This window comes from Cupriavidus ulmosensis, assembly GCF_977008105.1.
In genome coordinates this window covers 114,823-170,507 of sequence record NZ_CDRMWP010000001.1, presented here as the reverse complement: position 1 = coordinate 170,507, position 55,685 = coordinate 114,823, and the positions used below count along the sequence as shown (strand labels likewise).

Below are 55,685 nucleotides of genomic sequence, written 5' to 3'. Positions count from 1 at the left end.
AGGTTCTTGTCGACGATTTCATAGCCGCCCGAGGCAAGAGGCGCATGCTCGACATCCGCGCCAAACTCGACGATGCAATAGTTGTCGCTGTTGTAGATCATTTGCATGGCACACCTCCGGGCTGTCATGGGTTGGCGGCGGGCCCATCGTTGTTGCATTCGCCGGAATCGTGCCCCGGCCCCACCGCGATTTCACCTCCAAGCTGAGGGCGTCCGCCGTGTTTTCAAGATTCCCTGCCGGCGAACCGCTCGAACGACCGCTTTACTGCCCGATAAGCGTTCCCTCGTCATATTGGGCAACGGCGGTGCCGGCAAGTTCTTGAGCCGGGCGGAAAAGTCTTGCTCATGGCGCGGCGCACTGGGCCCCGCAGGCGGCACTGCCGAGAAATGCGTCGAGCACCGCATGAAAGCGCTCGGCCTGCTCGATGTGGGCCAGGTGCGCCGCGCGCGGCAGGATCTCCAGCCGCGCGGCCGGGATCGCGCCGGCGATCGCGCGCGCCATCGCCGGCGGCGCGCTCTGGTCTTCCTCGCCCGCCACCACCAGCGTGGGGCAGCGGATGCGCGCGATGGCGCCGGCCAGGTCGAACGCCATGATCGCCAGCGCCGTGCCCACGTAGCCGTGCACCGGCGCGGCCAGCAGCATCCGGCGCACACGCTCGGCCTCGTCCGGGTGCGCGGCGCGGAACGGTCCGGTCAGCCAGCGCTGCAGCGTGCCGTCGACCACGCCGGCCATGCCGTGCGCCTCCACGTGGCCGATGCGCTCGTGCCACATCGGGTGCGCCTCGAGCGGCGTGCGGTCGATGGTGTCGACCAGCGTGAGCGACAGCAGCCGCTCGGGATACCGCAGCGCCAGGGTCTGGCCGATCATGCCGCCGACCGACACGCCGGCGAAATGCGCCTCCGGCACCGCCAGCGCGTCCATCAGGCCGGCCACGTCGTCGGCCAGCCGGATCATCGAGTAGGCGCCGATCGGCGCGTCGCTCTGGCCGTGGCCGCGCAGGTCGTAGCGCAGCACGCGGTAGCGCGGCGCCAGGTGCCGCGCGGTGGCGTCCCACAGGGTGTGGTCGGCGCCGAGCGCGTGCGCCAGGATCACCCAGGGGCCGTCGCCGCCGTCGATGCGCACATGCAGGCTGATGTCGCCGACGCGCACGCGGCGGCTTTCGGTGGGTGGCTGGACGGCATGCATGGCGGACCTCCTGAAATGACGACGGCACGAATGACGACGACACGACCGGCCACCGCGCCCCGCCGCCGCGGGGCGCGGCATGCGGCGGGCTCAGCGCAGCGCTTCGCTGTCGCGGTAGACGAGTTCGATCTGCGTGCCGTCGGGCTCGGTCTGCCGCAGCCTGACCGGCAGCCATTGCAGCGACGGCGCCAGCCACACTTCCACGCGGCGCCGGTCGCCGGGGTGCCGCGGCAGGCGCACGAAGTGCTTGGCCCGCACCGCGCCCTGGCCCGTATCGACGTCCTCTTCCCCCACATACTGCACCTGCATCGGCTCCAGGTCACGCGTGTCGCTTACCTCGAAGCTCTCGGTCACGCCCGGCGCGGCGTAGCGCTGCGGATCGCCGCGCACCATGCCCACCAGCTGGAGGAACACGCTGAAACGGTCCTGCGCGGCGGGCGGCAGCGGCACCTGCTTGTCGCGCCCTTCGAACACCAGCAGGCCGCCGGCGCGGTCGAAGCGGGCCGCCTCCACGCGGCTGCGGCGGCTTTCCTCGTAGCGCTCGGGCGCCAGCCCGTGCTCGCCCAGCGCGCCGCTGCTGAAGAAGGCGAAGCGGAACCACAGCACGTGCGTTTCCACCTCCAGCCGGTAGCGGCTGCCGTCGTTCTGCCAGCGGATCAGGCCGTCCGGATTCTGGATGCCGTTGACGAAGCTGGCGTAGTGCAGCAGCGTCGACGGCGGCGCCGCGTAGCGGGTGGTGTCGGCCGGCGCCGGCGCGGGCGCGGCGGCCGAGGCGGGCGCCGCCGGCGGCGCGGAGGCGGCAGTGCCGGCGTCGCCGCCGCCGCCCGCCGCGGCGGGGCTCGCGGAGCCGCCCGCCAGCGCGGGAGCCTCGGGCGCCGGCACGGCGGGCGGGGTCTCGGGTTGCGGAGCGGGCGCGGGTGCCAGCGTGGGGTGCGCGGGGCGGCGCTTCTGCGCCGGCGGCGGCGCCTTTTCCGCGGGCGGCGCGGGCGGCGGCAGCAGAATCGCTTCGAGCGCGGGCAGGTCGGCGGGATCGACATGCGGCCCCGGCAGATGCATCAGGCCGAGCACGACGCCCAGGTGAACCGCCAGCACCAGCGCGAGCGCCAGCACCCAGCGCAGGCGGCGCGGGCCGGGCCTAGCGGGAGGCGCCTTTCGAATCGTCCGCCCCGTGCGTCGGGCTGCCATCAAGATAACCAAGCTCCGAAGAAATGCGCCGGGCGACGTCGCGCATGCGGCGGTCCACCGCGCCACCCCATTCTGCATCGAATACGCTTTGCGCGCCGAGCGCGATCAGCGCCATCGCGACATGGCCGTTGGCGTCGAACACCGGCATCGAGAACGCATTGATGCCAGGCAGCACGCCACCCCGGATGCGCGCCGCGCCGCGCGCGCGCACCTCGGCGCAGACCGCGTCGTAGTCGGCCGGCGAGCGCGGCAGGTCGGGCAGGTCGTCGCGGCCGCGCTCGGCCAGTTCCCGTTCGACCAGCGCCCGCGTCTGTTGTTTCGGCAGGTAGGCGCCGAACAGCCGGCCGGTGGCCGAGTTGAGCATGGGCATCACGTCGCCCAGGCGCAGGCTCACCGTCACCGGGTGGCTGGACTCCTCCCAGTGCACGATGGTCGGGCCGTGGTTGCCCCACACGGCGATGCCGACGGTCTGGTCGATCTCGTCGCGCAACTGCGACAGGACCGGGCGCGCCTTCTTGACCGGATCGAGCCGGTTCAGGCCGGCCAGGCCGAGCTGCAGCGCGAACGGCCCGAGGTCGTAGCGGCCGCCCACCGGGTCCTGCGCCACCACGCCCAGGCGCTGGAAGCTGACCAGGTAGCGGTGCGCCTTGGCCGGGTTCATGTCGGCGGCGGCGGCGAGGTCGCGCAGCATCATCGCGCGCGGCGAGGCGGCCAGCGCCTGCAGCAGCTTGAAGCCGACCTCGATCGACTGGATGCCGGAGCGCAGCTTGGAATCGTCTTCTTCGGGTTCGGTCATGCGGCAGCGGGGTGGGAGGATGGCGGGGCGGAAAAACGAAACGGCGGACGGCAATGGACGGCAATGGACGGCGCGCGTCACATTACACCAGACTCGCCGCGCCGGCTCAGCCGTGAATTTACTATAGCGAAATCGATTTACCGATTTTTAAACCGCCGGTAGACTTTCCGCGCATAACGAGCCGCCGGCACGACGCCATGCAATGCACATGGCGCGGCCGCCTTCCATCAGGAGACAACCAAGATGACCCGCCTCGCGCCCCGCGGCGACACCGCCGTTTCCGCATCCCGCCGCCCCTTTCGCCTCGCCCGCCCACTGCCCCTGCTCGCGCTGCTGGCGCTGGGCCTCGCCGCCGGCCAGCCGGCCCGCGCCGCGGACGCGTGGCCGAGCCAGCCGGTGCGCTGGGTGGTGCCCTATCCGGCCGGCGGCGGCACCGACGTGGTGGCGCGCACCCTGGGCCAGGCCATCGCGCCGGCGCTGGGCCAGCAGGTGGTGATCGACAACCGCCCCGGCGCCGCCACCATCGTCGGCGCCGACGCGGTGGCTCACGCCAGGCCCGACGGCTACACGCTGCTGACCGCCGACACCGCCACGCTGGCGGCCAATCCCGCGCTCTACAGGAAGCTGCCCTACGACGCCGGCAAGGACTTCGTGCACGTCGGCCTGGTGGCGCGCTTCCCGCTGATCCTGGTGGCCGCGCCGAACTTCCCGGCGCGCACGCTCAAGGAGGCGGTGGAATACGCGCAGCAGAACCCGGGCAAGGTCAATTTCGCCTCGCCCGGCGCCGGCAGCCCGCACCATCTGGCGATGGAGCTGTTCATGGACCAGACCCGCACGAAGATGACGCACGTGCCGTACAAGGGCGCCGCGCCCGCGGTGCAGGACCTGCTGGCGGGCCAGGTCGACCTGATGTTCCTCGACCTCGCCGCGGGCCAGCAGAACATCATCGCCGGCAAGGTGCGCGCGCTCGGCGCGGCCACGCCGCGGCGCCTGGCCGCGCTGCCGGCGGTGCCGACCGTGGCCGAGGCCGGCGTGCCCGGCTTCGAGGCCTACGCCTGGCAGGGCGTGGTGGCGCCGGCGGGCACGCCGCGGCCGGTGGTGGCGCGCCTGAACGCCGAGCTGGCCCGGGCGCTCAGGAGCCCCGAGGTGCAGAAGCGCTTCGAGGGCATCGGCGTGGAGCCGGTGTCCGGCACGCCCGAGGAATTCGCGCAGTACGCGCGCGCGGAATCCGAGCGCTGGGGCAAACTGATCAAGGCCAAGGGCATCACGGTAGACTAGCGGTCGCGCCGCGCCGGCACCGCGAGGATGCGCGGCGCGGTCTTCCGCTTTGTCCCAATGCACCTGAATACATGAAACTCGCCACCCTCAAGGACGGCTCCCGCGACGGCCAGCTCGTGGTCGTCTCGCGCGACCTCAAGACCGCGCACTACGTCAACGACATCGCCGGCAAGCTGCAGACCGTGCTGGACGACTGGCAGTTCTACGCGCCGCAGTTGCAGGACGTCTACGACGCGCTCAACGCCGGCCGCGCGCGCCACCCGTTCGCGTTCGACGCGCGCGCCTGCATGGCGCCGCTGCCGCGCGCCTACCAGTGGGCCGACGGCTCGGCCTACGTCAACCACGTCGAGCTGGTGCGCCGCGCGCGCGGCGCCGAGATGCCGCCCGAATTCTGGACCGACCCGCTCATGTACCAGGGCGGCTCCGACGACCTGATCGGCCCGCACGACGACATCGTGTGCGCCAGCGAGGCCCACGGCATCGACTTCGAGGCCGAGGTGGCCGTCATCACCGGCGACGTCAAGGCCGGCGCCACGCCCGAGCAGGCCGCCGAAGGCATCCGCCTGCTGATGCTGGCCAACGACGTGTCGCTGCGCAACCTGATCCCGGCCGAGCTGGGCAAGGGCTTCGGCTTCTTCCAGAGCAAGCCGGCCACGGCGTTCTCGCCGGTGGCGGTGACGCCCGACGAACTCGGCGAAGCCTGGCGCGAGCGCCGCGTGCACCTGCCCATGACCGTGCACTGGAACAGCAAGAAAGTGGGCTGGCCCGACTGCGGCACCGACATGGTGTTCGACTTCGGCCAGCTCATCGCCCACATCTGCAAGACGCGCAACGTGCGCGCCGGCAGCATCGTCGGCTCGGGCACCATCTCCAACGTGGACCGCAGCAAGGGCTACTGCTGCATCGCCGAGAAGCGCATGCTGGAGATCATCGACGGCGGCCAGCCCGCCACCGGCTTCATGAAGTTCGGCGACGCGGTCAAGATCGAGATGTTCGACGCGCAGGGACACTCGGTGTTCGGCGCCATCGACCAGCTGGTGTCGGCGCGCGGCTGAAGTCCGCGCGCGGCGGCGCGGCAGGCACGCTTATAATTGACCGACCGCCCGGTCTGCCAATTACCACCGGCCGCCGGCGGTGCCCCGGGCCGCCTGGCGCGGCCCGGCCCATGTTCCCCTACGGAATGGCCGAGGCCATCGCTGCCCATGAACGCGCTTCCCCCGCAGTCTTCGCCGCCCTCCCCGCCGCAAGGCGCTACCCCGCCCTCTCCGCTCTCGCCACGCTATGCCCGCTACAGCGCGCTGACGCTGCGCCGGCACGGCCCCATCCTGGAGATCGTGATGGGCGCCGGCCAGTCCGCCAACGGCAAGCTGGCCACCGCCGACGCCAACATGCACCGCGAGCTGGCCGAGATCTGGCGCGACGTGTCCGCCGACCCCGACATCCGCGTGGCGCTGATCCGCGGCGAGGGCAAGGGCTTCTCGGCCGGCGGCGACCTCTCTCTGGTGGAGGACATGGCCAACGACTTCGCCACCCGCACGCGCGTGTGGCACGAGGCGCGCGACCTGGTCTACAACGTGATCAACTGCGACAAGCCGATCGTCTCCGCCATGCACGGCCCGGCCGTGGGCGCGGGCCTGGTGGCCGGGCTGCTGGCCGACATCTCGATCGCGGCGCGCACCGCGCGCATCGTCGACGGCCACACCCGGCTGGGCGTGGCGGCCGGCGACCACGCGGCGATCGTGTGGCCGCTGCTGTGCGGGATGGCCAAGGCCAAGTACTATCTGATGCTGTGCGAGTCGGTGAGCGGCGAAGAGGCCGAGCGCATCGGGCTGGTGTCGCTGGTGGTGGACGAATCGGAGCTGGTCGGGCGCGCCTTCGAGGTGGCGCGCAGGCTGGCCGAGGGCTCGCAGACCGCGATCCGCTGGACCAAGTACGCGCTCAACAACTGGCTGCGCATGGCGGGGCCGTCGTTCGACAGCTCGCTGGCGCTGGAATTCATGGGCTTTGCCGGCCCCGACGTGCGCGAGGGCGTGGCCAGCCTGCGCGAGAAGCGCCCGCCGCGGTTCGACCGGGCCGGCGACTGACGCAACACCGACGCAGTAACCCAGGCAGCACCCAGGCAGCACGATTGATGCAGTTCGACCCAGCAGCCGGCGCCGCCGGCTGCCGACCCGCGGAGGCGAGTAACCATGTTCGGCCAGATTCCAGATTTCACCAACGGCTTCGAGTTCCTGCGCAAGATGTGGGGCAGCGCCGCGGGCATGCCCGGCGGCCTGATGCCCGGCCTGCAGGCCATGACCCCGCCGATGGACCTGGAAGAACTGGAAAAGCGCATCCACGACCTCAAGGCCGTGGAGGGCTGGCTGCAGCTCAACGTCAACCTGCTGCGCACCACCATCCAGGGCCTGGAAGTCCAGCGCGCCACGCTGGTGGCCTTGCAGACCTTCGGCAGCGCGCTCTCGCCCGAGGCCATGCAGAGCGCGATGGAAAACGTGGCGCGCGCCGCCAACGCGCCCAGCGCGGTGCCGCCGCACCAGCGCAGGGAGGAGCCCGCCGGCTTCGGCGCGCGCGCCGAGCCCACGGTGGAGGAAAACGAGGACGACGAGGACGAAGGCCCGCCCGAAGCCGCGCAGGCACCCCAGGCCGAGGCCGGCGAGGCCAAGCGCCAGGACAGCGCCGCGGCGCCCAACGCCGGGCTCTGGTGGGACATGCTGCAGCAGCAGTTCAACCAGATCGCCGCCAGTGCCGCCAGCGCCAGCCTGAACCCGTTCGGCAACCTCGGCGGCTTCGGCATGCCGGGCGCCGCGCCGGCCGCGCCGGCGCGTGCCGGGAAGGCCGCCGACCCGGCCCGGCCGGCGAAGAAAAAGACCGCGGCCCGCAAGGCCGGCGCCAAATCCACGTCCAAGTCCGCGTCCAAGTCCAAGCCCAAGCCCAAGCCCAAAACCACATCCGGGCCCGTACCCGGGACTGCGGCCAAGACGGTAGCCAAGACCGCGTCCAAGACCGGCGCCAAGACAGCCGCCAGGCCCGCGCGCAAGGCGCCGGCCCCGCGCCCGGCGGCCGTGCAGGACACCGCCACGCCCGCCGACACCGCGCCCCGGACCGCGCCCAACACCGCGCCCGGCACCGGCGGCAAGCCGGACACCGAGCCCGGCGGCGAGCGCTGACCGACCGCCCCCACCGCTCCCGAGCCCAGCCCCCGACGCATGCCGGCACCGAAACCGACTTCACTCATCATGATGGGCGGCGGCGCGCGCGCCGCCTACCAGGCCGGCGTGCTGCGCGGCATCGCGCGCATCGCCGCGCGCCACGGGCTGGACCGCAGCCGCATTCCGTTCGACATCATCTGCGGCACCTCGGCCGGCGCCATCAACGGCGCCGGCATGGCCATCAACGCCGCCAACTTCCGCGCCGCCGCCGACAGCCTGGCCGCGCTGTGGAGCGGCATCCATGCCGAGGACGTCTACCGCACCGGGCTGGTGGGCGTGGGCGCCTCGGGCGCGCGCTGGCTGTCCGCGCTGGCCTTCGGCTGGGTCACGCGCCGCGCGCCGCGCGCGCTGTTCGACAACGAGCCGCTGGGCGGCATGCTGGGCGAGCTGTTCGATCCCGAGCGCGTGCAGGTCAGCCTCGACGCCGGCGACCTGCAGGCCTTCGCCGTGACCGCGCTGTCCTACACCACCGGGCGCCACGTCACCTTCTACCAGTCGCACCACCGCATCCACCCGTGGAAGCGCAGCCAGCGGCTGGCGGTGGAGGCCAAGATCGGCGTGGACCACCTGCTGGCCTCGTCCTCGATCCCGTTCCTGTTCCCGGCGCTGCCGCTCGAGCTGGAAGGCCATCACGAGTGGTTCGGCGACGGCACCATGCGCCAGATGTCGCCGCTGTCGCCGGCCATCCACCTGGGCGCGTCGCGCATCCTGGCCATCGGCGCCGCCTCGCGCCAGCGCCCGGGCTGGTTCGACACCGTGCCCGCGGGCGGCTACCCGTCGCTGGCGCAGGTGGGCGGGCAGGCGCTGGCCAGCATCTTCCTCGACGGCCTGTCGGCGGACCTGGAGCGCCTGCAGCACATCAACAGCCTGCTCGCGCGCATGCCGGAGATCGCCAACGACAGCGAGGGCTGGCGCCCGGTGGAGGTGATGACGATCTCGCCCAGCGAGCCCGTCGAGGCCATCGCCGCGGCGCACGTGCACCGGCTGCCGCGCACCGTGCGCGCCCTGCTGACCCCGCTCGGCGGCACCGAGGCGCGCGGCGCCGCCTTCGCCAGCTACCTGCTGTTCGAGCCCGAGTTCACCCAGGCGCTGATCGACCTCGGCGAGCGCGACGCGATGGCGCAGCAGCACGAGCTCGCCGCCTTCCTGTACGGCGTCATCCCGCCCGACGGCGACGCGCCCGCCGCGGCGGCGGCCGCGCCCGCCGAGCTTGCGCCGCCGGCCGGCGTGACGGCCTGAGCGGACCGGCCCGGCGCGTATCCCGGCGGGCGCTTTTCCAGGCGCATGCCGCATGCGGGCGGCCGGCAAGCGGCCAGCCGCGCGCGATATTCGCCCATAACTTGGTGTTTTGCCGCCCCGGATGTCTCCAGCCGCTTGCATTCAGCGCAAAAAGGGCGTTGGGAATAATTCGCATCTGTTAGAATCTGCCCGTAATTTCAAAGGCTTACCATGCTCTACCCCGAACTGTTCAAATCGCTGGAAGCGGTCCGTTGGCACATGGACAAGGACATCCCCTGGGATTCCTTCGACGCGAGCCTGCTCACCGACGACCAGGCCAAGACGATTCGCATGAACGCCATCACCGAATGGTCGGCCCTGCCCGCCACCGAGATGTTCCTGCGCGACAACCGCCACGATTCCGACTTTTCGGCCTTCATGAGCATCTGGTTCTTCGAAGAGCAGAAGCATTCGCTGGTGCTGATGGAATACCTGCGCCGCTTCCGCCCGGACCTGGTGCCGACCGAGGAAGAGCTGCACGCGGTGCGCTTCGAGTTCGACCCGGCCCCGCCGCTGGAAACCCTGATGCTGCATTTCTGCGGCGAGATCCGCCTCAACCACTGGTATCGCCGCGCCGCCGAATGGCACACCGAGCCCGTGATCAAGCAGATCTACCGCACGCTGTCGCAGGACGAGGCCCGCCACGGCGGCGCCTACCTGCGCTACATGAAGAAGTACCTGGTCCAGTTCGGCGACAGCGCGCGCTCGGCCTTCGCCAAGATCGGCGTGCTGATGGCCTCGGCGCGGCGCACCGACAAGCCGCTGCACCCGACCAACCTGCACGTCAACAAGACGCTGTTCCCGAACGACACCATCCAGTCGCGCCTGCCCGACCCGGACTGGCTCGAGCACTGGCTCGACGAGCAGATCCGCTTCGACGAAGGCTGGGAGAAGAAGGTCATCGAGCGCATCCTGCACAATATGTCGCTGCTGTTCGAGCGCACCTTCGAGACGGTGCAGGACCTGAACCGCTACCGCAAGGAACTGAACGCGCGCCTGCAGGCCGCGGGCGGCGCCCAGCCGGCGCAGGCCTGATCCTTCAGGCGATGGGCTCCGTCGGATGACGGCGCTTCAGGCCGCCGGCGACGTCAGCCTGCCGGAGGTCTGCCAGCCACCCGAAGCCCCATCGTATGATGGGGCTTTGTCTTTTCCAGCCAAACCCGCCACCGCCATGCTCCCCGCTTCCTTCGAATCCAAACTGGTCCCGCCCGACGACGCCGCCGCGCTGGCCCGGCAACTGGCCGCGCTGCCGCGCCCGATGGTCTTCACCAACGGCGTGTTCGACATCCTCCACCGCGGCCACGCCACCTACCTGGCGCAGGCCAGGGCGATGGGCGCGAGCCTGGTGGTGGGCGTGAACAGCGACGCCTCGGTACGCATGCTGGGCAAGGGCGACGACCGCCCGCTCAACCACGAGGCGGACCGCATGGCGCTGGTGGCCGCGCTCGCCTCGGTGGACCTGGTGGTGATGTTCCGCGAGAAGACGCCGGTGGAGCTGATCCGGCTGGTGCGCCCGGACATCTACGTCAAGGGCGGCGACTATGACATCGACACGCTGGAAGAAACCCGGCTGGTGCGCAGCTGGGGCGGGCAGGCGCACGCCATCGCGTTCCTGCACGACCGCTCCACCACCAAGCTGCTGACCAAGGTGCGCCAGGGCGGCTGAACCCCGGGCCGCGCAACCACGCCAGGATTCTCTTGAAACAGCCTCAGGCGCAGGTCAGCAGGTCGGACACGCCGTAGCGCCGGCGCACCTCGTCGAGCCGCGTGCGCAGCGCGGCGTCGGCATTGCGCACGCGCAGCCACTGGCGCGTGAGCGGATGCGGCGCGTCGCTCAGCAGCGCGGTGCGCACGCCATGCTCGCGCAGGTTGTCCAGGAAATGCTCGGCGTGGTCGCGCTCCTGGAACAGGCCCAGCGATACCGTGTAGGTCAGCGGCGAGCCGCCGCTGACCACCGCCACGTCGGTGACGTTGCGCCGGCGCAGCTCGCCGAGCTTGCGCTCCACGCTCTCGCGCGAAGGCTGCGGCGGCAGGTGGACCCACCAGCGCGCCTGCTCCTGCCGCTCGAACTGCTCCACCCGCCACGCGCCCGGCGGCGCGCCGGCCAGCTCGTCGGCCACGCGCCGCACCAGATCCCCGTTGAAGCCGCCGATTTCCACGCAGGCCGAGGCCACCGGCGTGAGCGCGGCCGCCTGCGCGGCGCTGGCGCCCGGCGGCGTGGCCGGCGCCGCCACCGCGGGCGCGGAGGCCGCGCCCTGCTGCCCGGCCATCTGGCGGAAGCGCTCGGCGCGCGCCTGCTGGGCGGCGCGCTCGGGCTCGCGCGGGCTTTCGAGCCAGCCCGACAAGGGCCGCGGACCGAAGGCGCCGAGCACGGCGGCCAGCAGCAAGGCGTTGCACAGGACCAGCAGGATGAGCAGGTTTCGCAGGAGCATGGGGCGATGCGGGCGGAACGTCAGGCAGCGCGCGCGCGGCGCGCGGAACAGGTTGGGAAGACCATGCGCGGTCAGTCCGGCAGGATGCCCGCGCCGTGCCGCGCGGCCATGACATGCAGGCCGAGCAGCACGAGATTATCGTGCATCTCGAACGGCATGCAGAGCGCCTGGGCGAGGATGTGGCGCGCGCCGCCCGAGATCAGGCAGCGCACCGGGCCGCGTCCGGACAGCGCGCGCCAGGTGCGCTCCACCGCACCGGCCTGCGCGGCCAGGCAGCCGGCGGCGATGGCGTCGCGCGTGTTGTCGGCCCACGGCACGGACAGGCCGGCATCGCTGGCGTCCAGCGTGGGCAACTGCGCCGTGTTGCGCGCCAGCGCGCCCAGCATCAGGTCCACCCCGGGCAGGATCAGGCCGCCTTCGAAGCGGTCCTGCGCGCTCACCACGTCGAGCGTGGTGGCGGTGCCGGCGGTGACGATCAGCAGCGCGCCCTGCGGGCGGTAGCGGCGCGCGCCGATGCTGCCGGTCCAGCGGTCCACGCCGAGCTGGCAGGGATCGCGGTAGCCGTTGACGAGGCTGCCGAAGCGCGGCGCCGAGCGCACCCAGGTGACGCCGGCGCCGGCGCCGAACACGGCATCGAGCGCGGCCCGCAGGCTGGCCGCCACGGCCGTGCCGGCCACGTTGCTGACCCACACCTGCGGCCGCGCGCCGCCAGCGGCGTCGCGCAGCGCGCCCCACTTCGGCAGCAGCGCGGCGAGCTCGCCGTGGGCCGCCGCGCCGGCGTGCCGCCACGGCGTGGGCAGCGGGCCGTCGGCCGGCGCATCGGCGGCGGCGGCGTCAGCGGCAGCGGCGGGCAAGTCCTGCGTGCACCAGGCCCATTTCAGGCGGGTGTTGCCGATGTCGATCAGCAGCCGCGGCGCCGGCATGGCGGCGGCGCTCATGCCGGCGCCCCGCCCGCGCCGGCCGGCGCGGCCCGCAGCGATACCTCGCCGCTGGAGATGCGCTCCAGCCCGGCGGCCGTTTCCAGCAGCAGGTGGCCGTCGCCGTCGACGCCGCGCGCCAGGCCCTCGGCCTGCACCTGGCCGTCGTGCAGCAGGCGCACCGGCTGGTCGCGGAAGGCGTCGCGCGCCGACCAGCGCGGCGCCATCGGCGCGAAGCCGTCGGCGATGAAGGCCGCGCGCATCGCCGCCAGCCGGTTCAGCACGGCGGCCAGCAGCGCGGTGGGGTCGGGCGCGGGCAGGTATTCGGCCACGCCGGCCAGCTCGCGCCCGAGCGCGGCTTCCATCTGCGCGTCGCGCACCAGGTTCAGGCCGATGCCGATCACCGCCCAGACCCGCCGCGGCCCCGCCGGCACCGACTCGATCAGGATGCCGGCCAGCTTGCGGCCGCCGATCTGCAGGTCGTTGGGCCATTTGAGGCGGACCGCGGCGCCCAGGCGCGCGTCGTGGTCCGCCAGCGCTTCAGCCAGCGCCAGCCCGACTGCCAGGCTCAGCCCGCTGAGCTGCGACGGCGCCAGCGGCAGCGGCAGCGCGACCGAGAAGGTCAGCCCGGCCTGCCCCTGCCACGGGCGGCCCTGGCGCCCGCGCCCGGCGGTCTGGTTGTAGGTCAGGCGCAGCGTGCCGGCCTCGCCCCACGGCGCGGCGCGGCTGGCCAGCATGAGGTCGGCGTTGGTGGAGCCGGTTTCGTCGACCGCCCCGAGGGCCCAGCCGCGCGCGTCGCCGTCCAGGGCGGCGCGCAGGCGGTCCATGTCGATGCGCCAGGCCGGCGGCGGCGAAGGGGGCAAGAGTGACGAAGGCGGCGGCAGCGGAGAGTCAGCGGACATGCGGGGCGATGGGCACGGAAAACACGGAAAGCGCGAACATGGAGAAGCGCCGTGGCGCGCGCGGCGGGGCCGGCGCGGCAGGGCCTGCCCGCATTGTAGCCGCGCCGTCCGCGCGGCAAGTGCGCGGCAAGCATGGGACAAGCGCGCAGGCGGGACGCACGGAACGCGGAAAATCCGCGGCCGGCGCGCGGCCCCGTCCTTCCGGCGCCCGCTATGCCTGCGCGTGGCTTAGAATCGAGACTTGCCCATCACTTCCCCCATCCATTGGAAAGCCTGAGCACGCCAGCCATTGAAGTGACGCGCGCGGACGGCGCGGCAACGGCGCACCTGCGCGGCGACTGGACCGCGCTCGCGCTGTCGGACTGCCATCGCGCCCGCGCGCTGCGCCACGAACTGCACACGGTCGGCGCCGACGCGCAATGGTCGCTGGCGGGCCTGGGCCGGCTCGACCACGTCGGCGCGCAACTGATGTGGCAGGCCTGGGGCAGCAAGCTGCCCGAGCGGCTGGAAGCCAATGAAGCCCAGCGCCGCGTGTTCGGCCGCGTGGCCGGGCTGCGCCGCGAAAACTGGAAGAAGCACATGGTGGACCGCTTCAACCCGGTCACGCTGCTCGGCGCCTCGATCCTGTCGATGCTCGCGCAGCTCGCCAACGGCGTGACCATGCTGGGCCAGCTCGCCTTCGACCTGCTGCGCTTCGCGCGCGCGCCACAGCGCGGGCCGTGGCGCGAGATCTCGGCCAACATCTACAGCATCGGCTACAAGGCGCTCGGCATCACCGCGCTGGTGGGATTCCTGATCGGCATCGTGCTGTCCTACCTGTCGGCCAACCAGTTGCGCATCTTCGGCGCCAGCATCTTCATCGTCAACATCCTCGGCATGGCGGTGATCCGCGAGCTCGGGCCGGTGCTGGCGGCGATCCTGATCGCCGGGCGCTCGGGCTCGGCCATCACCGCGCAGATCGGCGTGATGCGCGTGACCGAGGAGCTCGACGCCATGCGCGTGATGGGCATCTCGCACGGCTTCCGGCTCATCATGCCGCGCGTGATCGCGCTGGCCGTGGCGATGCCGCTGCTGGTGGCCTGGACCGACGTGATGGCGCTCAGCGGCGGCATGCTGGCCGCGCACTTCCAGCTGAACATCAGCGCGGCCTTCTTCCTGCGCGCGCTGCCCGACGCCGTGCCGGTGGCCAACCTGTGGCTGGGGCTGGGCAAGGGCGTGGTGTTCGGCATGCTGATCGCGCTCACGGCCTGCCACTTCGGCCTGCGCATCCAGCCCAACACGCGCAGCCTGGGCGAAGGCACCACCGCCTCGGTCGTGACCTCGATCACCGTGGTGATCGTGGCCGACGCGATCTTCGCCATCCTCTTCAAGGACGTCGGCATATGAACGCGGCAGCCATCGCGCCCTCCGCGCCGGGCGGCGTGCAACCCGACCAGCGCACCACCGTGATCGAGGTGCGCCGCCTGGTCAAGCGCTTCGGCGAGGCGGTCGTGCACGACGATCTGAACCTCGACGTCTACCGCGGCGAGGTGCTGTCCATCGTGGGCGGCTCAGGCAGCGGCAAGACCGTGCTGCTGCGCCAGATCGTGGGGCTGGAGCGCCCCACCTCGGGCACCATCCGCGTGTTCGGCGAGGACCTCAAGACGCTCGGCGCGGCCGCGCTGCAGGCGCTGCGCAACCGCTGGGGGCTGCAGTTCCAGCGCGGCGCGCTGTTCTCGGCGCTGTCGGTGATCGACAACATCGCGCTGCCGCTGCGTGAACTTCGCACCCTGCCCGACGATCTGATCTGCCAGGCTTCGCTGCTCAAGCTGCAACTGGTGGGCCTGAGCGCGCGCGACGCGGACAAGATGCCGTCCGACCTGTCCGGCGGCATGATCAAGCGCGTGGCGCTGGCGCGCGCGCTGGCGCTGGAGCCGGAGCTGGTGTTCCTGGACGAGCCCACCGCGGGGCTGGACCCGATGGCCTCGGACGACTACGTGGCGCTGATCCGCGAGCTGCGCCGCGAGCTGGGGCTGACCGTGGTGATGGTGACGCACGACCTCGACACGCTGGTGGCGCTGTCGGACCGCGTGGCGGTGCTGGCCGACCACAAGGTGCTGGCGGCGCGGCCGATCCGCGAGCTGGTGCGCATCGACCACCCGTTCATCCGCGAATATTTCCTCGGCGAGCGCGGGCAGCGCGCCATGCAGGCCCTGCCCCCGGCGCCGGCGGCGGGACCGGCAAGTCCGGCGCATCCGGCAAGTCCGGCGGATGCGCCGGATCCGGCGGGCCCGCAACCTGGAGAAGCATGATGGAAAACAAGTCACACGCCTTCCTGGCCGGCGTGTTCACGATCGGCCTGGCGGTCCTGGTGCTGTTCTCGATCTTCTGGTTCAGCAGCGACCACGCCGTGCTCGTGCCCTACGACCTCATCACCCGCTCCACCGTCAACGGCCTCGGCCCGCAGGCCGACGTCAAGTACCGCGGGCTGGACGTGGGCAAGGTGGACTCGATCCGCTTCGACCCCGCCGTACCGGGCCAGATCATCGTGCGCGTGAGCGTCGACCGCAACACCCCCATCACCACCACCACCTACGCCACGCTGAGCTTCCAGGGCGTGACCGGCATCGGCTACGTGCAGCTCGACGACACCGCCACGCAGAACGGCGGCCAGCCCTCGCCGCACCTGCCGACCTCGCCCAAGTCGGTGGCGCGCATCGCCATGCGCGCGGGCTTCTTCGAGGAACTCGAAAAGCGCGGCGACTCCCTGCTCACCCAGCTCGAGACCCTGATGGACTCGCTCGGCGACATGTTCCAGCCCAACAACCGGCGCGACCTGATGGAGGCGATCCGCTCGGTGCGCACCACCGCCAACGACTACTCGCGCCTGGCCCACACGATCGAGCCGGCGATGCGCCAGTTGCCGCAGGTCACGGAAAACCTCAACGCCACGCTGGCCTCCACGCGGCGCCTGACGCAGGAGCTGGCCAGCCCGGACGGCACCGTGCTGCGCACCGTGGGCAGCATCGGCCGCGACCTGCAGGGCGCCGCCGATTCGGTGCAGTCGGCCGCCGCCGGCGTCAGCCAGGACACGCTGCCGCAGGTCAACGGCCTGGCCCGCGACGCGCGCCAGACCATACGCAGCATCGACCGCGCCGCCAGCCAGTTCAACGACAGCCCGCGCAGCGTGCTGTTCGGCGGCCCGTCGGCCGCGCCGGGGCCGGGCGAACCCGGCTTCACGGCGCCGTGAAGCCATCGACGCGCCCCCTCGCCACCGCCGCAGCCATCCGCCGCGATAAGGAAGCCGCCATGCAGGAAGCCGCCATGCCGCGTACCCGCGCCAACCCTCCGAGCCAACCGCCTGCGGGCCAACCCGGGCACGCCATGATGCGCCTCGCCGCCCGCTTCCGTGCCGGCACCGGCGCGCTGGCCGCCCTGGCCGTCGCCGCCGCGCTGGGCGGCTGCGCGTTCGCGCCGGCCGCGCCCACCATCACCTACGACCTCGGCCCGCCCGCCGGCGCCGCGCCCGGCGCCACGCCGCTGCCGCGGCTGCGCGTGGCGCAGACCGACGGCCCGACCTGGCTCGACGGCAACGGGCTCTACTACCGCCTGCACTACGCCCAGGCCGAGCGCCTGCAGCCCTACGCCACCCAGCGCTGGGTGATGTCGCCGGTGCGCCTGTTCGACGAGCGCCTGCGCGAAGCGGTGGCCTCGCGCGGCGCGCTGACCTGGTACGGCGACACCGCCGCGCCGGCGGTCAAGGTCGACATGCTGGAGTTCGAGCAGGTCTTCGACAGCGCCAGCGCCAGCCGCGGCGTCATCCGCGTGCGCGCCACGGTGTTCCGCAGCGGCCTGATCGGGCAGAAGACCTTCGTCGCCGAGCAGCCCGCGCCCACGGCCGACGGCGCCGGCGGCGTCAAGGCGCTGGCCGCGGCCAGCGACGCCATCATCGCCGCCATCCTCGACTGGGCGGCCACGCTGCCGCTGCAGCAATAGGCGCCGCCGCATGGCATCGGCTCCCCCGCCGTCCTCCCCGCCCCCCGAGCTGCCGTCCGCGCCGCCACCGGCATCGCGCCACTCGCCGCTGGCGCGCGTGGGCCTGCTGTGCTTCACGCTGCTGGTGGTCTACGGCAGCCTCTACCCGTTCAGCGGCTGGACCGACAACGGCATCTCGCCGCTGGCCTTCCTCACCGCGCCCAAGCCGCGCTACCTGACCGAGTTCGACATCATCACCAACGTGCTCGGCTACTGCCCGTTCGGCGCGCTGGTGGTGCTGGCCCTGCACCCGCGCGTGTCCGGCGCGCGCGCCACGCTGCTGGCGCTGGCCGCGGGCGCGGTGCTGTCGGGCGTGATGGAGGCGCTGCAGACCTGGCTGCCCAACCGCATCTCGTCCAACATCGACCTCATCACCAACGCGCTGGGCGCGCTGCTCGGCGGCGCCGTGGTGGCGCCATTCTCGGCCGCGCTGATCGACCGCGGCTCGCTGCGCCAGCTGCGCATGGCGTGGTTCGAGCCGCATGCCAGCTTCGCCATCATCCTGATGCTGCTGTGGCCGCTGGCGCAGATCTTCCCGCAGGACTACCTGTTCGGCATGGGCGGCATCGTGCGCGAGTGGCTGTCCGATCCCGACTCATGGCCGGTGCAGTGGCTGCAAGGCATGTTCCCCGCGCTGCCCGGCATGATCGAAAGCATCGGTCTGCTGCGCCCCGACGATGCGCAGGGCCAGCAACTGGTCGAGTCGCTGGTGACGGCATGCGGCTGGGTCGGCACCGGCCTGTTCGCCTCCGCCGCGATGCGCCGCCATGCGCCGATGCTGCGCATCCTCGCCGGCCTGCTCGCCGCCACGCTGCTGCTCAAGGCGGTGGTAGCGGAAATCCAGTTCCCCGACGACAACGCCTTCAACTGGCTGTCCGACGCGGGCCGCTTCGCGCTGCTCACCGGCTCGCTGGTGCTGGTGCTGCTGCTGCGCCTGCCGCGCTGGCTGCGCGGCGCGCTGGCGCTGGCCACGCTGATGGTGCTGCTGGTGCTGTGCAACCTGCTGCCGCCGAATCCGTACTCATGGATCTCGGAACAAGGCTGGCGGCTCGGGCGCTTCATCCACTTCAACAGCCTGTCGCAGTGGCTGGGGTGGCTGTGGCCGTTCCTGGCGCTGTTTTATCTGGTCTGGCGGTTTGAGCAGTTTCAGATTGACCGGCGGAGTTTGCGGAGGGCGAGGAGGAGGAGGGGTGGTGGGGGGTGAGGGGGATGCCTGTGTCTGTGGGCCTGGCGGCCCGGGATTTGTGGTCCATTTGCGCTGCTTGGCGTCAAGTTTCGGCTTCAAAGTTTGCGGCTGGACGTCGACTTCTGAATGTCGACTTCTGAACGTCAACGGTTGAACGTCAACGGCTGAACGTCAAAGTCAACTTCAAAGTCAACTTCAAAGTCAAAGGCTTTCGCTCCCCCGGAGCGACCTACTTTCTTTTCCCCGAAAAGAAAGTAGGCAAAGAAAGCGGGCTGCCTGGCCGGCAGGGGCAGAAACGTTGGGATTTCTAGTGTTGCTGGTTTCGTGGTGGGGGCGGTGGTTCTGCTGGGATTCTGCCGGTACCAGCTTTTGCGTCCACGTTCTCTCGGGTGGTGTTCGATTCGTGGTGGCGCTGCATGATGGCGGTGGCCCAGGCCCTTCGGGCTGCTGCCGCGACCGGGGCGGAGGGGATCGTCGTAGGGTCGGTGCTGGTTTCGTGGTGGGCGTGGTGGCCCCCATTCGATCTCGGTGCCAAACGGTTTTGACTTGAGAGGCAATCCGATTCAAAGCAACCCAGCACACCCGCGCTGGGTCCACCGCGCCCACCATGAAACCAGTGCCGGTGCTACGCCGTGACCGCCAAAACCGGTAACGGCAGATGCCCGAACCAGCAGTGTGCCGGCCATCATAGGTCTGACCCCGAAACCCATACCGCCAGCCAGATCGTGGCTAGCCGAACCGGTAACGGCAAGATGCCAGCAGAACCGCAGGCCCCACCACGAAACCACCAACAACCAGCAACACTGTTCGGCTCTGCCCCTGCCGGCCAGGCAGCCCGCTTTCTTTGCCTACTTTCTTTTCGGGGAAAAGAAAGTAGGTCGCTCCGGGGGAGCGAAAGCCTTTGACTTTGATGTTGACTTTGACTTTGAAGTTAAAGCCTTTAAGGCCGTTGAAGTTAAAGCCCTCCCAAAAAAAATCCACTCTAACCCCAACGCCAAAACTCAAAAAAACCTCACATCAAGAAATACAACAACCCAATATTAGCCACCAAAATCAACAACGCCGTAGGCACCTGCGCCCGAATCACCGCATTCTTGTCGTCGAGCTCCAGCAGCGCCGCCGGCACGATATTGAAGTTGGCCGCCATCGGCGTAAGCAGCGTGCCGCAGTATCCCGAGAACATCCCGATGGCCGCCATCACCGCCGGGTTGCCGTGGAACATGTTGACCAGGATGGGCACGCCCACGCCGCCGGTCATCACCGGGAACGCGGCGAAGCCGTTGCCCATGATGACGGTAAACAGCGCCATGCCCACGCAGTACACCACCACGGCCACCAGCTTGTAGTCCATGTTGATGTAGGCGGTGGTCAGGTGCGCCACGGCCTTGCCCACGCCGGCGTCGGCGAACACCAGGCCCAGCATGGCCAGCATCTGCGGCAGCACCAGCGCCCAGCCGAGCGACTCGGTCAGGCGGCGCGATTCGCGCATGCCCTGCATCACGGTGTCGCGGGTGAGCCAGCATGCGGTGCCGAGCGCGATCAGGCAGCCGATGCCGAGCGAGACGAAGGTCACGTTCTTGGGGTCGAGCAGCGGCAGGCCGGCGAGCTTCACGTCCTTGAACAGCACGGTGCCGATCACCGTCACCAGCGGGATCAGCAGCGCCGGGATGAACAGCTTGTTGCTCAGGCGCTTGGCCGAGGCGCGGCGCTCGCCCTCGGGCAGGGTGCCGTGCTTGCCGTGGCCCACGCCGCCGAAGCCGGCGATCAGCGCCATCACCACCGCGCCGATGCCGACGATGGCCGGCGGCAGCTTGTCGCCGACCAGGAAGACCAGCGCGTAGAGCGCCCAGAACAGGCCGGTGGAGAGGCGGCGCGGATGCTCGCGGTCGGCGAAGGTCATCAGCGCGGTGATGGCCAGCACCAGGCCGGCGAGCCAGTAGAGATAGTCGATGGATACGATCATGATGGCTTACTCCCCGCCCTTGGCGTTGGCTGCGACACCGGCTGCGCCGGGCGCGGCGGCGCGGCCGCCCATCTCGCGGGCCAGCCAGCCGTCCAGGCGCTTGAGGCGCACCGCGTGGATCAGGAACGCGCAGACCGCGGTGGGGATGCCCCACACGGCGATGTGCAGCGGCTCCACGTCGATGTTCGACGACAGCAGGAAGGTGTGCATCAGCGCGATCGCGCCGAACGCCACGAAGATGTCCTCGCCGAAGAACAGGCCGACGTTGTCGGTGGCCGCGCAGAAGGCCAGCACGCGCTGGCGCACCGGCTCGGGCAGCTTGCCGAAGCGCGCTTCCGCCGCGCCTTCGGCCATCGGCGCGAGCAGCGGGCGCACCATCTGCGGATGGCCGCCGAGGCTGGTCAGGCCGACCGCGGCGGTCAGCTCGCGCACGCCGAGGTAGACGATCAGCAGGCGCCCGACGGTAGCCGAGGCGATTCGCGAGATCCACGCCTGCGCGTGCTCGCGCAGCCCGTGCCGCTCGAGCAGGCCGATCACCGCCAGCGGCAGCAGGATGATCAGCGGCAGGTTGCGCGTCTTGACGAAAGCGGTGCCGATCGCAGTGAAGATCTGCGTGACCGGCATGCTCGCGGCAAGGCCCGTGGCGATGGCGGCCAGGGCCACCACCATCATGGGATTGAAGCGCAGCACGAAGCCGAGAATGATGATACCGACCCCGACTAGGGGCCAGAGATTGACTGCCTGTTCCATGAGAGACACCAGTAGCGTGTGATGGAGGCGAGTGCCCTGCGCCGCGTCATGCTGCTCGACGCCCGCGGGGCACGGTGATGCCGGGACCGGAAGCGCGCGGCGCGCGCTTCAGGCTCCGGCGCGGATTGCGATGCCTTCGGCGCCGAGCCGCTCGCGGATGCGGCGCGCAAAGGCAAGCGCGTGCGCGCCGTCGCCGTGCAGACACACGGTTTCGGCGCGAATCGGTACCCAGGTGCCGTCGATGGCGCGCACGCGCTGGCCGCGCACCATGTCGAGCGTCTGGCCCAGGGCCACGTCTTCGTCCTCGTGCAGCGCGCCCGGCGTGCCGCGCCTGACCAGCGAGCCGTCGGGGTTGTAGCCGCGGTCGGCGAAGACTTCTTCCTTGACCTTGAGGCCGGCCTCGCGCGCCACCTTGACCATCGCGCTGCCGGCCAGGCCGAAGAAGACCAGGTCGGAGTCGAAATCGCGCACCGCGCGCACGATGGCGTCGGCCAGCACGGGGTCCTTCGCGGCCTGGTTGTAGAGCGCGCCGTGCGGCTTGACGTGGGCCAGCTGCCCGCCCTGCGCGCGCACCAGCGCGGCCAGCGCGCCGATCTGGTAGAGCACGTCGGCGTACACGGTGTCGGGCGCGAGCTGCATCTCGGTGCGGCCGAAGTTCTCGCGGTCGGGGTAGCTCGGGTGCGCGCCGATCGCCACGCCGGACGCCAGCGCCCAGCGCACGGTCTGCAGCATGGTGGCGGCGTCGCCGGCATGCCAGCCGCAGGCCACGTTGGCCGAGCTGATCAGCGTGAGCAGCTCGCGGTCGGTGCCGCAGCCTTCGCCGAGGTCGGCATTCAAGTCGATGTGCATTGCATTACTCCTGGTTCTGTCCTTGCCGGCGATGCGGCCATGTCCGTGTGCGGGTCATTCGATGCGGGCGGACACCATCTCACGCCACCGCCAGCCGCGTGCGCGTGCGCCGCCGCGCCGCGATCACCATGCTGCCGTCGCCCTGCCACTGCAGGGCCTGGTCGACCTGTTGCAAGTAACGGTCCAGCTCGGCCTGGGCGGCGGCGGCCTGCTCCAGCGTCACCCGCGCGAAGCGCACGGGCGCGCCCAGCGGCACCTGCGCCAGCCGCCACAGGTCGGCGCCGATCACCACGCCGATCTTCGGATAACCGCCGGTGGTCTGCGCGTCGGCCATCAGCACGATGGGCTGGCCGGCCGGCGGCACCTGCACCACGCCGGGCAGCACGCCGTGCGAGAGCAGGTCCGCCGCGCGCGCGGGCTCGCGCGCCAGCGCCGGGCCCTGCAGCCGCAGACCCATGCGGTTGCTGTTGGGCGTGACGGTCCACTCGGACTGCCACAGCGCGTCGCGCGCGGCCGGCTCGAAATCGTCGTACTCGATGCCGGGCAGCATGCGGATCGGCACCGCGTCGCCGAGCTTCTTCACCGGCAGCGCCCACGCCGGCGCCTGCACGCCGAGCCAGTCGCTGTCGTCGGCCACGCCGGGCCGGCCGGCCGCGAGCCGGTCGCCTTCGCGCAGCGCGCGGCCGGCGAAACCGCCGAAGCCGGCCTTGAGATCGGTGCTGCGCGAGCCCATCACCGGCGCCACGCCGATGCCGCCGGCCACGCACAGGTAGGTGCGCGTGCCGCCCTGCGCGGCCGACAGGGTCAGGGTCTCGCCGCGGCGCACGTCGAAGGCGTGCCACGACCACACCGGCACGCCGTCGAGGTTGGACTTGCAGTCGGCGCCGGTGAGCGCCACGCGCATGTCCGCGTGGAAGCGCACGGCGGCGCGGCCGAGGGTGAATTCGATGGCGGCCTCGCCGGCCGCGTTGCCGAGCAGGCGGTTGCCGATGGTGAGCGCGACGGTATCGAGCGCGCCCGCGGTGCCCACGCCGAAGCGGCGGAAACCCGGGCGGCCGAGATCCTGGACCGAGGCCAGCGCGCCGGGACGGAGAATTTCGATCACGCCAGCAACTCCTCGACGACGAAGCGCACGGTATCGCCGGGCGCGAACAGGGAAGGCGGATCGCGGTCGGCCACGAACAGCTCGCTGTCCGTGTGCCCGATCAACTGCCAGCCGCCGGGCGCGGCGGCCGGGTAGATGCCGGTCTGCTCGCCGCCGATGCCGACCGAGCCGGCCGGCACCGACAGCCGCGGCTCGTGCCGGCGCGGCGTGGCCAGCGCGGGATCGAGCCCGCCCATGTAGGCGAAGCCGGGCTGGAAGCCGAGGAAGTACACCACGTATTCGCCGGCGCTGTGGCGGCGCACCACTTCCTGCGCGCTCAGCCCGGTGTGCGCGGCCACGTCGGCCAGGTCGGGGCCGTATTCGCCGCCGTAGCGCACCGGGATCTCGACCAGCCGGCCGGTGGCCTCGCGCGCCTCGCCGGATGCCCAGGCGAGCTTGAGGTTGCGCTCCAGCGCCTGCGGGTCGGCGTCGTGGTCGAACACCACGGTGAGGTTGTTCATGCCGGGCACCGCATCCACCACGCCGCGCCATTCGGCGGCGCGCTGCGCCATGGCCCAGATGCGGCGCTGTACGTCGAGCGAGGCCGGCGGCGGCACGCTGCACAGCAGCGCGCGCTCGGCCAGGCGGTGAACGGAACATCGGAACATGGAAAGGCACCGGGAAGGGACCTGACTTGCAGTGTAGGCGCGCGCACCGGACTCGTCAGACGCGGCGCCGGCCGCGAAGCGGTCCGTTGCAATAATCTTTTTTCATCGACAATTTATCGATGAATTCATGATAACCAAACGAGAAGATGATGGGGCTAGGTGTAGACCCTAGGACACTGCCGGGACGGCGGGAGGGACCGGCGCAGCCCCGCCCCGCCTTGGTGCAGGCCGCACCGCGAGGGCGCCGGACGCGCGTCCGCGGCGAGCCGGGCAGTCTCGTTACGAGCCACGGCGGTGCAGGAACGGCGCGGCAGGCGGGCCGGGCGCGCAGGCGGGGGGAAGTCGCGGAAAGCAGAATTTTTTGCGCCGCCGGGAGGAATCGTGGCGTGCCCGCAACGTTCGGCGTGCTGGCGACGGGATGCGAGGGGCCGAACGCGGGCCAAAGACGCGCATGAGAAAGGCGCCGACAAAGAAAAACGGCCGGTGGAAACCGGCCGTTCAGGCTGCTGACGAGATCAGCTTGCTGTCTGCGTTCTGCCCTCTCCCGCGCGCGGGAGAGGGGAGCAAACCTTCGGCAATCGAAGGCTTGCCTGCCCGCGCATCAAGAAAACCGGCGCCGGCTCAGGCGAAGCCGGCCTGATGCGCCTGCTGGTCGGCGTGGTACGAGCTGCGCACCATCGCGCCCACGGCGGCGTGCGTGAAGCCCATCTTGTAGGCTTCGTCCTCGAACATCTTGAAGGTGTCCGGATGCACGTAGCGCATCACCGGCAGGTGGTGGCCCGACGGCGCCAGGTACTGGCCGATGGTCAGCATGTCGATGTCGTGGGCGCGCATGTCGCGCATGACTTCGAGGATTTCCTCGTCGGTCTCGCCCAGGCCGACCATCAGGCCGCTCTTGGTGGCCACGGTCGGATTGCGCCGCTTGAACTCCTGCAGCAGCTTGAGCGAGTGCGCGTAGTCGGCGCCCGGGCGGGCCTGCTTGTACAGGCGCGGCACGGTTTCCATGTTGTGGTTCATCACGTCGGGCGGGCCGGACTGGAGGATGTCCAGCGCCTTGTCCAGGCGGCCGCGGAAGTCGGGCACCAGCACTTCGATGCGGGTGGCCGGCGAGAGCGCGCGCGTCTGCGTGATGCAGTCGACGAAATGCTGGGCGCCGCCGTCGCGCAGGTCGTCGCGGTCGACGCTGGTGATCACCACGTAGTTCAGGCGCAGCTGCGCGATGGTGCGCGCCAGGTTGCCCGGCTCGTTGGCGTCGAGCGGGTCGGGGCGGCCGTGGCCCACGTCGCAGAACGGGCAGCGGCGCGTGCACTTGTCGCCCATGATCATGAAAGTGGCCGTGCCCTTGCCGAAGCATTCGCCGATGTTCGGGCAGCTCGCCTCTTCGCACACCGTGACCAGGTTGTTGGCGCGCAGCACGTCCTTGATCTCGTAGAAGCGCGAATTGCCGGTGGCCGCCTTGACGCGGATCCACTCGGGTTTCTTGAGCTTCTCGGCCGGCACGATCTTGATGGGGATGCGCGCGGTCTTGTCGGCGGACTTCTGCTTGCGGGTCGGGTCGTACTGCTCCGCCTGGGGTTGCGGGGCTTCGCTGGAAGAGGCGATCAGGGCGTCGCTCATAGTGTTCTCCGCACGCGCGGTGCGTGCATGTTCGGCTGGGTGACTAGTTGGCCAGGGCCGCGGCGGGGTTGGGGCCGGCAGCCACGGCGCGCTCGCGCGCCGCTGCCAGTACGTCGCGCAGCGCCGCCGCGAGGCGCCGCGCGATCTCGGCCTGCTGGGCCGCGCTCACGGGCAGGCGAGGCGCGCCCGCCGCATCGGCCGCCGCGTAGGTGGCGCCCGCGGTGGCCATGTCGACCGTTTCCAGGCCGGCATAGCCGCACGGGTTGATGCGCAGGAAAGGCGCGAGGTCCATCTGCACGTTGAGGCTGACGCCGTGATAGCTGCAGCCGTTGCGGATCTTGAGCCCGAGCGCGGCGATCTTGGCGCCCCGGTGCGGACCTTCGGAAAGGTAGATGCCCGGCGCGCCGGCCTTGCGTTCGGCTGCGAGATTATACGCCGCGAGCGTGTCCAGCACGGCCTGCTCGATCGCATGGACCAGCTCGCGCACCATCAGGTGGCGCCGGCGCAGGTCCAGCAGCAGGTAGGCCACGATCTGGCCCGGACCGTGATAAGTGATTTGCCCGCCACGGTCGATGCGCACCACGGGAATCGCCTCGTCGGGCGCCAGCAGGTGCGCCGGGTCGCCGGCCTGGCCGAGCGTGTAGACCGGGGGATGCTCCACCAGCCAGATCTGGTCGGGGGTTTCGGCGGTGCGGGCGGCGGTGTAGGCGCGCATCGCGTCGAAACAGGGCTGGTAGTCCTGGCGGCCCTGCTCGATGACTTGGATCGCTTGCATCCCGGCAGTTTAACGAAAATACGAAAAAGGGGCGGCCGCCACGGGCGCCGCCCCTTCCCGCTGCCGGGTCTTGCGGCGGGTCTTGCCACCGGGTCTTGCCGCGGGCCAGGTCAGGCCGGCCCGCCGTCCCGGGTGTCGCGCGAGTGCACCAGCCGCAGGTGGCCGCGCGCGCGGCCGGGCGGGGCGTCTTCCGCCCCGCCCGGGTGCCGCGGGTCAGGAAGCCGTGATCTGGTCCTGGTTGGGCGTCCATTCGGTCCCTCGAACCAGGCGCCGCGCCATGCGCGCCACCAGGCGCGCCACGTTGGCGGTCGGCCGGCGGGCCTCGGCGATCAGGGCCAGGCGCACCGGCCCGGCGGCGCGCGGATCGATGCTCAGGACGATCTCGTCGCCGCGCTCGAGCAGCATGCTGCCGCCGCAGCGCAGCCAGTGGTCCTCGGAGTCGCCTTCGCGGGTGACCCACAGGTCGATGCCGGCGGCCTCTTCCACGCGCAGGCGCTGGGCGACGTGGATGGAAAGCGAGGTGACTTCGCCCGGGCTCAGGGTGAACAGGGTCGTTGTGAGCAATGTTTTCATGTTGGGCATCCTTCACTGACATCGGCGCCTCTGCGTCCCCGCCGGCCCGGAATGGGCGGCCGCGTCGTGCGCTTGCCCGTCGGGCGCAGCGTCTGCTTCAGCGGAACTGGTGCGGGGTGGAGTACCGATGCATTGCATTCTAGTGATTGCCGAAGCCCTTCCAAAACGATATATTTTCCCGGTTCTTGTTAGAGAAACTCACATAAGGCGAGGCCGGTCATGGCGTTGAAGCGAGCTTGGGAGAATGATCTGCCGCGCGGCTGGCACCGCGAACTGCCGCGCCTGCCGGCGCTGACCGCGCTGCGCGCGTTCGAGGCCGCGGCCCGCCACGAGAGCTTTTCGCGCGCGGCCACCGAGCTGTTCGTCACCCACGGCGCGGTCAGCCACCAGATCCGCGCGCTCGAGGAAGAGCTCGGGCAGCCGCTGTTCGAGCGCAACGGCAAGCGCGTGAGCCTCACGCCGGGCGGGCGCGCCTACGCCATGCGCGTGCGCGAGGCGCTGCTGGAGATCGCCGACGCGACCCGCGCGCTGCAGGCCGGCAACCGCGACAAGCGCCTCACCATCAGCACCATGCCCTCGTTCGCGGCGCGCTGGCTCACGCCGCGCATCGGCAGCTTCATCGAGCAGCATCCCGAGCTGGACGTGGAGCTGCTGTCGTCCAACAGCCTGGTCGATTTCACGCGCGAGGAGGTGGACATCGCGCTGCGCATGGGCAGCGGCGACTATCCCGGCCTGTACGTGGAAAAGCTGCTCGACGACGTGTTCTTCCCGGTCTGCAGCCCGGCCTTCAACGGCGGCAGGCTGCCGGCGCGCCCGCGCGACATGGCCGGCATGCCGCTGCTGCGCGGCGAAGGCGACCCGTGGAAACCGTGGTTCGACGCGGCCGGCCTGGACTGGCCCGAGCCGCGCAAGGGCCTGCTGCTGGAGGATTCCTCGCTGTTGCTGCAGGCCGCCGCCGCCGGCCAGGGCATCGCACTGATCCGCTCCTCGCTGGCCTACAACGACCTGCTGTCGGGGCGCGTGGTGCGGCTGTTCGACGTCAGCATCACGTGCCCGTGGCTGCTCTACTTCGTGTGTTCGCCCGGCATGCTCGAGGCGCCCAAGGTGAAGGCCTTCCGCGCGTGGCTGCTGCCGGAGATGGAAGCGTTCCGCGCCATCCTGGCACAGTGGGGAGACAAGGCGGACAAAGCGGCGGACAAGGCAGCGGACAAGACGGCGGACAAGGCCGGCACCAGGGACAAGACCGACGCGCCCTAGCCGCGCTCAGCCGCCGCCCGGTTCCGCGTCCGCGTCGGGATCGGCGGAAGCGGCCGGCGCGGGCGCGGCCTGTGCCCTGCCCGCGCGCGGATGCGCCTTGTCGTAGACCTTGGCCAGGTGCTGGAAATCGAGCGCGGTGTAGATCTGCGTGGTGGCCACGCTGGCGTGGCCCAGCATTTCCTGCACCGCGCGCAGGTCGCCCGAGGACTGCAGCACGTGGGTGGCGAACGAATGCCGCAGCATGTGCGGATGCACGTCGGCCGGCACGCCGGCGCGGATGGCCTGCTGCTTGATGCGCAACTGCACCGTGCGCGCCGGCAGGCGCCGCCCGCGCGGGTTCAGGAACAGCGCATGCGCGTCCTCCGGCGGCGCGCCCGGGCGCAGCATCTGCGCGCGCACCGCCAGCCACGCGCGCAGCGCCTCCATCGCCTTGCTGCCGACCGGCACCGTGCGCCGGCGCGAACCCTTGCCGATCACCGTGACCTCGGCGCCGTCCATGTCGATCCAGCCGGCCGAGCGGTATTCGCCGTCCTCGGCGTAGCGCTGGTCGAGCTGCACCAGCTCGGACAGGCGCAGGCCGCTGGAATAGAACAGTTCATGGACGGCGCGGTCGCGCACGTCCTCCGCGCCCTCGCCGCCCTGGTACGAGACCAGCGCCACCGCGTGCTCCACCGACAGCGCCTTGGGCAGCCGGTGGCCCGACCTCGGCGCGCGCACGCCGTCGACCGGGTTGGCCTGCACGCCGAGGCCGTGGCGCGCCGCCCACAGGTAGAAGCCGCGCCACGCCGACAGCGCGCGCGCGATGCTGGTGCCGGCCAGCCCGCCGCCGTGCAGGCGCGCGGCAAAGCCGCGGATATGATGGTTCTGCAGCGACAGCAGCGCGCAGCCCGGCGCGAAGCGCTGCGCGTATTCCTGCAGCACGGAGAGATCGCGGCCGTAGCTGGAAAGCGTGTGGGCCGCCAGCTTGCGCCCGCTGGCCAGCCATTCGAGATAGCGCAGCACCAGCGGGTCCGGCGCCGGCTTCGCGGCCGGCGGCGCGATGGCCGCCCCGGGCGCGGCCTTGCGCGTCACGGCGCGGCTCCGGTGCGCTCGCGGGACACGGCGGCGTCAGTCGCGCAGGCGGTTGAGCGCGGCGCCCGCCACCTCGCCGATCTGCGCGAGGTAGGCGGTGCCCATGCCTTCATGGAAGCGCCGCGCCTCGGGCGAGCCCAGCACCAGCAGGCCGAACGCCGCGCCGAGCGTGCCCGGCTCGCGCGACGGCACGCGCAGCGTCACCATCGCCAGCGAGGCAATGTCGTCGCGCTCCAGCCAGGCCGCCGCCTCGAAGCCGCTGTTGGGCCCGCAGTACGGCGCGCGCAGGCCCTCGGCAAACAGGCGCACGTCCTCGCTCACGCCCTGCGTGACCTCCATGTGCGCGTAGCCTTCGGCCACGTGCCACAGCTTGAGCGCCACCACGGGCACCTCGAACACCTGCTGCAGGCCATCCTGCACCGCATACGGCAGCGCGTGCGAATCCACCTCGGCCAGCAGGCGCAACTGCCACGCATGCATGCGCTGCTGCGTGCGGTCGTTGTCGTGGCCGTGGCGCACCAGGTCCGCCAGCTTCAGCTCCAGGCCCTTGTTCTTCTCGCGCAGGATTTCCATCTGGCGCTCCTGCAGCGACACCGCGCGGTGGCTGTGCGGGCTGGTGAGCTGCACGGAGGCCAGCAGCTCGGCGTGGTCTTCGAAGAACTGGGGATTGGTCTGCAGGAAAGTGACGACGTCTTGGGCGTTCATTGGCTTCAACCGGGATGTTTGGCAGGCAGTGTAGCAAACACAAAGCCGGCCAACCCGGGCGCATGCCGAATTCCGGGCGGGCGCCCGGAGCAGGCGCGGCGGGCCGCGCCGGTGCGCCGCGCCGCGCCGGACCAGATCGCGCGTGCGGTCGCGTGTGCGGCGCGCCGCGCCGCTAGCCCTTGCTCCCCGGCATCATGGCCGCCATGACCGAATCCTTGTCGATGAAGCGGTGTTTGAGCGCGGCCAGGACATGCCCGGCGACCAGCGCGCCGCAGCACCACGCGGTCAGGACGTGGACCGTCCCGGCCAGGTCCTGCCGGGCCGCGTCGGGCGCCGCCAGCGGCGGCAGCGGCAGCAGGCCGAGGAACTGCACGGCGCGGCCCGACACCGAGCTCCAGTACCAGCCCGACAGCGGCAGCACGATCAGGGCCACGGCGTAGAGGACGAAATGCCCGAGGTGGGCCGCGCGCTGCATCGGCATGCTCATGCTGGCCGGCATGGCGGGCGCCGGATGCGTGAGCCGCCATGCCACGCGGATCACGATCAGGAACAGCAGGCTGGTGGCGACGGCCTTGTGCAGCGCGGTCAGGCCATGCTGCGGATTCAGCGCGGGCACGTGGGCGGCCACCATGCCGATGCCCCAGCTTGCCAGCCATATCAGCGCCATCAGCCAGTGGAGCGCCTGCGCGGTGCGGGTATAGGCCCCGCCGGTGCGGGCCAGTTGCGGTTTGGTGTGTCTGGTCTTCAAGCTGTCCACTCTCCCGGGATGCCGCGGCCGCCGGCAAACCCGGCGCAAGCGGCGCATCCGGTGAAAGTACCGCGGCGCGGCGGCTTGAGGAATCAGACCATTCGCAATCTGCGCCGCGGGCGGGCCAGTCCTTGACGCACGTCAATGCCCACCACAGGACGACAGGGCCACGGGGCCGCGCGCATCGGCCGCCCCGCCCCCGCGCGCCGCCGCTCAGGCTTCGGCCTGCGCCGCGTAGCGGCTGGCCGGCCGCGCCAGGCCGAGGTTGTCGCGCAGGGTCTTGCCCTCGTATTCGGTGCGAAACAGGCCGCGCTCCTGCAGGACGGGAATGACTTCGGCGACGAATTCGTCGAGGCCGTCGGGCAGGTACGGCGGCTGGATCAGGAAGCCGTCGACGCCGTAGGCTTCGAACCAGGCCTGCATCTCGTCGGCGATCTGCGCGCCGGTGCCGATCACCGTGCGCTGGCCGCGCGCGCCGGCGAAGCGCTCGTAGAGCTGGCGGATGGTCAGGTTCTCGTTGCGCGCCCAGCCCAGCACGTTCTTGAACTGGGTCTGCCCGCCTTCGGTGTGCATGGTGTCGAGCTCGGCCGGCAGCGGGCCGTCCGGATCGCAGCCCGACAGGTCATAGCCGCCCAGCGCGTTCGACAGGACCTCGAAGCCCACGTCGGGATGGATCAGCGATTGCAGGTACTCGTGCTTTTCCTGCGCTTCCCGGGTCGTGCGGCCGACCACCGGATTGAGCCCCGGCATGATCTTGAGCTGGTCCGGCGTGCGCCCGAACCTGGCCATGCGGCTCTTGACGTCCTGGTAGAACGACTGCGCGGCATCGAGCGTGTGCAGCGGCGTGAACACCGCCTCGCACAGCCGGGCGGCCAGTTCGCGCCCCGGCGGCGAGCCGCCGGCCTGGAACAGCACCGGATGGCCCTGCGGCGGGCGCGCGGCGTTGAGCGGCCCCCTGACCGAGAAGAACTCGCCCTCGTGGCCGAGCGTGTGGACCTTGTCCGGGTCGAAGTAGCGGCCGCTGGCGCGGTCGCGCACGAAGGCGTCGTCGTCCCAGCTATCCCACAGGCCGAGCACCACTTCGGCGAACTCCACGGCGCGGCCGTAGCGCTCGTCGTGCGCGTAGTCCACGCGGCCGAAGTTCGCCGCCGCCGCCGCGCCGCCCGACGTGACCACGTTCCAGCCGGCCCGGCCGCCGCTGATGTGGTCGAGCGAGGCATAGGCGCGGGCCACGTTGTAGGGCGCGCTGTAGCTGGTCGACGCGGTGGCCACCAGCCCCAGGTGCTCGGTCACGGCGGCGATCGCCGACAGCAGCGTGAGCGGCTCGAAGTAGACGGCGTACTGCGGCCAGCGGCTGAGCGCTTCCCGCGAGGCATCGCGCACGGCCAGGCTGTCGGCCAGGAACATCAGGTCGAACTTGCCGCGCTCGGCGGTCTGCGCCAGCTTGACGTAATGCTGGAAGTTGGTGCCGGCGTCGATCTGCGAGCCGGGGTGCATCCACGCGGCCACGTGATGGCCCGTGGGATGGAAGAAGGCGCCCAGCTTCATCTGGTCTGGGCGTTGGTTCGAACGCATGGAGATCCTCTTGGTGGTTTCGTGGTTGTACCCGCGAGCGGGCGGTTGTCTCAGTGGGTCGCCGCCGGCGGAATCGGCCAGGTGCTCTCCGGGGTCCACCACAGCGGAATCGAGGCGCCCTCGCCGGCCGAGGCCAGCGCGGACACCGGCGCGCGCACGCGCAGCTCGCGCCCGCCGTGCTGGGCGATGACCAGCAGGCCCGAGCCCATGTTCAGCACGCTGCTGACCCGCGCCACCAGCGTGTTCGCCACCGCGCCCTCGGGCGGCTGGCCGATGTGGATGTCCTCGGGCCGCACCAGCAGGCAGGCCTGGCCCGACCGGTCCGCCGCCAGCGGCCGCGACGCGCGGACCGTGAAGCCGCCCTCGGCCAGCAGCTCGCCGGGCGACGCGCCGGGCCGGCCGTCGAAGATGTTGCTGTCGCCGATGAAGGTGGCCGCGAAGCGGCTGGCCGGATGCGCGTACACGTCCAGCGGCGTGCCGACCTGCTCGATGCGCCCGTGGTTGAACACCACGATGCGGTCGGACAGCGTCATGGCCTCGCTCTGGTCGTGGGTCACGTAGAGCGTGGTGATGCCGACCTGCTGGTGGATGCGCCGCAGCTCGATCTGCATCTGCTCGCGCATGTTCTTGTCGAGCGCGCTGAGCGGCTCGTCGAGCAGCAGCAGCTTGGGCTCGTAGACCAGCGCGCGCGCCAGCGCCACGCGCTGCTGCTGCCCGCCGGAGAGCTGCTTGGGCTTGCGGTCCGCCTTGTCGGCCAGCCCGACCAGGGCCAGCACGCGCTTGACGGCCGCGTCGATGGCGGCGGCCGGGCGCCGCCGCACCTTGAGCGGGAAGGCCACGTTCTCGGCGATGCTCAGGTGCGGGAACAGCGCATAGCTCTGGAACACCATGCCGATGTCGCGCCGGTTGGAGGGCACGTTCTCGACATGCTGGCCGCCGAGCAGGATGCTGCCTTCGCTCGGTTCCTCGAAACCGGCGATCATCATCAGCGTGGAAGTCTTGCCGGAGCCGCTGGGGCCGAGCAGGCTGACGAACTCGCCGTCCTGCACTTCCAGCGCGGCATCGATCACGGCCTGCACCGCGCCGTAGCGCTTCGATACGCCTACTAGCTGCAAATGTGACATCGGATTCAGTTCCTTAATAATTCGTCGCGATAGCGGATGTATTCCTTGAAGCCGCGCTGCGCGACCCCGGCCTGGTAGGCCGCGCGGGCGCGCGAGTCCGGCTCGTAGAGCGGGATGATTTCCTCGCAGCCCGCGCGCAGCGCGTCGAGGAAGCCGGCGATCTCCATGCCGCCGTTGATCGAGCGCTTGAGCGCGGCGGCGCCGTCCGGATGCAGATGGGCGAGCGGGCGCACCGCGTCGAGCACGGCCTCGGCGAACCCTTCGTCGGGCAGCACCTCCGTCACCATGCCCCACGCCAGCGCGGTGCGGGCATCGAGGTTCTTGCCGTAGAACAGCAGCTGCTTGGCGCGGCGGATGCCGACCACCCACGGCAGGATGGTGACGGACGCCGGGTTCCAGTAGCGGATCTCCGGCTCGCCGAAGACCGAGCGCTCCGACGCGAAGATGAAGTCGCACAGGTTGGCGAGGATGCAGCCGGCGCCCAGCGCGTAGCCGTCCACCGCCGCCACCACCGGCTTGCGCGCGTGCCACACGGCCAGGAAGCTCTCCAGGTTGGCGCGCAGCCGCGCGCCGGCCTCGCCCGCGGCGCCGCCCGCGGTCATGTCGAAGCCGGTGGAAAACGCGCGCCCGGTGCCGCGGATGACGATGGCCGCGACGGACCGGTCCAGGTCCGCGGCGCGGACCCGCGCCGCCATCTCGGCCAGCATGCCCGCGTCGAGCGCGTTGAGCTTGTGGGGCTTGTTGAGCGTGAGGACGAGCAGCGGCCCCCGCGTTTCGGCAAGGAGGGTATCGGTCATGAGCGGGGCGCGCCGGTTGCGATCAGCGCGTCGAGAATCACGGGTTGGTCAGCCCCGGCCACCAGCCGCACGGGGTTGAGTTCGATCAGCGACAGCCGCCCGGCCGCCGCCACGTAGAGGTCGCCGATGGTCTCGGCCAGGCGCGCGAGCGCGGCGACGCCGCCGAACAGGTCGCCGGAACGGCTCGCCAGGAAGCGGCCGATGGCGCTGTCGGCCAGCCGCGCTGCCACCTCGCCTGCGCGCGGCGGCAGCGGCACGGCGACGACGTCGCGCACCACCTCCAGCAGGAAGCCGCCCAGGCCGATCACCAGCATCGGGCCGCATTCGGGATCGGTGCTGGCCGCCACGAACAGGTCGATGCCGGCCGCGGTCATGCCTTCGACCAGCAGCGGCGCGTCGACGCATTGCGGGAAGTGCCGCGCCAGCCGGTCGCGCATCAGCGCGGCGGCGCGCTCAACCGCGCCGGCATCGGCGAGGTCGAGCTGCAGCAGGCCGTAGGGCGTGCGGTGCGGGATGCGGTCGTCGATGACCTTGAGCGCGACCGGAAAGCCGATCTCGCCGGCGATGGCGGCCGGCGCGTCGCCGGCGCCCGCCAGCGCGCCGCGCGGCGTGGGCAGGCCGCACGCGCGCAGGAACGCCTTGGCGCGCGCTTCGTTGAGCCAGCCTTCGCTGCGCGGCAACTGGCCGAACACGTCGGGCACACCGGGCACACCGGACATGCCGGGCACGGCCGCCGGCGCGCGCGCCGGGCGCGCCACCGCCGCGCGCCACGCGGCCGCGTGGCCGATCGCGCGCAGCGCGGGCTCGATGCCGCTCAATTGCGCCGCGCCGTGCGCGGCGAGCCGCTCGGCATATTCGCGCCGGAACAGGCCGGCGCGCGAGCTGAGCAGGTAGAACGGCTTGTCGGCGGTCGCGGCGACGTCGAGCAGCGCGTCGACGTAGCGGGTCGGGCGCGTCGGCTGGCCGTCCAGGGTGTCCGTGACCAGCGCCACGGCGCCGTGGTCGGGCGACGCCGCGAACGCCGCCAGCCCGGCGCGCAGGTTGGTTTCGAAATCGCCGTTGCCCCACGCATCGACCGGATTGCCCGGCCCGGACACCGGCCCGATGACCTCTGCCAGTGGCGCGAGGCTCGCCGGCGGCATCGGCGGCAACTCGACGCCGGCGCGCGCGGCGGTGTCGAGCGCGTACTCCACGTGCCCGCCCGACGGGCTGACGATGCCGATGCCCGGCGCGGCCGGCAGCCTGGCCGCGCGCAGGCAGACGATGGTCTCGGTCAGCTCCTCGAGCGTGGCCGCCTCGATGCAGCCGTGGCGGGCCAGCAGTGCCGAGAACACGCGCGCGTCGCCGGCGATGCCGCCGGTGTGCCCCAGCGCCGCGGCGCGGCTCTGCGCGGTCTTGCCGACCTTGAGCACCACCACCGGCTTGCCGCGCGCGCGGGCGTGGTCGAGCGCCGCCAGGAAGCGGTCCATGTCGCGCACGGCCTCGAGGAACAGCGCGATGACCCGCGTGGCCGGATCGTCGGCCAGCGCGGCGAGATAGTCGGCGGCGGTGAGCACCGCCTCGGCGCCGGTGGAGATGACGTGGCTGTAGCCGAAGCGGCGCACGTCGGTCAGCAGGCCGATCGCCATCGACCCGCTCTGCGTGATGAGGCCGACGTCGCCGCCGACCGCCGCCGCGTCGAGCAGCTCGCCCAGGTACAGGGTCGAGCGCGTGGCCGGGTTGAGTATGCCCATGCAGTCCGGGCCGCAGAACGCGATGCCGGCGCGCGCGCAGGCCTCCACGATGACGTCGAGCGAAGCGCGCCCGTCGTGCGCGGTGCGGCCGACGCCGCTGGCGTAGGACACCACGCCCCTCACGCCGGCCCCGGCAGCGTCGAGCACGGCCGCCGCCACGCGTTCGGGCGCGACGCACAGCACCGCCACGTCGGGCACCTTGCCGCGCGCGGCCAGCGCCGCCAGCGAAGGCGCGCAGTCGCGGCCCAGGGCCTCGCTGCGGCCCGGGTTGACGGCGTGGATCTCGCCGGCGAAGCCGAGCGCCCGCAGCGAGGCGAAGATCCGCTGCGACGGGCCGGGCCGGTCGGACGCGCCGACGATGGCGATGCTGCGCGGCGCCAGCAGCGGGGTCAGGTCGGGCTGCGCCCTGTCTGCCGAATGATCCACCGTGCGCCTCATTCCGTGATCCGCTCGAGGCCGACCAGCCGGTCGTAGAGCGCCAGCATCGCCATGATGGCGGCGAGCAGCACCATCGACAGCGCCGACGCCGTGCCGAAATCGAGCAGCGTCTCGACCTCGTTGGAGATCAGGCTGGCGATCATCATGTCGTGCGGCGAGCCCAGCAGCGTCGGCGTGACGTAGAAGCCGATGCAGAAGATGAACACCAGCAGCGAGCCGCTGACGACGCCCGGCAGCGACAGCGGCGCGACCACGCTCCAGAACGTCTGCCGCCGGCTCGCGCCCAGGCTGTGCGCGGCGCGGATCAGGTTGACGTCGAGCTTGGACATCACCACGTAGAGCGTGAGCACCATGTAGGGCAGCAGGATGTGCGTCATGGCGATCAGCGACGCCGCCGTGGTGAACAGCAGCACCGGCGGCGGGTCGAAGCCCAGCCACCTGGCCACCTCGGTGTACGGCCCGCGGTTGCCCAGGATCACGGTCCACGCGAAGGTCCTGACCAGGAAGCTGATCCAGAAGCACAGCCCGGTGACGGCCAGCAGCGAGGCCGCCACCAGCCCGCCCTTGCGCGCCATGTAGTGCGCCAGCGGATACCCGAGCAGCAGGCACAGCACGGTGACGGACAGCGCCACCAGCACGGTGCGCAGGTAGACCGTCAGGTAGATCGGGTCGGTGAAGATGTGGCGGTAGTTCTCCAGGCTGAGTTCCGGATCAGAGATGCTGGTCCAGAACGTGTTGGCCAGCGGCACGCCGAACGTGGCGAGCAGGTAGGCCAGCGCGGGCAGCAGCAGCAGCCACGTCGGGATGCCGCGCGGCAGACGCCGCGCGCGCGCGGCGGCCCCGCTGCGCGCGCGCGCGGACACCGGGGCGACGGCGGAGACTTGTTGGGCGTTGGGTGTGGTCATCGGCTGGCCTCCGCCGCCTGGCGGCGTCGTGACAGGAACGTCAGCACCACCATCACGGTCAGTGCGATGGCGATCATGAAGGTGGAAGCGACGGCGATCACCGGATCGGCGTCCAGGTTGATGCTCGAGAACATGCGCCTGGGCAGGGTCGAGACCTCGCGGCTGGAGATGAACAGCGCGATCGTCGCTTCGTCGAACGAATGGATGAAGGCGAAGAATGCCGCGATCAGGAACGCCGGGCGCAGCAGCGGGAACGTCACCAGCATGAAGGTCTGCGCCTGCGTCGCGCCGCAGATCGCCGCGGCGCGCTCCAGGTTGCGGTCCAGGTTGCGCAGCGACGCCGACATCGCGGTCAGCACCACCGGGATCGAGATGCAGGTATGGGCGAGGATCACCCCGAGGTAGGTCTGGTTCAGGCCCACCACGCCGAACACCGAGTAGTAGCTGATCGCCATGATGATGCTGGGCACCAGCATCGGCAGCAGCAGGATGATCTGCAGCGCGCGCCGCGCGCCGAACTCGCGCCGGCACACGGCGAACGCCGCGGGCGTGGCCACCAGCAGCGTGACGATGCTCGACGCCACCGCGATCAGGAAGCTGTTCAGCGTGGGCCGCAGCCAGTCCGCGGTGAAGTAGGCGCGGTAGTGTCCGAGCCAGTAGCTCGGCGGCGGGAACTCGAACGAATGCGCCGAGCTGAACGACATCGGCACCACGATCAGCAGGGGCGCGAGAATGAAGATGGCGACACCCAGCGCGACGATGGCATTCGCCGCGCTGGGACGCTCGAGGGCGTTGGCGCTCATGGTTATTGCTGGAGCCAGCGCTGGAAGCGCCGCTCGGCCTGCGTCATGAGGTCGCCCATGCCGCGCGCGTCGAACTCGATCGCGCCGCTGGCGTAGGCGGGATTGGTCGGCATGTTCCTGGCCTGCTCGGGCGTCACGTACTTGAAGGCGGCCGGGTTGAGCGGGCCGTAGGCGCCGTCGACGCAGAAGCCCGCGTTGTTCTTCGGCTCGAGCGCGAACTTGAGGAACTCCCAGGCGAACTCGGCGCGCGGCGTGCCGCGCGACACGATCCAGTAGGTGCGGTCCATGGTGAACTCGTTCCACACGATCTCCACCGGCGCGCCGGTCTTGCGCAGGGCCACGCCGTGGGCATGCCAGACCGAGGCCATGTTCACCTCGCCGTCGCCGAGCAGCTCGCGGATCTGCGGGCCGGTGGTCCACCACACGCGCGTGCTCTGCTTGATCTTGTCGAGGCTGCGGAAGGCGCGGTCGAGGTCGATCGGGTAGAGCTTATCGCGCGGCACGCCGTCGGCCAGCAGCGCGAACACGATGGTCTGCGACAGCTCGCGGCCCAGCGAGCGCGGGCCGGGAAACTTGCCGACGTTCCAGAAGTCCTGCCAGGTCTTGATCGAGCCGGGCGCGTAGCGGGTGGTGTTGAAGCAGATGTTGGTGGAGTAGGCGTGGTTGCCGACGCCGTGCTCGAGGATCTGGCCGGCGGGCACCGTGTCGCGCCCGAAGATGCCGTAGTTGATCGGCTCGAGCAGGTTCTGCTTCATCGCCTGCACCACGTTGGGCGCGCCGACGGTCTGGATGTCGAACTCGTAGACGCCGGTGCGGGCCTGCAGCGCTAGCTTGGCGAACGACGCGCCGGGCGCGCTCTTGATCTCGATCCCGGTCTTCCTGGTAAACGGGTCGAAGAGGTTCTTGCGCGCGGCGGCTTCCCAGGAGCCGCCCTGCGAGTTGACGTAGAGCACCTTCGGCTGGGCGCGCACGATCGCCGGCATGGCGAGCGCGGCAGTGGCGGCCGCGCCGGCGCGCAGCACCTGGCGGCGCGTGGCGCCGTGGGCGGGGGTGCCGTGGTTGTCCGTGGTTTGGTTCGACATCGAGATAGCGGGTCCGGTTGTTGTTGAGTGGCTTCAGCGGGGAAAGCGCTGACGAGCGATGCAAGCGGCGGGGGCGCCGGGCGCAATGAAAACGATGAGGACAGGCGGATGGATCAAAGCAATTGATATGCCAATTTCCGGCGGAAAAGCCGTATCGCGCGCTTCCTGATAAAAATATGGTGTACCACGCAATTGCCTTGCGCCAGAGCGCGCGCCGAGGCGCCAGCCGCGCCCGGGCGCGGCGCCGGCACCGCGCGCGCCGCACGATGCCGGTGCCTTGTCGCAGGGCACGCTGCACTCCGATCAGGCATGGGAGGTGCACCACATGACGTCGCCGGCACGCCGGCGCACGGTAACGGGCACGCGGCGGCCGCTGCCGCGCCGCCGCGCGCCGCCGGTGCTAGAAGCGGTGGCGCATGCCGATCAGGCCGATCAGCTGGTGGTTGCTGGTCGACGCCGTGGCGCCGGTGATCGCCGCCACCGCGCGGCCGCCCGACGCGTCGGTCCCGCCGGCGTGCTGGTAGAACGCGTTGGCGAACAGGTCGGTGCGCTTGGACAGGAAATAGTCCGCGCCGAGATTGACCTGGTGGTACACCGCGCTGTCCAGGTTGTCGGCATTGCTGTTGTGCGTGTAGGTGTAGGCCACGCCCAGTTGCAGCGCCGGCGTGAGCTGGTACGTGAAGTTGCCTTCGACGATGTCGAACACGGCCGTGCCGCGGAAGCGGCTCTGCGCGGCGCTCAGGTTGGCGACCGCCACCTCGCCCAGGTTGCGAAAGCGCGTGTTGGTGTAGGTCACGGCGAGCCTGGCCGGGCCGCGCTCGTAGGCCGCCGCCGCGGCGAAGATCTGCTGGGTCTTGGCCGACGCGTAACCGGAGATGGCGGCGTTGGTGATGTTGTTGTTCACCGCGCTGTCGCTGGCCTTGTTGCCGAAGAACGAGAAGTTGGGGCGGTCGACCTGGTTGTACGCCGCGGCCAGCGAGAACGGCCCGGAGGCATAGTCCGCGCCGAACGACCAGGTCTGGTTCTGCGAGACGCTGCCGGGCGCGCCGCCGAAGCTGTAGTTCGCGCCGAAACGCATGCCGCCGAAGGTCGGGCTCAGGTACTTGATCGCGCTGTTGATGCGGTTGAAGTTGTCCAGCGCGTCGACGTCGCCCACGTGGGTGCCGTAGCCGATGCCGGACGCGGCCCACGTGCCGCCGGACGTGAACGGGCTGATGAAGTCGTACTGGGTGGTCGCCTGGCGGCCGAGCGAGACCGCGCCCGCGCGGGTGGAGGACAGGCCGACGTAGGCGCCGCGCCCGAACAGCGTGCCGCCCTGCCCGCTGGTGCCGTTGATCGAGCTGAAGCCGCTTTCCAGGCGGAAGAACGCCTGCGTGCCGCCGCCGAGATCCTCGGTGCCGCGCAGCCCCCAGCGCGAGCCCGAGGCGTTGCCGCTGGTCAGCAGGTACTGCTTGGAGCCCTTGGCGTTCGAGTTGTAGGTCAGGCCGGCATCGACGATGCCGTAGAGCGTGACCGAGCTGGTCTGCGCATGCGCCCCGGACAGGCCGCCCAGCGTGGTGGCGGCGGCAATCAGTATCGTTTTTTTCATGGCTCATTTCCTGAAGGTAAGGTGGTACGAAAAGGACGGGCACGCATGCCTCTCCGTGCGGCGCCATGCCCGTGATGCGAACAACAAATGAAGCAAACGAAACCGGGCGCCGGCCGTGTGCGTCCCGGCCCGCCGCGGGCGGCAGGCCAGGAGACGGACACGGCGATTGCCCGTGACGAACAGAAAGCGCCGCCGGCAGACAGCACGTGGCGAACCGCCGCGCAGGCGCGAGCGCTCCCCGCCGTGGCCGCGCGATGGCGCCACGAGCTGGCTGGCAATGCTTTCTGGTACGTGCCCGGGACCGCCCGCCCCGCCGCCGCGAACGCCCGCGAGGTCAGGCGCGGGCGCCCGCGGCGCCGGGGAAGCGGTCTGCGCCGTCGGACGACGGCCGCGCGCTCAGGTCTGTGTCGAGACCACAGCGCCGCGTTCGTGCAGGACGTAGTTGCCGTCCTCGCCGAACAGGCTGGAGATGGGCCACGGCTGGTGGAAACGCAGCCACAGCCGCAGCATGTGGCGCTGCTGATGCCGCTCCGGTCCGTTGACGAAGCCGGTGCGGGAATGCAGCATGGTCAGGTTGTTGCAGAAGGCGATGTCGCCCGGCGCCATCGTGAAGTCGACGCGCAGGTCCTCGCGCTGCGTCAGCGCATCGAAGAAGTCGAGCGCCTCGCGCTCCAGCGGCGTCAGCGGCACGCCGCGCTTCTCGGCGCCGGCGTTGATCTGGTTGCGGATGTAGCGGCAGCGGATCACGCCGTTCTCGTGGCCGAACACGGGCAGCGGCAGCGCCGACACGCCCTTGCCGGTGAGGGCCTCCTCGCGGCGGATGTAGTAGAAGCCGTTGTAGAGCAGGCCCAGGTATTCCGGGTGCTCGGCGAGGATGATGTTGTAGATCGACAGCGCGCTGACGTAGCTGCTGCGCCCGCCCGACAGGCCCTGGCGCAGGCACATCAGGCCGAGCAGGTCGGCGCGGTCGGTGTGGAACGGCAGGTAGGCGCTGGTCTCGTAGCCGCGCACGTCGATGCGGCCGTATTCGCGGCCCTGGTCGAACACGTGGCCGAGCAGGTCGCCCTTCGGGTTCTGGCCGAGCGGCTCGCCCAGGTACAGGCCGATCCCCCAGTAGATCATGCAGACCTCTTCGTCGCTGAAGCCGGCGATGTCCAGGCCGCGCAGCAGCACGATGCCCATGCCGTCGCGCACCTCGGCGGCGAGGGCGGCGAGCCGCTCGCGCAGCGCGCCGAGCGGGAAGTCGCGCTGCTGCCAGTGCAGCATCGGCACGCCGCCGGCCTGCGCGTGGCGCAGCGCCGCGGCGATCTCGTCCTGCTCCGCGCCGCTCAGCCACCACTGCCAGCTCTCGCTGTCGATCAGGTCGGCACGGCGCCACGCCTGCGGGGTGGCGACGGGCTGCGTCCAGACTGTTGCCTGCATTTCGGTTCTCCGTTCTGGTAAGGGGGATCTGGAAGTCATCGGCGCCGGGTGTCCAGCGCGTCGCGCAGCCCGTCTCCGAAGACGTTCAGCGAGATGACGAGCACGAAAATCATGGCGCCCGGCGCGATCGCCATCCACGGCGCCGTGGTCATGTATTGCTGGGCCGCGTTGAGCGTGCTGCCCCACGACGGCGCGGGCGGCTGCTGCCCGAGGCCGAGGAACGACAGCGAGGCCTCGGCGATGACGGCCGCGGCGGCGGTGATGCTGGCCTGCACGAACAGCGGCGGCAGCATGTTGGGCAGGATGTGGCGCAGCGCGATGCGCAGCGGCGAGGCGCCCACGGCGCGCGCGGCCTCCACGTAGTCCTCGGCGCGGATCGTCATGGCCGCGGCGCGCGCCAGGCGCAGGAACGTGGGCAGCGCCGCCACGCCGATGGCGAGGATCGAATTGCGCAGGTCCGGCCCGAGGAAGGCGGCCAGCGCGATGGCCACGATCAGGAACGGTACCGCCAGCATCGCGTCGGTCACGCGCATCACGAGCATGTCGAGCCAGCCGCCCGCGTAGCCGCACGCCACGCCCAGCGGCACGCTCACGGCGCACGCCACCAGCACCGGCAGGAAACCCGCCAGCAGCGACGCGCGCGCGCCCCAGATCAGCCGCGACAGCACGTCGCGCCCGACCTCGTCGGTGCCGAGCAGGTGCAGCGCGGAGGGCGCCTTGCGGATCATCAGGAAATCGGATTGCAGCGGATCGTAGGGCGCCAGGAACGGCGCCAGCACGGCGGCCAGCACGAACAGCAGGATGGCGGCGCCGGCCAGCACGCTCGACGGCCTGTGCAGCAGGCGCCGGCCGGCCGAGCGCAGGCGGCTCTGCGGGCGGCTCTGCGGGCGACTTTTCCGGCGGACCGCGGCCGGGCGCGGCAGTTGCGGGGCGATGGTCGGCATCGTCAGGTCCTCAGGCGCGGGTTGATGACGAAATACAGGACGTCGGCGAGCAGGCTCGCGGCGATGAACATGACCGAGGACACCAGCACCAGCCCCTGCACCACCTGGTAGTCGCGGTTGAGCACGCTGTCCACCAGCAGCTTGCCGAAGCCGGGGATCGAGAACACCTGCTCGGTCAGCACGGCGCCGGCCAGCAGTTGCCCGAACTCGATCGCGCCCAGCGTCACCACCGGCATCAGCGCGTTGCGCAGCGCGTGGCGCAGCACCACGCGCCATTCGCTCAGCCCCTTGGCGCGCGCGGTGCGGACGTAGTCGGCCTGCAGCGCGTCCAGCATGGCGCTGCGCATGTGGCGCATCAGCACGCCGGCGATGCCGGTGCCCAGCACGATCGACGGCAGCACGAAGCCCATCACGCTGCGCACCGGGTCCTCGCGGAACGGCACGTAGCCGGACGCGGGAAACCAGTTCAGGTGCACCGAGAACGCCAGCACCAGCAGGATGCCGAGCCAGAAATGCGGGATCGAGATGCCGGTCAGCGCGAGGCCGCTGGCCACCGCGTCGCCGAGCCGGCCCTTGCGCGTGGCGGCGACGATGCCCAGCGGAATGCCGATGGCCAGCGCGATCGCCATCGACGCCAGCGCCAGCTGCAGCGTGATGCCGAGCTTGCCGGCCAGCAGCTCGCTCACGCCGATGTCGTTGCGCATGGACACGCCGAGGTAGCCGTGCAGCGCGCCGGCCAGCCAGCGTCCGTACTGGACGTAGACCGGCAGGTCCAGGCCGTACTTGTGGCGGATCTCGTCGAGCATCCGCGCGTCCACCGCCTCGCCGCCGGCGAGCGCGAGCGCGGGGTCGCCGGGCAGCATGCGCTGCAGCAGGAAGATCAGCGTCGACAGGATCAGCACGGTCGGCAGCGCCAGCGCGATGCGGCGGCCGATGAACAGGAGGAATCTCATGGCCGTGCGTTCCTAGGGCTGGAGCCGGATGCCCTTGACCCGGATGGTGCTGTCCGGGTGCGGCACGAAGCCCGACACCTTGGTGCTCAGCCCGGTGAAGGTGCGGCGATGCCACAGCACCGACACCGGATAGTCGGTGGCCAGTATCGCGTTGACCTGGCGGTAGAGGCGCTCGCGCTCGCCGTCGCTGGTCGCCTCGCGGGCCTGCACCATGACCTTGTCGAGCTCGGGGTCGCAGAACTTCGAGTCGTTCTGCGGCCCGCTGCAGGCGATGTGCGCGTAGATGTTGCCGTCCGGATGCGGGCGCCCGCTCCAGAAGTTGAAGATCGCGTCGAAGTCGCCGCGGCGGGCGTTCTGCAGCATGACCGCGTCTTCCTGGGTCTCGATCTTCATGGTGATGCCGGCCTCCGCCAGCATCGCCTGGATCATCTGCGCGGCCTCCTGGCGCTCGCGCTCGGGCGGCACCAGCAGCGAGAACGCCAGGCGCGGCACGCCGGCCTCCTGCAACAGCCGGCGCGCCGCGGCGACGTCGCGCGCGGGCACCGGATGGGCCTTGTCGTAGTAGCGGCTGTTCGGATTGACGAACTGGTTGCCGGCCAGGTACTGGTCGTTGAAGAGCGCCTTGACCAGGACCCTGCGGTCGATCGCCAGGTCCACCGCGCGCCGCACGCGCACGTCGCGGAAGGTGGCGGCGCGCGCGCCGTTGCCGCTGTTGTAGCGGATGTAGTGGTAGCCGAGGTCGGACGCCGACACGATCTTCGCGCGCGCGTCGCCGGCGAGCTGCGGCAGGTCGGCCGGCGTGAGCCGCTCGGCGATCTGGATCTGCCCCGAGCGCAGCGACGACAGCCGCACGGTGGAATCGCTGATGGGCAGGTATTCGATGCGGTCCGGATCGCCCTTGGTCTGGGCGGCGTCCCAGTAATCGGTGAACTTCTCCACCACGATGCGGCCCTGCGGCACGCGCTCGACGAAGCGGTATTCGCCGGCGCACACCGGCTGCGAGCCGAAGCGGTCGCCCAGGCGCTGCGCGGCCTGCGGCGCGACCATCATGCCGGCGCGCTCGGCCAGGCCGAACAGCAGCAGGTTGGCCTGCGGCGCCTTGAGCACGAAGCGCACGGTGGCCGCGTCGACCACGTCGACGTGGTCGACCATGCTCAGCTCGGTGCGGCGCAGCGAGCCCGGCAACTGCATGTGGCGGCCGATGTTGTAGCGCACGGCCTGCGCGTCGAGGGGCTCGCCGTCGTGGAACTTCACGCCGGGGCGCAGCTTGAGCGTGACGGACAGGCCGTCCTTGGCGATCTCGTAGCCGGCGGCGAGCTGCGGCGTGAGCGTCAGGTCGGTCTTGACGTCGAACAGCTTGTCGCACAGCGCGGTCAGCGGCTGGCGGCCGGTGGCGAGGCGGTTGAGCGTGGGGTCGAGCGTGTCCGGGTCCTCGTTCAGGCCGATCCGCAGCACGCCCTGGGCGGCGGCGTGGCCCGCCAGGCAGGCGGCGAGCGTGAGGAAGAGAAGAGACGGGAGCTTGCGCATGGGATGTCGGGGGTGGCGGGTTGGATGGGGGCGGTGACGGGTGAGGTGGCGGGTCAGGCGGGCGTGGCGGGCATCACGGGCGTGGCGGGCGTGGCAGGCGTGACGGGCTGGCGGAACCGCTCGAGCAGGCGCGCGAGCCGCGGCGCCGGCGGCTGCGTCAGCGACGGGCTCAGCCCCTGCCACGGCGGCAGCTCGCGCCAGTGATGGCAGGCGCAGCCGTGGCCGGACTCGTCCGCCGCCAGCTCGGGCGCGCTGCGCCGGCACAGCTCGGTCGCGAACGCGCAGCGGGGATGGAAGCTGCAGCCCGGCGGCGGATCGAGCGGGCTGGGCAGGTCGCCGCCGAGCACCATGCGCGGGCGCTGGCCGGCTTCCAGCGCCGGCACGGCATCCAGCAGCGCGCGCGTGTACGGGTGGCGCGGCGCGCCGAACAGCGCGCCGGTGGGCGCCGTCTCGACCAGCCGGCCGAGGTACATCACCGCCACGCGGTGGGCGACGTGGCGCACCGCCATCAGGTCGTGCGAGATGAACAGCATGCCGACGTCGGTCTGCCGCTGCAGCGCGCGCAGCAGGTTGAGCACCTGCGCCTGGACCGACACGTCGAGCGCCGAGACCGGCTCGTCGCACACGATCAGCTGCGGCTCCAGCGCGAGCGCGCGGGCGATGCCGATGCGCTGGCGCTGGCCGCCCGAGAATTCGTGGGGATAGCGGTCCATGTGCGAGGCGTTCAGGCCGACCATCGCCAGCAGCTCCGCCACGCGCCGCTCGATGCCCGAGCGCAGGTCGACGCGGTGCACCACCAGCGGCTCGCCCACGAGTTCGCGCACGGTCATGCTGGGATTGAGCGAGCTGAACGGGTCCTGGAACACCAGCTGGATGTCGCGCCGGTGGTTGTGCATCTCGGCGCGGCCGAGCCGGGTCAGGTCCGTGCCGCGGAATGCCACCGAGCCGGCGCTGGCATCCATGAGGCGCAGGATGAGCCGGCTGACGGTGGACTTGCCGCAGCCGCTCTCGCCGACCAGGCCCAGCGTCTCGCCGGCGGCGATGTCGAACGAGACGCCGTCGACCGCGGCGACGCGGCCGCGCCGGCCGAACAGGCCGCCCGCGTTGTAGTGCTTCTTCAGGCCGCGCACGCGCAGCAGGGGCGCCTCGGCGGCGGGCGTGGCGGGCATGGTGGCCGTGGTGGTCATTGCATCCGGCGCGGCAGGATTCATGGCGTGTCTCCGAGCGGCGCCGCGTGGCAGGCCGCGCGATGGCCGGGGAACAGTTGCCGCGGCGCGGGCGCCGCGGTGTCGCAGTCGGGCAGCGCGAACGGGCAGCGCGGGCGGAACGCGCAGCCCGCGCCGAGCGTGCGCAGGTCGGGCACGCTGCCGCCGATGGCGACCAGCGGCTGGTCGCCCGGCTCGGCGCGCGGCACCGCGCCCAGCAGGCCGACCGTGTACGGGTGCTCGGGATGCGCCATCACGCGGTGCGCCGGGCCGTGCTCCACGACGCGCCCGGCGTACATGACCGCGATGTCGTCGGCCAGCCCGGCCACCAGCCCGAGGTTGTGCGAGATCAGCACGATGGCGGTGCCGCGCTCCTGCCGGATCTCGTGCAGCAGCTCGACGATCTGCGCCTGCACGGTGACGTCGAGCGCCGTGGTGGGCTCGTCGGCGATCAGCAGCCGCGGGTTGCAGGCCAGCGCCATCGCGATCATCACGCGCTGGCGCATGCCGCCCGACAGGCGGTGCGGATAGTCGTCGAAGCGCCGCTCGGCGGACGGAATGTGGACCTGCCGGAGCAGCTCGACGGCGCGGCGGCGGGCCTCGCGCCTGTCGACCGCTTCGTGGGCGGTGATCGACTCGGCGATCTGGTCGCCGATGGTGAAGGCCGGGTTCAGCGACGACATCGGGTCCTGGAAGATCATCGCGATCGCGCGGCCGCGCCGCAGCCGCCGCTGCGCGGCGGACATGGCCAGCAGGTCCTGCCCTTCGAACTCGATGCGCCCGGCGGTGATGCGCGCGGCCGGCTGCGGCAGCAGGCCCATGACGGCGAGCGAGGTCACGCTCTTGCCGCTGCCGGACTCGCCCACGATGCCGAGGCAGCGGCCCGCGTGCAGCTCGAGGCTGACGCCGCGCAGCGCGGGAACGGCGGCGGCGCCGGCGCCGAACGCGACCGACAGGTCGCGGATGCTCAGGATCGGCGCCGCGGCGGCCTGCCACGCGCGCGGCGCGTCGGCTTCGGCGGCTCCGGCGGCTTGGTTCGTGTCGGTCGCGCCCTGCGGCGCGGCCGCGGCGCGCGGCCTCATCATGCGGATGCTCGCGCTCATGCCGGCATCCGGTCAGGTGCGGGCGGGGGGACTATCGTCATGCCAGTGGCTCCGGGGCTGGGAGAACATGGACTTGCGGGGACGAGGCCGGCCGCCTGCGGCGCGGCCTCGTCGGCACCTGGCCGATACATTGCCGGCCAGGCGCCGGGGACGGACGGTTATGCGGGCACGTGCGCCAGCATGCGCTGGAAGCGCCCCGGCGACGGACGGTCCAGGCCGAGGTGCTCGCGCAGCGTCGACCCTTCGTAGTCCTCGCGGAACACGCCGCGCCGCTGCAGCTCCGGCACGACCTGCTCCACGAACACCGTGAGCTGCTCGGGGAAATACGGCGGCATGATGTTGAAGCCGTCGCAGGCGCCTTCGCGCAGCCAGCGCTCCATCAGGTCGGCCAGCTGCTCCGGCGTGCCCACGAAGCCGTGGTGGGCGCGCGAGCGGGCGATCAGCCGCGCGCTGTCGGCGATGGTGAGCTTCTGGCGTGCGGCGGTGGTGAGCAGCATGTCGGCGTTGGCGGTCGGCTTCTTCACCGCGCGGATCGTCTCGACCGGCAGCAGTTCGTCGGGCTGGCGGTCGTACAGCGGGAAGCCGAGGTTTTCGCTCAGCATCCACACCCCCACTTCGGGATGCACGAGATCGGCCAGCTCGCGCTCCAGGCGCAGCGCCTCCGCCTCGGTCGCGCCGATCAGCGGCGACAGCCCGGGCATGATCACGACCTCGTCCGGGCGCCGGCCGTAGCGCGCCATGCGCGCATGCGTGGACAGGCGGAATTCGCGCGCCTGGGCCAGGTCGGTCTGCGCGGTGAACACCGCCTCGGCCACCAGCGCGGCGAACTCCAGGCCCGGCGGCGAGCCGCCCGCCTGCACCAGCACCGGCCAGCCCTGCACCGGGCGCGGCACCGGCAGCGCGCCGGCGACGGTGAAGCTCTCGCCGCGATGGTCGATCGGGCGGGCCGGCGCGGCAGGTGAGTCGCCGCGGCTGTCCCACAGCGCGGTGCACACGTCGACGAACTCGCGGCCGCGCACGTAGCGGTCGGCCTTGGGCATGGCCTGCTGCCGGCTGAAGTTCAGCGAGGCGCGGTCCTCCCACGTGGTGACGACGTTCCAGCCGGCGCGTCCCGCGCTCAGGTGGTCGAGCGTGGCGAACTTGCCGGCGATGGCGAACGGCTCGTGGTACGTCGTCGACAGCGTGCCGACCAGCCCCAGCTTGTCCGTGACCGACGACAGCGTGGACAGCAGCGAGACCGGATCGAGATTCGACACCGCCTGGCGGCCGAAGAAGCGGCCGTCCTTCTCGCGGGTAAACAGCGTGTCGCCGACGAAGAACAGGTCGAACTTGCCGCGCTCGGCGAGCTGCGCCGCGGTGCGGTAGAAGTCGAGCCCGGTCACGCCCGCGGCGGGCGTCGACGGATGGCGCCAGCCGGCGATGTGGTGGCCGCCGGGATAGATGAACAGACCCAGGTGCAGTTGCCTAGCCATGAACGGAGACCTCGGAGAAGCGGTTGGAAGGGCGCGCGAGGGCGAGGCGGTCGCGCAGCGTGGCGGCCGGCTGCGCGGCATCCGCCGGCGGGCGCCCCGCGAGGCAGGGAGCGACCTCGCTGGCGAAGCGCTCCAGATCGTCGGGCAGCACCGCCGGCGCGATGTGGAAGCCGTCGCAGATGCCCGCCGCGTACCACGAATCCATCAGTTCGCGCAGGCGCGCGGCGCTGCCCGCGAAGCGGTAGCCGGGCATGGCCGGCGCCGTCGGCGGCGCCAGCGCGTCGAGATGCGCCATGCGCTGCGCCGCGGCCTCGTCGGAATCGGCCAGCACCACGGACAGCGTGGCCAGCACGCGCGGCGCGCCGTCGGGCCGGCCCTGCCGCCGCGCCGGCGCGCGCAGGTCGCCGCGCAGCGACGCGAGCGCTTCCGGCGAAGCGCAATCGGCCAGGAACACGTCGCCGAACCGGGCCGCCAGCGCAAGGCCGGGCGCGGACGCATCGTCGAACGCCATGACGGGATGGCCCTGCACCGGCCGCACCGCGGTCAGCGGACCGCGCACGCCGAAGTACGCGCCGGCATGATGGATCGGGTGGATGCGGGCCGAATCGGCGAACAGGCCGGCTTCCTTGTCGGCCAGCACCGCGCCGTCTTCCCAGCTATCCCACAGCTTGGCGAGGACCTCCAGATATTCGCCGGCGCGCGCGTAGTGCGCGTCGCGCGAGAGCGGCGGCGCATGGGCGAAGGCGGCGTCGCCGCCCTCGCGCCAGCGCAGGTCGCACAGCAGCGCGGTGCGCCCGGCCGACAGGCCGTCGAGCACCGAGAACGCGCGGGCGGTGTGGAACGGCTCGGTGTGCGCGAGCGCCACCGCGGCGCCAAGGCCGATGCGCGGCACCTGCGCGATCAGGGAGCCGAGCAGCGGCGTGGTGTCGGGCGCCAGCGCGACGGGCGCGCCTTCGGCGGATGCGGCGGACGTGAAGAACACGCAGTCGAACGCGCACGACTGCGCGCGCCGCACCACGTCGGCATAGCGCGGGAAACCCGACGACGAAGCCGCCAGGGTCGATACCCGCCGTGCTGCGGGATGATGGCCGTACTCGGCGATCGACAGGGTTAGGTCCATAAGTCCGGATAGCGTTGTTTGCGGGGAAATGGCGACACCGTGCTTCGTCGAAGGAATCTCAACGCAAAAGGCGTGCCAATACGTGGTGTGCCACGTAAATCCCGGCGGCGATTGGCGCGCGCGCGCGCCGCGGCGCATATCCGGCGGTTTCGGCGGGTCCCCGGCGCGATCTTCCGCCAGAAGCGTGGTGCACCACATGAATGCGATGCGCCACCTGGACCCGGATCATCGTTGTGCGGGCGCACTTCATAAGTGCGATGTTTTTGACGCAGATCAGAGCATGGACGGAGAAATATCGATCCCGTCACATCCGGCCGCGGCGAGGCGGAATCCGCGCGCGGCGGACGGCGGCTCGGGCCGCGCCGGGCGTGGAGTTTGCGGCATGTCCCGCATTCGGGTGGCTTGCCGGCCCGCCGGAGACATGGCGGCGCGGCGGCGGGCGCGGCGGTTGGCGGCGCGCCCCGCGGGAATCGCCTGCCGCGGGGAACGGGCAGGCGTATGGTGGGTGCGGGAGGTGGTGCGGGAGGTGGTGCGGGAGGTGGTGCGAAAGGCGGCGCGAAAGGCGGCGCGCCGCCGGCGCGAAGGCGCGAGGCCGGGCGGCCCGGCCCCCGCGTCAGGTCTGGATCAGGCGCTTCTGCCGCGAGATGCTCATCAGGATGCCGATGCCCATCCCCAGCGTCACCAGCGCGGTGCCGCCGTAGCTCATCAGCGGCAGCGGCACGCCCACCACGGGCAGGATGCCGCTCACCATGCCCATGTTGACGAAGGCGTAGGTGAAGAAGATCAGCGTGATCGAGCCCGCCAGCAGCCGCGAGAACAGCGTCGGCGCGTTGGCGGCGATGTACAGCCCGCGGAAGATCAGCAGCAGGTAGAGCACCAGCAGCACGGCGTTGCCGACCAGGCCGAACTCCTCCGAGAACACCGCGAAGATGAAGTCGGTGTGCTTCTCCGGGATGAACTCCAGGTGAGTCTGCGTGCCCTTGAGCCAGCCCTTGCCGAACACCCCGCCCGAGCCGATGGCGATGATCGACTGGATGGTGTGGAAGCCCTTGCCGAGCGGATCGGTGGTCGGGTCCAGCAGCGTGCAGATGCGGTGCTGCTGGTAGTCGTGCAGCACCGGCCAGTTCACGCCGGGCGCGCACATGTCGTTCTCGAACGTGATCAGCAGGCCGACCGCCACCACCAGCGCCACCAGCAGCGGCAGGATGATCTTCCACGACAGCCCGGCGAAGTAGATCACGTACACGCCGGCGGCCAGCACCAGCAGGCCGGTGCCAAGGTCGGGCTGCTTGGCGATCAGGCCCACCGGCACGCCGAGCAGCAGCAGCGCCACCACGAAGTCGTACCAGCGCACCGAGCCCTCGCGCTTCTGGAAGTACCACGCCAGCATCAGCGGCATGGCGATCTTCATGATCTCGGACGGCTGGATCACCATGCCCACGTTGAGCCAGCGCCGCGCGCCCTTGCGGATCAGGCCGAACATGGCCACGCCGATCAGCAGCGCCACGCCCACCGTGTAAAGCGGCACCGCCACCCGCATCAGCGTCTGCGTGGGCAGGTAGGCGATCACCCACATCACCGCGTAGGAGAGCAGGATGTTGCGCAACTGGTCCTCGACCCGGCCGGGCATGTCGATGGCGGCCGAGTAGAGCGCCACGATGCCGGTGGCGAACAGCAGGAACACGATCAGCGCGAGCGGCTTGTCGAAGCCGGTCAGCGCGGTCTTGATGAATGACAGGACGCGGCGTTTGTCCATGCGCGTCTCCTTCAGCGGGTAGCGTTGGCGCCGCCCGCGCCGGGGGCGGCGACGGGCCTGGCGCGGGGTTTCGGGGCGGTGGCGGCCGGTGCCGCCGGCGCGGCCTGGGCCGGCGCCGGCGCCGGGCGGCTGTGGCCGAGCGCCTGCGCCATGCGCTCGTCCAGCGTCTGCACCGCCGAGGCGGGCGGGATCGCGGCCGGGTCGATCAGCGGCGCCGCCACGGCGGCGGAAGCGCCCGGCGCGCGCGCCACCGGCGTGCTGGCCGCGCCGGCCGCGCCGGCCGCAGCGGCAACCGCCGCCACCGCGACGGCGCTGGCGCTGGTGGCGGCCGCCTCGCTGGCGCCCATCACGGTGGCGCTGGCGATGCTGGCGGTGTGGCCCGTGGTGAACACGCTGGGCGTGTCCACGGGCGGCTTGCCGCCGGCGCGCTCGGCGGCCGGCGGGGCGATGGCCGCCAGTTCCTCGGGCCACTTGCCCACCAGGTAGTAGTCCATCACCTTGCGCGCGATCGGCGCGGCCACGGCGCCGCCGAAGCCGGCGTTCTCCACGATCATCGCCAGCGCGATCTTCGGGTTGTCGGCCGGGGCGAAGGCGGTGTACAGCGCGTGGTCGCGCTTGCGCTCGTCGAGCGCATGGTGGTTGTACTTCTCGTTCTTGCCGATCGTGAAGGTCTGCGCGGTGCCGGTCTTGCCGGCGGATTCGTAGGCGGCGCCGGCGAACGCGCGCGCGGCCGTGCCCGAATGCGTCACGCCGACCATCGCGCGCTTGATCACGTCGACGTCGGCCTGCCTGAACGAGAGCCGGTAGCTTTCCTTGGGCACCGTGAGCGCGCGGTCGCGCGTCACCGAATCCTCCACCGCCTTGACCAGGTGGGGCTTCATCGCGGTGCCGTTGTTGACCAGGATCGACACCGCGTTGGCCAGCTGCAGGATGGTGAAGCTGTTGTAGCCCTGGCCGATGCCCAGCGAGATGGTCTCGCCGTCATACCACTTCTGCTGCTCGGGCTTGCGGTAGGCGCGGCGCTTCCAGTCGGTGGACGGCAGGATGCCGCGGCTCTCGCCCTCGATGTCGATGCCAGTGATCTGGCCGAAGCCGAGCGGCTTCATGAAATCGTGGATGGCGTTGACGCCCATGTCGCGCGCCAGCATGTAGTAATAGGTGTCGCAGGACTGCACGATGGAGGCCTGCATGTCGACCCAGCCGTGGCCGCCCGGCTTGTCGTCGCGGAAGGTGTGGTTGCCCAGCGTGAACGAGCCCGGGTCGTGGAAGCCCCAGGCCGCGGTGCGCTTGCCGGTGGTGAGCGCGGCCAGCGCCATGAACGGCTTGTAGGTCGAGCCGGGCGGGTAGGTGCCGCGCAGCGGGCGGTTCAGCAGCGGCTTGTCGGGCGAGCCGTTGAGCTCGTTCCAGGTGTTGCTGTCGATGCCCTCGACGAACAGGTTGGGGTCGAAGGTCGGCTTGGAGACGAAGGCCAGGATGTCGCCGGTGGCCGGCTCGATCGCCACCAGCGCGCCGCGCCGGTCGCCGAACAGCGCCTCGGCGAGCTGCTGCAGGCGGATGTCGAGCGACAGGATCAGGTTGTTGCCGGGCGTGGACGGCGAGGTGGATAGCGTGCGGATCGGCCGCCCGCCCGCGCTCACCTCCACTTCCTCGAAGCCGGTCAGGCCGTGCAGCTCGGTCTCGTAGCTCTGCTCGATGCCGATCTTGCCGATGTAGTTGGAGCCCTTGTAGTTGTCGGCGTCCTTGCGCGGGTCGTACTTGGCGCCCTCGGCGTCGTTGGCCTCGTCCATCGCCTCGATGCGCTCCTGGTCGCGCTGCGAGATGCGGCCGATGTAGCCGATCACGTGCGAGGCGGACTCGCCCATCGGGTACTGGCGGAACAGCCGCGCGCGCACGTCCACGCCGGGAAAGCGGAAGCGCTGCGCGGAAAAGCGCGCCACTTCCTCGTCGCTGAGCTGGCTGCGGATCGGCAGGCTCTCGAAGCTGCGCGACTCCTCCATCAGCCGCTTGAAGCGGCGCCGGTCGCGCGGCTGGATGTCGACCACCTGGCTGAGCGCCTCGATGGTGTTGTCGAGCGTGTCGGACAGCTTGGACGGCGTGATTTCCAGCGTGTAGGCCGAATAGTTGCGCGCCAGCACCACGCCGTTGCGGTCCATGATGATGCCGCGGTTGGGCTCGATCGGCGCCACCGAGATGCGGTTGTCCTCGGCCTTGGCCGAGTACTGGTCGTGCTTGTACCACTGCAGCCAGAGAAAGCGCGTGAACAGCAGGCCGAAGCAGATCACGGCGAACAGGCCCGCGGCCGCCACGCGGATGCGGAAGCGGCCGAGCTCCTGTTCGACATTGCGGATTTCGGTCATGGTACTGCGTCAGCCTTGCGGTGTGCCGCGCACCCGCGAGGGGCGCGGCGGAACTCGTTGAGGGTCAAGCCATTGCATCGGCCAGCGCGCGGCGCGGCGCCCGATCTAGATGGGCCGCGTCTCGTCCACGTCGGCGCTGCGCCGCTGGGGCGCCAGCAGCATGCTGGTGGCCAGCGGCCACAGCAGCGCCTCGATGCCGGGCGCCAGCAGCAGTTGCCAGCCCGGCAGCGGCGCGCCCATCGCCAGGCGGATCACCACCGGCACCGCGTGCGCCACGAACAGCAGCGGCACCACGTGCAGCGCCTGGGTATAGACCGTGAACCACAGCACGCGGCGGTGGATGGTGATGGCGAAATAGGCCAGCAGCGTGTACGCGATGGCGTGCTCGCCGAGCAGGCGCGCGTCGTGCACGTCCATCAGCAGGCCCAGCGCGAACGCCACGCCCATGCCCACCTTGCGCGGCTGGTGGATGTTCCAGAACACCAGCACCAGCGCCACCATGTCGGGAATCCACAGCGTGGCGCCCCACGGCATCAGGTTGAACAGGAACGCCAGCACGAAGCTCAGCGCGATGAACGCCGGGTTGACCGGGCGCAGCAGGTATTGGGGATTGGTCACTGCGTGGCCTCCTTGGCCGCGGGCTTGCCGGCCGGTTTCTCGGCCGGCCGGTCGCCGCCCCGCTCGGCGTCCCTGACGCCCGGGCGGTCGGCCCGGTCGGGCCTGCCGCCCTTGCTTTCGCGGGCATCGCGCGGGCCGTCGATGGTGTCGCGCGGCGGCAGCTGCGCCTCGTAGCGGATCACCAGCAACTGGCGGTGCGAGCGCACCCCGGCCACCGGCTCGCAGTACACGCGCGAGAAGGCGGTGTCGGCCTTGCGCTCGATCTGCACGATCTTCGCCACCGGCAGGCCCGGCGGGTAGGTGCCGTCCAGGCCCGACGTCACCAGCAGGTCGCCCTGCTGCAGGTCGGCCGAGGCGGCCATGAAGCGCAGGTCGAGCAGGCCGGCGCGGGCGCCGCCGAAGGCCACGCTGCGCAGCCCGTTGCGCACCACCTGCACGGGAATCGCCTGTTCCTTGTCGGTCAGCAGCGTGACTTCGGACTGGAACGGCGAGACCCGCGTGACCTGGCCGATCACGCCGCGCTCGTCGATCACCGGATAACCGGCGCGCAGGCCGTGCTGGCTGCCGCGGTCGATCACGATGCGCTGGCTGTAGGGGTCGCGCGCGTCGTAGAGGATCTCGGCCGCCGTCACCGGCGTGGCCGACTGCTGCTGCAGGCCGAGCAGCTTGCGCAGCTGGTTGTTCTCGGACTCGAGCTGGGACTGGCGCACCGAGCCCTCGG

At 71.2% G+C, this 55,685-nt stretch carries 52 protein-coding genes (2 of these 52 only partly in view); 13 read left to right on the top strand and 39 right to left on the bottom strand.

What is annotated here, in order from left to right:
- From ACWTPI_RS00720 to ACWTPI_RS00705, 4 genes are all read right to left on the bottom strand, one after another.
- Nucleotides 1-107: the 5' portion of a BTH_I0359 family protein gene (locus tag ACWTPI_RS00720; protein ID WP_017227282.1), read on the bottom strand. 151 nt of this gene lie to the left of the window's left edge; only the first 107 of its 258 coding nucleotides appear in the window; its start codon is at nt 105-107; its stop codon lies beyond the left edge, outside the window.
- 235 nt (nt 108-342) lie between these two features.
- On the bottom strand, nt 343-1,185 hold the full coding sequence (pcaD, locus tag ACWTPI_RS00715; RefSeq protein WP_454730728.1) for a 3-oxoadipate enol-lactonase: 843 nt from the start codon (nt 1,183-1,185) through the stop codon (nt 343-345).
- A 90-nt stretch (nt 1,186-1,275) separates the two neighbouring features.
- Complete coding sequence (locus ACWTPI_RS00710) at nt 1,276-2,370, bottom strand: DUF3108 domain-containing protein (RefSeq protein WP_454732430.1); 1,095 nt, start codon at nt 2,368-2,370, stop codon at nt 1,276-1,278.
- Nucleotides 2,321-3,166: an IclR family transcriptional regulator gene (locus ACWTPI_RS00705; RefSeq protein ID WP_059414729.1), complete on the bottom strand. Its 846-nt coding sequence runs from the start codon at nt 3,164-3,166 to the stop codon at nt 2,321-2,323. The genes ACWTPI_RS00710 and ACWTPI_RS00705 overlap by 50 nt, the downstream gene beginning before the upstream one ends.
- Nucleotides 3,167-3,409: 243 nt before the next feature.
- Here ACWTPI_RS00705 and ACWTPI_RS00700 point away from each other — a divergent pair, with 243 nt between their 5' ends.
- The 7 genes from ACWTPI_RS00700 to rfaE2 all read left to right on the top strand — a co-directional run bounded on the left by ACWTPI_RS00700 (nt 3,410) and on the right by rfaE2 (nt 10,597).
- Nucleotides 3,410-4,444 carry a Bug family tripartite tricarboxylate transporter substrate binding protein gene (locus ACWTPI_RS00700; protein ID WP_454730727.1) on the top strand — a complete coding sequence of 345 codons (1,035 nt, stop codon included), beginning with the start codon at nt 3,410-3,412 and terminating at the stop codon, nt 4,442-4,444.
- Between the two features lie 71 nt (nt 4,445-4,515).
- Nucleotides 4,516-5,499, top strand: coding sequence for a fumarylacetoacetate hydrolase family protein (locus ACWTPI_RS00695; protein WP_454730726.1), 984 nt, complete (start codon nt 4,516-4,518; stop codon nt 5,497-5,499).
- Nucleotides 5,500-5,646: 147 nt separating this feature from the next.
- Nucleotides 5,647-6,528, top strand: a complete 882-nt coding sequence (locus ACWTPI_RS00690) for an enoyl-CoA hydratase/isomerase family protein (RefSeq protein ID WP_020206566.1) — start codon at nt 5,647-5,649, stop codon at nt 6,526-6,528.
- 105 nt (nt 6,529-6,633) lie between these two features.
- Entirely contained in the window at nt 6,634-7,611 is a 978-nt protein-coding gene (locus ACWTPI_RS00685; RefSeq protein WP_454730725.1) for a PhaM family polyhydroxyalkanoate granule multifunctional regulatory protein, read from the top strand.
- A 39-nt stretch (nt 7,612-7,650) separates the two neighbouring features.
- The gene (locus ACWTPI_RS00680) at nt 7,651-8,892 is read left to right on the top strand and encodes a patatin-like phospholipase family protein (protein ID WP_059414717.1); all 1,242 of its coding nucleotides are present in this window, start codon (nt 7,651-7,653) and stop codon (nt 8,890-8,892) included.
- Between the two features lie 210 nt (nt 8,893-9,102).
- The gene (locus tag ACWTPI_RS00675) at nt 9,103-9,966 is read left to right on the top strand and encodes a ferritin family protein (RefSeq protein WP_020206569.1); all 864 of its coding nucleotides are present in this window, start codon (nt 9,103-9,105) and stop codon (nt 9,964-9,966) included.
- Between the two features lie 136 nt (nt 9,967-10,102).
- Nucleotides 10,103-10,597 carry a D-glycero-beta-D-manno-heptose 1-phosphate adenylyltransferase gene (gene rfaE2 / locus ACWTPI_RS00670; protein WP_020206570.1) on the top strand — a complete coding sequence of 165 codons (495 nt, stop codon included), beginning with the start codon at nt 10,103-10,105 and terminating at the stop codon, nt 10,595-10,597.
- Between the two features lie 43 nt (nt 10,598-10,640).
- On the opposite strand, the gene ACWTPI_RS00665 is transcribed toward rfaE2, so the two are convergent.
- From ACWTPI_RS00665 to ACWTPI_RS00655, 3 genes are all read right to left on the bottom strand, one after another.
- On the bottom strand, nt 10,641-11,363 hold the full coding sequence (locus ACWTPI_RS00665) for an HAD family hydrolase (RefSeq protein ID WP_059414712.1): 723 nt from the start codon (nt 11,361-11,363) through the stop codon (nt 10,641-10,643).
- Nucleotides 11,364-11,434: 71 nt separating this feature from the next.
- Entirely contained in the window at nt 11,435-12,286 is an 852-nt protein-coding gene (locus tag ACWTPI_RS00660; RefSeq protein ID WP_454732429.1) for a type III pantothenate kinase, read from the bottom strand.
- 11 nt (nt 12,287-12,297) lie between these two features.
- On the bottom strand, nt 12,298-13,182 hold the full coding sequence (locus ACWTPI_RS00655; RefSeq protein WP_454730724.1) for a biotin--[acetyl-CoA-carboxylase] ligase: 885 nt from the start codon (nt 13,180-13,182) through the stop codon (nt 12,298-12,300).
- Nucleotides 13,183-13,395: 213 nt separating this feature from the next.
- Here ACWTPI_RS00655 and ACWTPI_RS00650 point away from each other — a divergent pair, with 213 nt between their 5' ends.
- The 5 genes from ACWTPI_RS00650 (at nt 13,396) to ACWTPI_RS00630 (ending at nt 18,400) form a co-directional block, all read left to right on the top strand.
- Nucleotides 13,396-14,568, top strand: coding sequence for an MlaE family ABC transporter permease (locus ACWTPI_RS00650; RefSeq protein WP_369796940.1), 1,173 nt, complete (start codon nt 13,396-13,398; stop codon nt 14,566-14,568).
- A complete protein-coding gene (locus ACWTPI_RS00645) occupies nt 14,565-15,473 on the top strand; it encodes an ABC transporter ATP-binding protein (RefSeq protein ID WP_454730723.1) in 909 nt (302 codons plus the stop codon). Before ACWTPI_RS00650 ends, ACWTPI_RS00645 begins: the two co-directional genes overlap by 4 nt.
- Nucleotides 15,470-16,411, top strand: a complete 942-nt coding sequence (locus tag ACWTPI_RS00640) for an MlaD family protein (RefSeq protein ID WP_043367619.1) — start codon at nt 15,470-15,472, stop codon at nt 16,409-16,411. The genes ACWTPI_RS00645 and ACWTPI_RS00640 overlap by 4 nt, the downstream gene beginning before the upstream one ends.
- Nucleotides 16,412-16,545: 134 nt before the next feature.
- A complete protein-coding gene (locus ACWTPI_RS00635; RefSeq protein WP_454730722.1) occupies nt 16,546-17,157 on the top strand; it encodes an ABC-type transport auxiliary lipoprotein family protein in 612 nt (203 codons plus the stop codon).
- A gap of 10 nt (nt 17,158-17,167) precedes the next feature.
- A complete protein-coding gene (locus tag ACWTPI_RS00630; protein WP_059414704.1) occupies nt 17,168-18,400 on the top strand; it encodes a VanZ family protein in 1,233 nt (410 codons plus the stop codon).
- Between the two features lie 711 nt (nt 18,401-19,111).
- Here the strand turns inward: ACWTPI_RS00630 and ACWTPI_RS00625 are convergent.
- The 9 genes from ACWTPI_RS00625 to ACWTPI_RS00585 all read right to left on the bottom strand — a co-directional run bounded on the left by ACWTPI_RS00625 (nt 19,112) and on the right by ACWTPI_RS00585 (nt 26,661).
- A complete protein-coding gene (locus tag ACWTPI_RS00625; protein ID WP_454730721.1) occupies nt 19,112-19,363 on the bottom strand; it encodes a hypothetical protein in 252 nt (83 codons plus the stop codon).
- Nucleotides 19,364-19,394: 31 nt separating this feature from the next.
- Entirely contained in the window at nt 19,395-20,345 is a 951-nt protein-coding gene (locus ACWTPI_RS00620) for a DUF979 domain-containing protein (protein ID WP_020205371.1), read from the bottom strand.
- 6 nt (nt 20,346-20,351) lie between these two features.
- Nucleotides 20,352-21,095, bottom strand: coding sequence for a DUF969 domain-containing protein (locus ACWTPI_RS00615; RefSeq protein ID WP_020423918.1), 744 nt, complete (start codon nt 21,093-21,095; stop codon nt 20,352-20,354).
- A gap of 108 nt (nt 21,096-21,203) precedes the next feature.
- Nucleotides 21,204-21,944 carry a 5-oxoprolinase subunit PxpA gene (gene pxpA / locus ACWTPI_RS00610; protein WP_059414702.1) on the bottom strand — a complete coding sequence of 247 codons (741 nt, stop codon included), beginning with the start codon at nt 21,942-21,944 and terminating at the stop codon, nt 21,204-21,206.
- A gap of 79 nt (nt 21,945-22,023) precedes the next feature.
- On the bottom strand, nt 22,024-23,049 hold the full coding sequence (locus ACWTPI_RS00605) for a 5-oxoprolinase subunit C family protein (protein WP_059414700.1): 1,026 nt from the start codon (nt 23,047-23,049) through the stop codon (nt 22,024-22,026).
- Nucleotides 23,046-23,696 (bottom strand): 5-oxoprolinase subunit PxpB, encoded by a 651-nt coding sequence (pxpB, locus tag ACWTPI_RS00600; protein WP_059414698.1) that lies wholly within the window; start codon nt 23,694-23,696, stop codon nt 23,046-23,048. Before pxpB ends, ACWTPI_RS00605 begins: the two co-directional genes overlap by 4 nt.
- A 621-nt stretch (nt 23,697-24,317) precedes the next feature.
- Entirely contained in the window at nt 24,318-25,313 is a 996-nt protein-coding gene (gene lipA / locus ACWTPI_RS00595; RefSeq protein ID WP_020205366.1) for a lipoyl synthase, read from the bottom strand.
- Nucleotides 25,314-25,356: 43 nt separating this feature from the next.
- Nucleotides 25,357-26,088, bottom strand: coding sequence for a lipoyl(octanoyl) transferase LipB (gene lipB, locus ACWTPI_RS00590; protein ID WP_020205365.1), 732 nt, complete (start codon nt 26,086-26,088; stop codon nt 25,357-25,359).
- A 213-nt stretch (nt 26,089-26,301) separates the two neighbouring features.
- Nucleotides 26,302-26,661 carry a DUF2917 domain-containing protein gene (locus ACWTPI_RS00585; protein ID WP_454730720.1) on the bottom strand — a complete coding sequence of 120 codons (360 nt, stop codon included), beginning with the start codon at nt 26,659-26,661 and terminating at the stop codon, nt 26,302-26,304.
- A gap of 219 nt (nt 26,662-26,880) precedes the next feature.
- Here ACWTPI_RS00585 and ACWTPI_RS00580 point away from each other — a divergent pair, with 219 nt between their 5' ends.
- Nucleotides 26,881-27,918: a transcriptional regulator GcvA gene (locus ACWTPI_RS00580; RefSeq protein ID WP_020205363.1), complete on the top strand. Its 1,038-nt coding sequence runs from the start codon at nt 26,881-26,883 to the stop codon at nt 27,916-27,918.
- Between the two features lie 6 nt (nt 27,919-27,924).
- Here ACWTPI_RS00580 and ACWTPI_RS00575 read toward each other — a convergent pair whose 3' ends face one another.
- The 23 genes from ACWTPI_RS00575 to mreC all read right to left on the bottom strand — a co-directional run.
- Nucleotides 27,925-28,989: a tyrosine recombinase XerC gene (locus ACWTPI_RS00575; RefSeq protein WP_454730719.1), complete on the bottom strand. Its 1,065-nt coding sequence runs from the start codon at nt 28,987-28,989 to the stop codon at nt 27,925-27,927.
- Between the two features lie 36 nt (nt 28,990-29,025).
- The gene (locus ACWTPI_RS00570) at nt 29,026-29,694 is read right to left on the bottom strand and encodes a DUF484 family protein (protein WP_020205361.1); all 669 of its coding nucleotides are present in this window, start codon (nt 29,692-29,694) and stop codon (nt 29,026-29,028) included.
- Nucleotides 29,695-29,866: 172 nt separating this feature from the next.
- Nucleotides 29,867-30,451, bottom strand: coding sequence for a cytochrome b (locus tag ACWTPI_RS00565; RefSeq protein ID WP_454730718.1), 585 nt, complete (start codon nt 30,449-30,451; stop codon nt 29,867-29,869).
- 204 nt (nt 30,452-30,655) lie between these two features.
- Entirely contained in the window at nt 30,656-32,017 is a 1,362-nt protein-coding gene (locus ACWTPI_RS00560; RefSeq protein WP_155888230.1) for an LLM class flavin-dependent oxidoreductase, read from the bottom strand.
- Nucleotides 32,018-32,067: 50 nt separating this feature from the next.
- Nucleotides 32,068-33,141, bottom strand: a complete 1,074-nt coding sequence (locus ACWTPI_RS00555; protein ID WP_454730717.1) for an ABC transporter ATP-binding protein — start codon at nt 33,139-33,141, stop codon at nt 32,068-32,070.
- Nucleotides 33,142-33,146: 5 nt separating this feature from the next.
- Entirely contained in the window at nt 33,147-33,938 is a 792-nt protein-coding gene (locus ACWTPI_RS00550; RefSeq protein ID WP_020205357.1) for an enoyl-CoA hydratase/isomerase family protein, read from the bottom strand.
- The gene (locus ACWTPI_RS00545) at nt 33,935-36,097 is read right to left on the bottom strand and encodes an acetate--CoA ligase family protein (protein ID WP_454730716.1); all 2,163 of its coding nucleotides are present in this window, start codon (nt 36,095-36,097) and stop codon (nt 33,935-33,937) included. The genes ACWTPI_RS00550 and ACWTPI_RS00545 overlap by 4 nt, the downstream gene beginning before the upstream one ends.
- A gap of 8 nt (nt 36,098-36,105) precedes the next feature.
- Complete coding sequence (locus ACWTPI_RS00540) at nt 36,106-37,014, bottom strand: ABC transporter permease (RefSeq protein ID WP_059414684.1); 909 nt, start codon at nt 37,012-37,014, stop codon at nt 36,106-36,108.
- The gene (locus tag ACWTPI_RS00535; RefSeq protein ID WP_020205354.1) at nt 37,011-37,817 is read right to left on the bottom strand and encodes an ABC transporter permease; all 807 of its coding nucleotides are present in this window, start codon (nt 37,815-37,817) and stop codon (nt 37,011-37,013) included. Before ACWTPI_RS00535 ends, ACWTPI_RS00540 begins: the two co-directional genes overlap by 4 nt.
- 2 nt (nt 37,818-37,819) lie before the next feature.
- A complete protein-coding gene (locus tag ACWTPI_RS00530) occupies nt 37,820-38,899 on the bottom strand; it encodes a polyamine ABC transporter substrate-binding protein (protein ID WP_059414682.1) in 1,080 nt (359 codons plus the stop codon).
- Between the two features lie 400 nt (nt 38,900-39,299).
- Entirely contained in the window at nt 39,300-40,487 is a 1,188-nt protein-coding gene (locus ACWTPI_RS00525; protein WP_454730715.1) for a porin, read from the bottom strand.
- A 396-nt stretch (nt 40,488-40,883) separates the two neighbouring features.
- Nucleotides 40,884-41,909 (bottom strand): TauD/TfdA family dioxygenase, encoded by a 1,026-nt coding sequence (locus ACWTPI_RS00520; protein ID WP_020205351.1) that lies wholly within the window; start codon nt 41,907-41,909, stop codon nt 40,884-40,886.
- A gap of 35 nt (nt 41,910-41,944) precedes the next feature.
- Nucleotides 41,945-42,853, bottom strand: a complete 909-nt coding sequence (locus tag ACWTPI_RS00515) for an ABC transporter permease (protein ID WP_454730714.1) — start codon at nt 42,851-42,853, stop codon at nt 41,945-41,947.
- Nucleotides 42,854-42,855: 2 nt separating this feature from the next.
- On the bottom strand, nt 42,856-43,806 hold the full coding sequence (locus tag ACWTPI_RS00510; protein ID WP_059414678.1) for an ABC transporter permease: 951 nt from the start codon (nt 43,804-43,806) through the stop codon (nt 42,856-42,858).
- 12 nt (nt 43,807-43,818) lie between these two features.
- Nucleotides 43,819-45,333: an ABC transporter substrate-binding protein gene (locus ACWTPI_RS00505; RefSeq protein WP_059414676.1), complete on the bottom strand. Its 1,515-nt coding sequence runs from the start codon at nt 45,331-45,333 to the stop codon at nt 43,819-43,821.
- 53 nt (nt 45,334-45,386) lie between these two features.
- On the bottom strand, nt 45,387-46,544 hold the full coding sequence (locus ACWTPI_RS00500) for an ABC transporter ATP-binding protein (RefSeq protein WP_454730713.1): 1,158 nt from the start codon (nt 46,542-46,544) through the stop codon (nt 45,387-45,389).
- Complete coding sequence (locus tag ACWTPI_RS00495; protein WP_454730712.1) at nt 46,541-47,641, bottom strand: ABC transporter ATP-binding protein; 1,101 nt, start codon at nt 47,639-47,641, stop codon at nt 46,541-46,543. Before ACWTPI_RS00495 ends, ACWTPI_RS00500 begins: the two co-directional genes overlap by 4 nt.
- 158 nt (nt 47,642-47,799) lie before the next feature.
- Nucleotides 47,800-49,113, bottom strand: a complete 1,314-nt coding sequence (locus ACWTPI_RS00490; RefSeq protein WP_454730711.1) for an NtaA/DmoA family FMN-dependent monooxygenase — start codon at nt 49,111-49,113, stop codon at nt 47,800-47,802.
- Nucleotides 49,106-50,233 (bottom strand): LLM class flavin-dependent oxidoreductase, encoded by a 1,128-nt coding sequence (locus ACWTPI_RS00485; protein WP_454730710.1) that lies wholly within the window; start codon nt 50,231-50,233, stop codon nt 49,106-49,108. Before ACWTPI_RS00485 ends, ACWTPI_RS00490 begins: the two co-directional genes overlap by 8 nt.
- A gap of 613 nt (nt 50,234-50,846) precedes the next feature.
- Nucleotides 50,847-51,989, bottom strand: coding sequence for a rod shape-determining protein RodA (gene rodA, locus ACWTPI_RS00480; protein WP_020205343.1), 1,143 nt, complete (start codon nt 51,987-51,989; stop codon nt 50,847-50,849).
- Nucleotides 51,990-52,000: 11 nt separating this feature from the next.
- Nucleotides 52,001-54,346, bottom strand: coding sequence for a penicillin-binding protein 2 (gene mrdA / locus ACWTPI_RS00475; RefSeq protein ID WP_454730709.1), 2,346 nt, complete (start codon nt 54,344-54,346; stop codon nt 52,001-52,003).
- A 105-nt stretch (nt 54,347-54,451) separates the two neighbouring features.
- Nucleotides 54,452-54,964: a rod shape-determining protein MreD gene (mreD, locus tag ACWTPI_RS00470; RefSeq protein WP_020206848.1), complete on the bottom strand. Its 513-nt coding sequence runs from the start codon at nt 54,962-54,964 to the stop codon at nt 54,452-54,454.
- Nucleotides 54,961-55,685, bottom strand: partial view of a rod shape-determining protein MreC gene (mreC, locus tag ACWTPI_RS00465; protein WP_020206849.1) — the 3' portion only. 274 nt of this gene lie beyond the right edge of the window; 725 of the gene's 999 nt are visible here — the last part of the coding sequence; the start codon falls outside the window, past its right edge; its stop codon occupies nt 54,961-54,963. The genes mreD and mreC overlap by 4 nt, the downstream gene beginning before the upstream one ends.

Coding starts and splice junctions, on each gene's coding strand:
- ACWTPI_RS00620 (WP_020205371.1), bottom strand. CDS start 20,345: ATGATCGTATCCATCGACTATCTCTACTGGCTCGCCGGCCTGGTGCTG.
- ACWTPI_RS00580 (WP_020205363.1), top strand. CDS start 26,881: ATGGCGTTGAAGCGAGCTTGGGAGAATGATCTGCCGCGCGGCTGGCAC.
- ACWTPI_RS00485 (WP_454730710.1), bottom strand. CDS start 50,233: ATGGACCTAACCCTGTCGATCGCCGAGTACGGCCATCATCCCGCAGCA.
- ACWTPI_RS00635 (WP_454730722.1), top strand. CDS start 16,546: ATGATGCGCCTCGCCGCCCGCTTCCGTGCCGGCACCGGCGCGCTGGCC.
- ACWTPI_RS00700 (WP_454730727.1), top strand. CDS start 3,410: ATGACCCGCCTCGCGCCCCGCGGCGACACCGCCGTTTCCGCATCCCGC.
- ACWTPI_RS00560 (WP_155888230.1), bottom strand. CDS start 32,017: ATGCGTTCGAACCAACGCCCAGACCAGATGAAGCTGGGCGCCTTCTTC.
- ACWTPI_RS00570 (WP_020205361.1), bottom strand. CDS start 29,694: ATGAACGCCCAAGACGTCGTCACTTTCCTGCAGACCAATCCCCAGTTC.
- pxpA (WP_059414702.1), bottom strand. CDS start 21,944: ATGCACATCGACTTGAATGCCGACCTCGGCGAAGGCTGCGGCACCGAC.
- mrdA (WP_454730709.1), bottom strand. CDS start 54,346: ATGACCGAAATCCGCAATGTCGAACAGGAGCTCGGCCGCTTCCGCATC.
- lipA (WP_020205366.1), bottom strand. CDS start 25,313: ATGAGCGACGCCCTGATCGCCTCTTCCAGCGAAGCCCCGCAACCCCAG.
- ACWTPI_RS00660 (WP_454732429.1), bottom strand. CDS start 12,286: ATGCCGGCGCCGCGGCTGCTGATCGACATCGGCAACACCCGCCTGAAA.
- ACWTPI_RS00685 (WP_454730725.1), top strand. CDS start 6,634: ATGTTCGGCCAGATTCCAGATTTCACCAACGGCTTCGAGTTCCTGCGC.
- ACWTPI_RS00650 (WP_369796940.1), top strand. CDS start 13,396: ATGCCTGCGCGTGGCTTAGAATCGAGACTTGCCCATCACTTCCCCCAT.
- ACWTPI_RS00510 (WP_059414678.1), bottom strand. CDS start 43,806: ATGAGATTCCTCCTGTTCATCGGCCGCCGCATCGCGCTGGCGCTGCCG.
- pxpB (WP_059414698.1), bottom strand. CDS start 23,696: ATGTTCCGATGTTCCGTTCACCGCCTGGCCGAGCGCGCGCTGCTGTGC.
- ACWTPI_RS00540 (WP_059414684.1), bottom strand. CDS start 37,014: ATGACCACACCCAACGCCCAACAAGTCTCCGCCGTCGCCCCGGTGTCC.
- pcaD (WP_454730728.1), bottom strand. CDS start 1,185: ATGCATGCCGTCCAGCCACCCACCGAAAGCCGCCGCGTGCGCGTCGGC.
- ACWTPI_RS00690 (WP_020206566.1), top strand. CDS start 5,647: ATGAACGCGCTTCCCCCGCAGTCTTCGCCGCCCTCCCCGCCGCAAGGC.
- ACWTPI_RS00675 (WP_020206569.1), top strand. CDS start 9,103: ATGCTCTACCCCGAACTGTTCAAATCGCTGGAAGCGGTCCGTTGGCAC.
- ACWTPI_RS00705 (WP_059414729.1), bottom strand. CDS start 3,166: ATGACCGAACCCGAAGAAGACGATTCCAAGCTGCGCTCCGGCATCCAG.
- ACWTPI_RS00515 (WP_454730714.1), bottom strand. CDS start 42,853: ATGCCGACCATCGCCCCGCAACTGCCGCGCCCGGCCGCGGTCCGCCGG.
- ACWTPI_RS00665 (WP_059414712.1), bottom strand. CDS start 11,363: ATGCTCCTGCGAAACCTGCTCATCCTGCTGGTCCTGTGCAACGCCTTG.
- rodA (WP_020205343.1), bottom strand. CDS start 51,989: ATGGACAAACGCCGCGTCCTGTCATTCATCAAGACCGCGCTGACCGGC.
- ACWTPI_RS00500 (WP_454730713.1), bottom strand. CDS start 46,544: ATGAATCCTGCCGCGCCGGATGCAATGACCACCACGGCCACCATGCCC.
- ACWTPI_RS00710 (WP_454732430.1), bottom strand. CDS start 2,370: ATGGCAGCCCGACGCACGGGGCGGACGATTCGAAAGGCGCCTCCCGCT.
- ACWTPI_RS00680 (WP_059414717.1), top strand. CDS start 7,651: ATGCCGGCACCGAAACCGACTTCACTCATCATGATGGGCGGCGGCGCG.
- ACWTPI_RS00695 (WP_454730726.1), top strand. CDS start 4,516: ATGAAACTCGCCACCCTCAAGGACGGCTCCCGCGACGGCCAGCTCGTG.
- ACWTPI_RS00555 (WP_454730717.1), bottom strand. CDS start 33,141: ATGTCACATTTGCAGCTAGTAGGCGTATCGAAGCGCTACGGCGCGGTG.
- ACWTPI_RS00530 (WP_059414682.1), bottom strand. CDS start 38,899: ATGTCGAACCAAACCACGGACAACCACGGCACCCCCGCCCACGGCGCC.
- ACWTPI_RS00490 (WP_454730711.1), bottom strand. CDS start 49,113: ATGGCTAGGCAACTGCACCTGGGTCTGTTCATCTATCCCGGCGGCCAC.
- ACWTPI_RS00640 (WP_043367619.1), top strand. CDS start 15,470: ATGATGGAAAACAAGTCACACGCCTTCCTGGCCGGCGTGTTCACGATC.
- ACWTPI_RS00505 (WP_059414676.1), bottom strand. CDS start 45,333: ATGCGCAAGCTCCCGTCTCTTCTCTTCCTCACGCTCGCCGCCTGCCTG.
- ACWTPI_RS00520 (WP_020205351.1), bottom strand. CDS start 41,909: ATGCAGGCAACAGTCTGGACGCAGCCCGTCGCCACCCCGCAGGCGTGG.
- ACWTPI_RS00585 (WP_454730720.1), bottom strand. CDS start 26,661: ATGAAAACATTGCTCACAACGACCCTGTTCACCCTGAGCCCGGGCGAA.
- ACWTPI_RS00630 (WP_059414704.1), top strand. CDS start 17,168: ATGGCATCGGCTCCCCCGCCGTCCTCCCCGCCCCCCGAGCTGCCGTCC.
- ACWTPI_RS00495 (WP_454730712.1), bottom strand. CDS start 47,641: ATGAGCGCGAGCATCCGCATGATGAGGCCGCGCGCCGCGGCCGCGCCG.
- ACWTPI_RS00535 (WP_020205354.1), bottom strand. CDS start 37,817: ATGAGCGCCAACGCCCTCGAGCGTCCCAGCGCGGCGAATGCCATCGTC.
- lipB (WP_020205365.1), bottom strand. CDS start 26,088: ATGCAAGCGATCCAAGTCATCGAGCAGGGCCGCCAGGACTACCAGCCC.
- ACWTPI_RS00645 (WP_454730723.1), top strand. CDS start 14,565: ATGAACGCGGCAGCCATCGCGCCCTCCGCGCCGGGCGGCGTGCAACCC.
- ACWTPI_RS00550 (WP_020205357.1), bottom strand. CDS start 33,938: ATGACCGATACCCTCCTTGCCGAAACGCGGGGGCCGCTGCTCGTCCTC.
- ACWTPI_RS00615 (WP_020423918.1), bottom strand. CDS start 21,095: ATGGAACAGGCAGTCAATCTCTGGCCCCTAGTCGGGGTCGGTATCATC.
- ACWTPI_RS00655 (WP_454730724.1), bottom strand. CDS start 13,182: ATGTCCGCTGACTCTCCGCTGCCGCCGCCTTCGTCACTCTTGCCCCCT.
- rfaE2 (WP_020206570.1), top strand. CDS start 10,103: ATGCTCCCCGCTTCCTTCGAATCCAAACTGGTCCCGCCCGACGACGCC.
- ACWTPI_RS00525 (WP_454730715.1), bottom strand. CDS start 40,487: ATGAAAAAAACGATACTGATTGCCGCCGCCACCACGCTGGGCGGCCTG.